Below are 57,671 nucleotides of genomic sequence, written 5' to 3'. Positions count from 1 at the left end.
GCGATGATTTTGCACTGCTTGCTCGAAACAGACCCAGTATATCTGACATAAGATGTTTTGAACCCAAGCGGGTGGCGAATTCAAGGCCAAATCGACCGTTGTCATGGCAAATTTATCCATGCGAGTTATACAGCGGCAGAGATTATAGGCTTTACACACAGATAGTGTCGCGCGAGAAGATGCTGCCTCCATTTGGCGCTTGGCCGATCCGATTTTATCAGATTGGCGTCTAAAGCTTTTTATTTGAAGCATAATCTTATCGATCTTTGTTTCACTCTGGTCGGATTATGCTCTAAGTGGAGTCATATATGCAGATTATAGCGATGAGGGATTTCCGTGAAGCATCCGGTATTTGATTTTCTGGCCCAGCGCAGCTCTACGCCTATTTCCGCCATTTCAGAACCGGCACCGCAGGGGGCCGAACTGGACGAATTGCTGAAAGTGGCGGCGCGTGTACCAGATCATGGACGCCTCACTCCGTGGCGCTTCATTCTTTATCGCGGTGATGTTCGTCACAAGGTTGGTGAGTATCTCGCCAAGCGGGCCGAGGAGCGGGAAGGGTCTTTGAACGATAGCCGTAAAGATCAGGAGAAGGCGCGTTTTGCACGTGCTCCATTGGTCATTGGCATTGTTTCGTCACCGGTTGGCCACGAACGCATTCCGGAATGGGAGCAGTTTCTGTCGGCGGGTGCAGTAGCTATGAACCTTTGTATTGCAGCGAACGCGCTCGGTTACGCGACCAACTGGATCACCAACTGGTATTCAGACGATGCGCCAGCGCGTGCGTTCCTTGGTCTGGCGCCTGAAGAGCGTGTTGCTGGTTTCGTACATATCGGGACAGCAGAAAACAAAATGCCCGAGCGTCCGCGCGCCGAAATGGACAAGATCGTTTCCGATTATAACGGGCCGTGGCCGTCATGAGTTATCGCTTTATAAATCAGTTATAACTAACGGAAAATACGATGTTTTATGAACCGTCTACTGGTCATAATTTGCCTCACAATCCATTCAAAGCGATTGTCGCACCTCGTCCGATTGGCTGGATTGGGGCTCGGTCAAAAAATGGTGCGGTGAACCTCGCTCCATATTCATTCTTCAACGCAATATGCGACACGCCACCGATGGTAATGTTTTCATCAAGCGGCTTCAAAGACAGCGTTTCGTTTATTGAAGAGACGGGCGAATTTACGGCCAGTCTGGTCAGTGATCACCTGAAAGAGAAGATGAATGCGTCATCGATTAACGCTCCGCGCGGCACCAGCGAATTTGAGTATGCTGGCCTGACAGTTGCGCACAGTAAGCTCATCGCTGCGCCATACGTGAAGGAAGCCTATGCTGCGCTGGAATGTGTGGCGGTGGAGATCCGGCGCTTACAGGACAAAGAGGGCAGGCCGACCGACAATTATATGGTCATCGGCGAGGTCGTCGGCGTTCATATAGACGAAAGCGTTCTGACAGATGGGCTGTTTGACATAAGAAAAGCCAAGCCGGTGACCCGACTTGGCTATATGGATTATGCGACCACCGAGGACGTTTATCAGATGTTCCGACCAAAGTGGGAAGACAAAGTTTGAATTTTGGGGCTGGTTACAGCCCCTTTTTCTTCGCCTCGACCCAGATTGCTTCCATTTCATCAAGCCGTGCTGCCTCAAGGCTGCTGCCCGATTCCTTCAGCGACTTTTCTATGAAATCAAAGCGGCGCTTGAACTTGTCATTGGCTGCAATGAGCGCTGTTTCTGCGTCAATTTCCAGATGCCGGCCAAGGTTGACCATAGCAAAGAGCAGATCGCCATATTCTTCCGCAATATTGGCTTTGTCCTGTGCCGCCATTGCTTCTTTCAATTCGGCTGTTTCCTCCGCGATCTTGTCTAGTATGGGTGCCGCTTCCGACCAGTCGAACCCAACTTTCGCGGCCTTCTGCTGAAGCTTCAAGGCGCGCAAGAGGGCAGGGAAGGCGTGTGGTATATCGTCAAGATAACGTGTTTTATCAATAGCTTCCAAGCCAAGCTTGGCGCGACGTTCGGCACGTTCGGCCTTTTCTTCTGCCTTGATACGGTTCCACGATCCCTTGGCCATGCCAGCGCTTCTGGCTTCGGCGTCGCCAAAGACATGCGGATGGCGGCGGATCATCTTGTGCGTGATGGCTTCGACAACATCACCGAAGCCAAACTTGCCTTGTTCTTCAGCCATGCGGGAATGAAACACCACCTGAAGCAACAGATCGCCAAGCTCTTCACGGAAATCATCGGCATCGTCGCGCTCAATGGCATCTAGGACCTCATAGACTTCCTCAAGCGTATAAGGAGCGATTGACTTGGAAGTCTGTTCTACGTCCCAGGGGCAGCCCGTTTCAGGGTCGCGAAGGGCAACCATGATTTCGAGAAGACGGTCGATATTGCGGGAGGGTTCCATCTTCGCTCCAGTAAAATTGATGTCGCATTCTTGGGGCAATTTGCAAGAATCGGAAGGGTTGGGTTGCAGTCTGCTACGGTTTTTGCATAGTCAGCCAACAAACGCTCTCGGGATCGCACATTGGGGCAGTATGTTCAACAAGCAGGTATTTAAAGCATGACGATTCTTGTAACTGGTGGCGCTGGATATATCGGTTCGCATACATGCGTACAGCTGATTGAGGCCGGTCATGAAGTGGTGGTGGTCGATAATTTCGATAACAGCAATCCGGAAGCTCTCCATCGCGTGGAAAAGATCACTGGTCGCGCACCTATTCGAGAGCCGGGCGACATTCGCGATCGCACCCTGCTGGAACAGATTATCACGCGCCATAAATGCACGGCTGTCATTCATTTTGCCGGTTTGAAGGCGGTCGGTGAGTCGAGTGAAAAGCCATTGCATTATTATGATTGCAACGTGCTCGGTACGTTGCGTTTGTTACAGGCAATGGAAGCTACAGGCGTGAAGACGCTTGTTTTCAGCTCGTCTGCGACTGTTTATGGCGACCCGGAAAAATTGCCGATTACCGAAGATCAGCCGCTTTCTGCGACCAATCCATACGGACGCACGAAGCTTGTTATCGAGGATATGCTGCGCGATCTTTATAACAGCGACAATAGCTGGAAGATCGCGATCCTGCGCTATTTCAACCCGGTTGGTGCGCATGAAAGCGGTCTTATCGGTGAAGATCCCAAGGGGATTCCAAACAACCTGATGCCAATCATTGCGCAGGTGGCAACTGGTCGTCGTGAGAAACTCAACATCTGGGGCAATGATTACAACACGCCGGATGGTACAGGCGTTCGCGATTACATTCACGTTGTTGATCTCGCAGCAGGGCACCTTAAAGCGCTCAAAAAACTTGATGAACCGAAGTGCTTTTCTGTCAATCTGGGGACAGGGCAGGGTTACAGCGTTCTCGACGTGGTAAAAGCCTTCGAACACGTTTCAAATCGTGAAATCAAATATGAGCTTGCTCCACGCCGTCCGGGCGATGTGGCCGAATGCTACGCTGATCCAGCTTTTGCGCGTGATTTTCTTGGCTGGACCGCTGAGAAGGATCTTCGCGAGATGTGTAAGGACATGTGGAACTGGCAGTCGAAAAATCCAAATGGATATGAAGTGGATTGAGGGCTGAAAAGCCCTTTATCGACGACTTTTGCCGGAAAAGTGATCCAATTAGCGACTGGCTCTATCCTTTAGTATTGTGTCGATTTCTGATCGGCCTATTACAAATTAGGGATCAAACATGCTCAGAATGCTCTCCGAGAAGCCTTGGAGTTTTAGGAGAGCATTCAGGAATGCCATGCTGAAGGACTGACGAGAAATGCGTTTTCTGCCCGATAAATTCACCTGCATGTTGATTGCGACCATTCTGCTCGCGTCATTTCTTCCCGTGCAGGGCGATTTTGCTGAATGGTTCGGGATTGCAACAAAAATAGCGGTTGGGCTTCTGTTCTTCTTGCACGGTGCGCGTCTGTCACGTGAGGCAGTTGTTGCAGGTGTAACCCACTGGCGACTGCATCTGGCAGTCATCAGCGCAACATTTGTTCTGTTTCCGATTTTAGGACTGGCCGCGGGCTGGACTATTCCCGGTCTTGCGCAATCGCCGTTCTATCTCGGCATTCTTTATCTCTGCGTTTTGCCTTCCACCGTACAATCCTCAATCGCCTTCACCTCAATGGCTGGCGGCAATGTCTCTGCGGCTATCGTTTCTGCATCGGCATCGAACATCTTTGGCATGTTCCTGACACCATTGCTTGTCGGGTTGCTGTTTGCGGTTAAGGGCGGCGGCGGGATTTCTGTCGATGCTCTCGAATCCATTCTGCTGCAATTGCTTGCACCATTTGTCCTGGGGCAGATATTGCAGCCATGGATTGGCAATTTCATGCGTCGTCATAACAAATCGCTCGGGTTTGTCGATCGTGGCTCGATCTTGATGGTTGTCTATCTGGCGTTCAGTGAAGCGATTGTCGAAGGTCTGTGGCATACGGTTTCCTGGAATGATCTCGGCGTAATGATCGGCGTGAATATTCTGCTTCTGGTGATTGTCATGCTGGCGACCTGGTATGGCAGCAAGGCGCTGGGCTTCAATCACGCCGACCGCATTACCATCATGTTCTGTGGTTCCAAGAAGAGCCTTGCCAGCGGGGCGCCGATGGCCAGCGCGATCTTCGCAGGCGCGAATGTGGGCAGCGTGGTGCTGCCGCTCATGCTGTTTCACCAGATCCAGCTGATGGCTTGTGCAGTCATTGCGCGAAAGCTTGCTGACCATAAGCCTGCTTCAAGCACAGCTCCCGCAGCGGCCGAATAGAACTGGTTCTTGCTGTCATCTTCATATGAGAGTAGGAGGGCAGGCGAGTGGTTTCGCCTCGCCTTTTCGATCTATGGAAAAGACAGCCCTAACCCATATATTAGCTCTCTATAGGCCTTTTCAGTTCGCTGACGGCTCAACAAAAGGCAACGCAGATGTCCAAGCACAACGGTAAATCCAATAACACGGATTCTCTTGATCAAGAGGCGCTGGCTGAGGCTTATAATCATGCGCTTGCCCTGGAAAAAGCCGGCGATCTGGATGCCGCTGCTGAAGCCTATAAAGCAGTTCTCGAAATTGATCCCGAAGACCACGGTGGCGCCGCCGTGCGTCTGGCAAGCATGGGACGTGGCATCGTACCGCCAAAAGCACCTGATGCTTATGTTGCTACGCTTTTTGATCAGCATGCCGAGATGTTCGACACGATTCTTGTCGATCAGCTTGGTTACGATGTGCCGCTGCAATTGCGTGAAATGCTACTGGAACTCAATGAAGAGTTTCAGGCCGAGCGCATGCTGGATCTCGGTTGTGGTACGGGACTTTCTGCCGACGCGCTGGACGATATGGCCGACCACAAGACAGGCGTCGACATATCTGAAAACATGATTGAAGTGGCTTATGAAAAAGGCGATTACGACGCGCTTTTTGTTGGCGAGGCAGTCCGTTTTTTGGAGACTACTGAGGAAGACAATTGGGACCTGATCGTCGCAACTGACGTACTGCCTTATATGGGTGAGCTGGATCGCTTTTTTTCGGGCGTTGCCGAACATCTGCAGGCCGGAGGCCACTTTGGCTTTTCCAGTGAAACACAGCCCGACGAGCGCTTCGCTGGCCGCGATTTCATGGTTGGCGATTTCCAGCGTTTCGCTCATGCGCAGTCTTATGTGCGCTCGCTGCTATCAGCACACGGAATGGATTGCATACGCTGCACAGACATCACAGTTCGAAGTGAGCAAGGATCACCGGTCCCAGGGCATTTATATGTCGCTCAGCGACGCTAACATTCATCGTGAGTTCGCATACAGATTCCGATCTTATGGTTCCATAATCTATCTTATGTGATCGACGTTGATGGATGGGTGCGTTCTATTCTAAAGTGTTATTTGCAAATGATAACAATGAGTTATTCAATTCAAGGAGCCTGTAACTAAAGAAAAAATTCTGGAAATCTAGCCGAGCGAAATTTGAACCTGGATCTATGCGGAGTATAGAAGTCCTCCAAGAAAGTATTCGCATTTTGACACGAAATCGATTTATATCGCATGTGTGAAAGCGCACAAAATTCAAAGCTTTAGCTTATAGTTAGGCGTTTAATCGTTTCGAGGAGAGGAAAGGTTCAATGGGTAAAATTTCAGCGGTACTGGTCGCCATGCTCATCATTACCGGATGCACGACGACCGAAAAGGATGTCAGCATTGGAACCGTTGCCGGTGCCGCTATTGGAGGAATAGCCGGTGGTGGACGCGGAGCACTGATTGGTGCTGGTGCTGGTGCTATTGGTGGTTTGCTTGTTCGCAACTTACGCAATGGTAAATGTGAATATAGAGACCGTCGCGGCAGAATTTATACGGCGCGTTGTCGGTAAACAGACTGCAGGCAGGGCTATCTGAAAGCCCTGCCCTGTCTCTCATTTGTTGTAACTATTACAAGAGATTACGCGTTTTCATCCGTGCGACTTGAACTAGTTTTTTGTCCTACATCGATACGATTTCCATCAGGGTCTTCAAAAACGAATGCCCGCAAGCCATAGTCCTTGTCTTGCAGACCTTTTATGATCCTCATGCCATACCGTTTACAAATGGCATGCATAGCATCGACGTCTTTCACCAGCATGTGAGCAATGTTGAAATTAGCGGCTTTGTGGTTCCTTTGCAGGGAGAGGTGCAGTTCACCTTCTTCGCGTTTCAGGATCATGAAACCCACCGGATTTCCATTTTCGAAGACTTTTTTAAAGCCTAATGCGCCGCAATAAAATTGACAGGCCACATCCATGTCTTTGACAGGAATCATAGCTGCAATTCGTCCGAAACCGACACTCTGATTAGCGATATCGTCCATCGCGTAACCTCTGCTTGCGAAGATACAATCTCCAGTCAGACGGTGCTGCTGAAAGAAATGCACTTCAGTGTTTTTATGAGAAGGACGGTGCCAACGGCGTTAGATTTATCTTGAAATCATTGCGTTGTGAATAGTTTGGACCATGTTTCTGCCAAAGCATAGAAAGCATTTTTTCACTCACCTCGTTTGATCTAAATCATTCCTTCAAACTGCTTCCCAATGTAATTCCAGAATGCTGATCTAAAGCATTTCCAGCAAAAGTGCGAAGCAGTTTTGCGTAGGGTAAGCGATGAAATAAACACTTAGAGCGGTTTCAGCGGCTCCGCTTTAACTGGAACCGATCTAAGACCAAAGCATGCGTGTAATCGCAGTCAGCATGCGCTATTACCTGCATGCGCTGACTCCGGCCCCATGCTCACAATATGCGCGTACTGGAGAGCGTTGTTTCCGGCTCTAAAGCCGGTCTGCAAGGAAGGTTAGAGTACATGTTGGAAGCACGTATCAGGAACGCGTCTCTGCGGGACAAGATTATCACTGCGGAGCAAGCCGCAAGCCTGATTAAAGATGGCATGATTGTTGGCATGAGCGGATTTACACGCGCAGGCGATGCCAAGGCTGTTCCACTGGCAATGGCGGCACGTGCCGCAAGCGATCCCTTTCAGATTACGCTGATTACCGGCGCCTCCCTCGGCCACGATGTCGACAAGCTGTTGACGGAAGCACACGTGTTGGCTCGCCGGATGCCATTTCAGGTGGATCGTACATTGCGGGCCGCGATCAATCGCGGCGAAGTCATGTTTATCGATCAGCACCTGTCAGAGACGGTGGAACAGCTGCGGTCCAACCAGATTGGACCTATCGATTACGCTGTCGTCGAGGCGCTTGCGATCACCGAAAATGGCGGGATTATTCCCACAACATCCATCGGTAATTCCGCCAGTTTTGCGATTCTTGCCGAGAAAGTGATTGTTGAGGTCAATCTGAACCAGCCATTGGCGCTCGAAGGATTGCACGACGTCTATATACCGACGAAGCGCCCTTCCCGCGATCCAATTCCGGTCACAGCCTGTGACAGCCGTGTCGGCCTTCCATATATACCTATTCCGCCGGAGAAGATTGCCGGCATCGTCATCACGCAGGAAAATGATAGCGCTTCAACCGTAGAGCCTGCAGATGGTGAGACAATTGCGATTGCTTCGCACCTCATCCAGTTTCTTTTGAATGAAGTGGAGGCGGGTCGTCTCGATCTGACGCTCAATCCTTTGCAGGCCGGTATCGGCACAATCGCGAATGCGGTTCTCAATGGCTTTGCCGAAAGTCCGTTCCATAATCTGCGTATGTATAGTGAAGTGCTCCAGGACAGCACCTTTGATTTGTTTGATGCTGGTAAACTCGATTACGCGTCAGGTTCTTCTATTACATTGAGCCCTGCTTGTGGTGAACGGGTCTTCAACAACATCGATCGCTATCGCGATAAACTGATCCTGCGCCCGCAAGAGATCAGCAATCACCCCGAGGTCATCCGTCGTCTTGGCATTATCGGTATCAACACCGCTCTTGAGTTCGATATTTACGGGAATGTCAATTCGACCCATGTGGATGGTACGCACATGATGAATGGTATTGGTGGGTCTGGCGATTTTGCGCGTAACGCTTATATTTCTATCTTCGTCAGTAAGTCCGAAGCCAAAAATGGTGCGATATCGTCGATTGTTCCGATGGTGACACATGTCGATCATACCGAACACGATGTGGATATTCTCGTGACCGAACAAGGTCTGGCAGATCTTCGTGGTCTTGCACCACGTGAACGGGCAAAGCTGATTATCAACAATTGCGCTCATCCGGATTATCGCGATCAGCTTAACGATTATTTTGAGCGTGCTTGCAGCCGGGGTGGGCACACCCCTCACCTTCTGGAAGAGGTATTCAGCTGGCATAGCCGGCGTCAACAAACGGGCTCGATGTTGAAATAACGGATAATTCGAGACAGAAAACACTATAAACGGCGGCGAAAGCCGCCGTTTTGCTTTGCTACGTGTTGGAACCTTATTCTCGTTGGAACGTTAACCGGCACATCATTTTCAAACGGAAAATGGTTGAGATCATGGATTTTCGGGGCCTATAAATATCCCTCGTTTCCCATGATTTCCCGAGTTCAATTCGGTGTTGTGAAGGAACCACCACCGAATGATTATAGAAAAGCCGTTCCGGGAAGGGTCCGACAGCCTATGTCCATCCTCATCAGTCTTCTGATAACAATTCTGGTTATCTTTCTCGTTCTATATCTCATCAACATGCTGCCACTCGATGGGAAAGTGAAACAGATCGCTCAGGTGATCGTCATCATCATCGGTATTATATCGCTCCTGAAATATCTGGCAGTCTTCTAGGGTCTGTGGGGAATTCGTTTTGAAGCGTGGTATGGATGAAAATAGCCAGGTTTAGGAGCAAAGCCGAAGATGGATTGGTTCTTCATCGAGGTTTTGCGACGCGAAGCTGGGCGATTTTCACCATATCCCTTTAGGACGTGGCGGATTTTCTCTCTGAATGCGTCGAACAGCCCTTGTGGAGATACACTCCACGGCGTCCTTTTCTCCTGTTCAGAAACAAAATCCGTCTCACGCCACGCCCAAAACCTAATTCCCCACAGACCATAGGGCGGTTCCGATTAAGATTGAATCGTTGGAACCGCTCTAACTATTGTTTTTACGCATTTACCTCACGCAAAATCGCTTCGCACTTTTGGCTCAAATGCTCTGGTTGTCCGACGATATGGGTTTTTGAACATTGAGGGCCCCTCCAAAGGCGTCCTTCTGTTGTTTAAGCATTGCTACGATCCAATATTGTAAATTAGTAAAATGTTAAAAATTACAATTAGTGTTATTTCTTTTAAAGATAGTTGTCGTTCAGCTAATCTATAGGTAATATATTCGCGGCATTCTACTTTAGATTGTGTCAATAATAGCACGCATATATAAAAAATTGCATTCGTGCGGGGGCGCGTCTTTCTTCGCCAAAGCACTCCTCTTATAAGGCCCACAAAGATCAGGTCTGTTCATAGAGGGTTCAGAGACAGGCATCTAAAACATCTTTGTCGGGGTTGGGGAGTTCGGTATGAAGGCGGCTTTATGGAAGGCAACGTTGATAACGTTGTCTGTGGTCCTGTTTTCAGTTGGGATCAGCCTGACCATTGGATTCATCTCTGGCGGCATGCCCGGGATTATAGCTCTTAGTCTGAGCGTCGTAATCCCGACCATAACGGCCTTCCCTTCCCTTCTTTATATCTTTTTGCAGCATAGCAAGCTCAGCGATGCCTATGTGCAATTAGAAAAAGCCCATATCGAGTTGCAAGCTCGCTCTCGCGTCGACCACATGACCGGATTACTCAACCGTGAAGCGCTGTTCGATGCTATGAAAATCAGCCGCTCGCGTATCGAAAGCGGGACACTTCTCGTTATCGATGCCGATCATTTTAAAGCGATAAATGATACGTTCGGTCATAGTGTTGGCGACCGTGCGCTTAAGCTGATTGCCTTTGCACTTCAGAATGTTACCCGTAAAGGTGATCTTGTTGGCCGTATCGGCGGTGAGGAGTTTTGCGTTTTTCTTCCGGGCGCGACAGGCGAAACGGGTATGCGGGTTGCGCAAAGAATACGCGCGGAAGTAGAAAATACGCCATTCCATGCGACTGAATATCAGATTTATCCATTGACCATCAGTATCGGTGTGGCGTCTGCACCAAAGAACGAAACCAACTCGCAGGTGTTAAGCCGCGCTGATCGTTGCCTTTATATGGCCAAGCAGCGCGGTCGAAATTGCGTGGTGTTCGATGAGGAAAGCGGACGCATCACAAGTGCTTCCGTGGTTTCAATCACCAATGGCCGTGAAGTCGCGCGCGGATAATAGCGCTTGCTCTATTCCCAGGGCGTGACTTCTTCCTCGGACCAGCCGACCGGCACAAATCCCATCTTTTGATAAAGCTGTAGCGCGCGCGGGCTGTCGAGCGTGTTGGTATGAATGGTCACTCTTTGCGGGCTGTGCGACCAGGCAGTCGAAATGGCTTCGCTGAAGAAGAATTTTCCCAGTCCCCGCCCCTGATAATCAGGAACGAGTCCGAAATAGAGAACTTCGGCTGTTTCTGGCAAGGCTGACAAATTGAGCTCCAAAAAACCGGCCGGATTTCCCTCCGCATAAAGGACGTGAATCTCGGTAGTCTCTGCATGAATGGCCTTAGCCACTTCCGCATCGCTCTGCACGCGACGCATCATCCAGTGATGCTGGCGTCCAACCTGTTCGTAGAGATAGCGATAGAAATGCACCGGCATTTCGGTCGAGCGCATGATTGCAAGGCGCAGACCGGAAGGAACCGGAAATGACAGCGCCGGACGCGCTGTCATTTCCAGATGGGTCACTCTGGCCATCAGTTTTTCAGTCATGCTTATTCTGCTTCGCCGGTCACGACAGGTGTATCCTGCCTGCTGCCCCATTCGCTCCACGAACCATCATAAAGCCGATTGTCTTCGTGGCCAAGCGACGTCAATGCCAGTGTGATGACCGCTGCGGTCACACCGGAACCGCAGCTGGTGACGACGGGTTTATTAAGGTCTACACCGGCACTGGCGAAGATTTCGCGAAGGCTGTCGAGGCTTTTCAGTTGACCGTTTTCAGACAGCGAACCGACCGGAACGTTGCGAGCGCCCGGCATGTGACCCGAGCGCATACCTGCGCGCGGTTCTGCATCGCGGCCTGTGAAACGGCCAGCGGCACGTGCATCGGCGATCTGAGAACTGCGTCCATCCACGATTTTGCTCATTTCTGCGAAATCAACGACCTTTGCCGCATTGAATGAAGGCGTGAAAAGCGTTGCAGCGATTTTTGTAACTTCATCGGTGACGGGGAAGTTTGCTGCCTTCCAGCCATCAAAACCGCCATCGAGAACCAGAACGTTCTTCACGCCCATCACGCGGAACATCCACCAGACGCGCGGCGCAGAGAACATGCCAGGACCGTCATAGACGACGACGGTTTCATCCGCCGTGATGCCCATTGCGCCGACATGGCGTGCAAAAAGCTCCGGTGATGGCAAGGTATGCGGGAGGCCCGAACCCTTGTCTGCAATCAGATCCTGATCGAAGAAGACTGCGCCCGGAATGTGTGCTGCGTCATATTCATCGCGCCCGTTGCGACCGGCTGCGGGCAAATACCAGGATGCATCCACGATTGCGAGACCCGGTTCGCCCAGACGAGCTTTCAGAACATCGCGGGAGATAACAAATGCGCTTTTATCGGACATGATTGCTCCTGAACTTACACTAGTGGTGCATTGCCAAATCGAATGCGGAAGCGGCGGTTTTCCTTGCCCTTCTTTTCGATCTTGCCGATGTGGATTTCACCCACTTCCTGCGTCTCAGAAACGTGTGTTCCGCCACAAGGTTGCGAATCCACTGAACCATTTTCGCCGATAACCACCAAACGAAGACGGCCTGCACCCACAGGAGGGCGGACGTTCTTCGACTTCACAATATCCGGATTGGCCAGAAACTCTTCGTCGCTGATCCAGCGAAGCGTAACTGGATCATTGGCTTCCACCATTTCCATGAGTTTTTCGGTGACGGATTCCTTGGTGTAGCTCGCATCTGGAAGATCGAAATCGACGCGGCTTTCCTCTTCACCAACCGCAGCACCAGTGATTGGAAACGGGCACGCGACAGAAAGAAGATGACAGGCTGTATGCATACGCATCAGCTTGTAGCGGCGCTCCCAATTGATATGCAGAACCAGTTTCTCGCCAATCGCGGGGAGCGCCTGCCCTTCGACTGGCACATGGACGATTTCGTTTTTGCTTTCGCCGGTAACGGTTGCCGCAATTTCAATGCGCGAGCCGTCGGCACGCTCAAAAAAGCCCGTATCTCCCGGCTGACCGCCGGAAGTGGCATAAAAATTTGTCTGATCGAGAATAATGCCGCCGGTATCTGTCAGGGCCAGGACTGAACCCTCCGCGCTTTTAAGATATGCATCTTCGCGGAACAGAGCTTCAGTCTCGTATGCCATGATTATCCCTCGTATGGTATGTCGATTTCGGTTTTCATTTCTAGCCAGGCTGGCACAGGCAGATCTTTGCCGCGCAGGAAAGCCGGATTGAACAGCTTGGACTGGTAACGATTACCATAGTCGCAAAGCACGGTCACGATGGTGTGGCCCGGTCCGAGATCTTTTGCAAGGCGGATTGCACCGGCAATATTGATGCCGGAGGAACCGCCCAAGCAGAGTCCTTCCTCCTGCACCAGATCAAACAGAATATCGAGCGCGTCGGCATCGGGAACGCGATAGGAAAAGTCAGGTGTAAAGCCTTCGAGATTGGCCGTGATGCGCCCCTGCCCGATACCTTCGGTGATGGAATCACCTTCGGATTTCAGCTCGCCCGTCGTGTAGAAGGAATGAAGGGCTGCGCCATGGGGATCAGCAAGCGCGATTTTGATGTCCGCATTTTTGTCTTTGAGGCCGAAAGCAGTGCCTGCGAGCGTGCCGCCCGAACCGACAGCCGAGACGAAACCATCGACCTTGCCATTGGTATCACGCCAGATTTCCTGTGCGGTGGTTTCAATATGCGCGATGCGATTGACGACATTGTCGAACTGATTGGCCCAGATTGCGCCATTGGGTTCGGTTTTGGCGAGTTGCTCGGCCAGACGCCCGGACAGACGCACATAATTGTTCGGATTGCGATAGGGTGCTACAGGAACTTCAATCAGTTCTGCGCCAAGGAGGCGCAGCGCGTCCTTTTTTTCCTGACTTTGCGTTTCAGGGATGACGATGACAGTGCGATAACCAAGCGCCTTGGCAACAAAGGTAAGGCCGATGCCGGTGTTTCCTGCCGTGCCTTCAACGATAACGCCGCCGGGCTTCAAAAGTCCGCGCTTTTCGGCATCACGGATGATGTAAAGGGCTGCGCGGTCCTTAACCGACTGACCGGGATTGAGAAATTCGGCCTTACCGTAGATTTCGCAACCAGTGATTTCAGAAGCCTTTTTCAAGCGGATCAGTGGTGTGTTGCCGATAGCGTCGAGTGCCGAATTGAGCATGGCTTCCGTTCCTTCTGGTTGAGAGGAAACTATGTGGAAGCATGACGTTCTTCAAGCAAGTGGGGAATAATTTTCTGCATGATTTCGCAACGAAAAACTCATCATTCATCCCGATGCGAAAAAACCGCATATAAAAAGCCAACCTGATTAGATCAGATTGGCTTTTTATCATTTTTTTATCGCGCATCTTATCCAAAAACCGCTTTGCACTTTTTGGGATGCGCTATCGGGCGGCTTTTAGAAAAAGTAGTGCTGCGATTAAGCAGCGCGCTGGCCGCCGCCACCACCGCCACCTGGACGGCGCTTGCGATGGAATGGACGCTTCGGCTTCGCAGCGCCTTCCCCAGCCGCAGGCTTTGAACCCTGACCCGAACGATGTTCGCCGGACTTTGCCATCTTGTTAGCTGGACGGCGATGCTTCTGTGGTACGCTGTGGGAACGTGGCTTGTCGTCCGCATCATCGAATTTTGCGACCGGTGCTGGTGCAAGCTTAACCGGAGCTTCCTTGATCGACAGCTTCGTGCGTGTGACGCGTTCAACGGCACGCAGCTTCGTATCTTCCGTTGCTGCATCATAAAGCGTGATCGAGGCACCGCTTGCACCGTTACGTCCAGTACGACCAATGCGGTGCACATAGGTTTCCGGCTCATCCGGCAGATCGTAATTGACGACATGGCTGATGCCCGGAACGTCAATGCCGCGTGCGGCGATGTCTGTTGCAACCAGAATGCGCAATGTGCCATCGCGGAAGCCGTTCAGCGCGCGCTGACGGGCATTCTGCGACTTGTTACCGTGGATCGCAGCAGCATCAAAACCATCGCGCTCAAGATGGCGAACGACTGCATCTGCGCCATGCTTGGTGCGAGTGAAGACGATGACCGACTTCATGCCCTTGTCGCCCAGAAGACCAGAGAGCAGACGGCGCTTTTCCTTGGTTGGAACAGGATGCACGACCTGCGTGATTTCAGCAGCGGTTGTGCCCTGCGGAGCAACTTCAACACGAACTGGATCGCGCAGCAGGCTCTGTGCAAGTGCTGCGATTTCCTTTGGCATGGTTGCCGAGAAAAGCGCTGTCTGACGGTTCTTGTGTGTACCTTTGGCAATGCGCTTCACATCGTTGATGAAGCCCATGTCGAGCATGCGGTCAGCTTCATCGAGAACCAGCCAGCGGGTTTCCGACAGGTCAACGCAGTTTTCGCGCACGAGATCGGTTAGACGACCCGGTGTTGCGATGAGAACGTCCACGCCGCCCTGCATGCGCTTGATCTGGCTAAGGCGCGATACGCCGCCAAGAACGAGTGCTGTCGAGATATGAGCCTGCTTGGCAACGGTGCGGATCGTTTCTTCGATCTGCACGGCCAGTTCGCGGGTTGGTGCGAGGATCAACGCGCGTGCAGTCTTGCCTTTGCGCTTGTCACCAAGGGCGATGATTTTCTGCAGGATTGGCAAGCTGAATGCAGCGGTTTTGCCAGAGCCAGTCTGTGCGATACCCAGAATGTCGCGGCCTTCCAGCTGATGCGGAATGGCCTGTGTCTGAATGGGCTTTGGCTCGGTCATGCCAGCAGCTTCAACGCCTTTAAGGAGCACGCCGGTAACGCCAAGAGCGGCAAAGCCGCCAATGTTTTCACCAATATTTTCAGTGGTCAATTTAAACTCTTTCGGCGGCACCGCAAAGCTGTGGTCCGCTTAAAAACTTCGGACAAGCGCAACTTGCCGAACGGGAATTTCTTGGATGTACGACGGGACGCCGGAATACTCCGGTCGACTTGCGCTGCCGTGCCCGAAACCAGCCGGGTCTCCCCTGCGCTCAGACCATTCTGATTGCAAGAGGCGAGACGCAACAAGTCCGATTCCGGGAAGGCTGAAACTGTTCAGCCCATGCGCCTGAGCCGCCATATGGGGTGTTTTGCCCCAAAAAGCAAATGATTTATGTTTGAGCGGCAAATCAGATTATGAAATCAGCGAGCACCTGATTGTCTGTAATATCCTGATAAGCCCAGCCTGCTTCCGCAAACTTCTTTTCCAGAATCTTGAAATTGCCTGCATCCTTGGTTTCGATGCCGATCAATACTGAACCGAAATTGCGCGCGGATTTCTTCAGATATTCAAAGCGGGCGACGTCATCTTCGGGACCAAGCAGATCAAGGAAGGAGCGCAGTGCACCCGGACGCTGCGGGAAGCGGAAGATGAAGTATTTCTTCAGGCCTTCGTAGCGAAGAGCGCGCTCTTTCACGTCTGGCAAACGCTCAAAGTCGAAATTGCCGCCGGATACCACGATGACAATACGCTTGCCTTTGAGTTCGCTCTTCTTGAAATCCTTGAGAGCATCAATGCCGAGCGCACCAGCAGGCTCAAGGACAACGCCCTCAATATTCAACATTTCGACAATAGTCGAGCAAAGGCGGTTTTCCGGAACCGTGATGACAACGTTTTTGTCGAAGCCTTTGAGAAGTTTGAAGTTTTCTTTTCCGAGTTCAGCGACAGCTGCACCATCAACGAAATTATCGACCTGAGAAAGCTTGATCCGCTTGCCTGCTTCAAGACTGCCTTTCAGGCTGGCTGCCCCCTGTGGTTCAATAAAGCGATAGGCAGTCTTCCAGCCAAGTGCTGTAAAATATTGTGTTACGCCTGCAGATAGACCACCACCACCAACGGGCAGGAATACAAAATCCGGTTTCTTATTGTCAGGCAACTGTCGCTCGATTTCGAGCGCAACAGTCGCCTGCCCTTCGATGATGCCCTGATGGTCAAATGGTGGCACCATTACACCCTTATTGGCTTCTGCATATTCCTGCGAAGCGGCATAACAGACATCGAAAATGTCGCCGATAAGCTTGATCTCGATAAATTCTGCACCGAAAGCGCGGGTTTTGTCGATTTTCTGCTGAGGCGTCGTGACAGGCATGAAAACCACGCCTTTGCGTCCGAAATGACGACAAGCAAAGGCAAAGCCCTGTGCGTGATTGCCAGCCGAGGCGCAAACGAAGACGGCATTTTCGTCAGCGGTCTTTACGGCACGCGAAATGAAGTTGAAGGCTCCCCGTATCTTATAAGAACGAACTGGGGTCAGATCTTCGCGCTTGAGCCAAATTTCTGCGCCGTACTTTCGTGAAAGATAGTCATTGAGCTGCAAAGGTGTCTCTGGGAAGAGTGCACGCATGGCAGTTTCAGCTTGAGCTACGGCTTTAACGAAGGCGTTCATCGGTCAGCTTTCTGCATTCATAACAATATTTGCGCATGGCTACATGGCTTTGAGAGCGCAAACAAGCTTGAAACGATAAACATGAGTAAATTTGTAATGTTTTATCGGGGAGAATGGGTGGTGCGGTCGGCGGGACTTGAACCCGCAAGCCTAAAAGGCGACGGATTTTAAGTCCGTTGCGTATACCAATTTCGCCACGACCGCAGCATGGGATTTCTATGTCATGATTTGTGAAGCAAATTCAAGCTGTTTCCCACTGTTGTAACAACTGGTTTTGCTGACAGTGGAAATCGCCTGAAGGGTGATGCAGAAAATATTCAACAAATCGCCCGCAACGATTTCGAGGAATAAAAGTTATAGTGAAAACAAACAGTCACATGCGGGGTCTTCATTTTGAAAAACACAGAAAACCAGTTGCAGCATTCTTCTGCCGGGGATTAACTGTGAAGACACAGAATGGAGTCTGGGCATGACGAATACCCCGCAGCAAGCCGTCACGGCTGCAATGCTTGCAATTGGCGATGAACTTCTCTCAGGACGAACGAAAGACAAGAATATCGGACATCTGGCCGATGTGCTGACCGCTGCTGGCATCGATCTCAAAGAAGTTCGCATCGTTCCCGACGATGAAGACGCCATAGTCTCAGCGCTCAACGCTCTGCGACCGGGTTTCGATTATATTTTCACATCAGGCGGCATTGGCCCTACCCACGACGATATTACTGCAGACGCGGTGTCACGTGCTTTTGAAGTGCCTTGTATCTATGATGAGAAGGCAATGGAAATGCTTGCCGCGAATTACGCCAAGCGTGATCTGGAGTTCACGGAATCCCGCAAGCGTATGGCTCGCATGCCACAAGGCTCCGAGCATATTGATAATCCAGTATCGACTGCGCCCGGATTTCATATTGGCAATGTCTATGTCATGGCAGGCGTGCCTTCGGTATTTCAGGCGATGCTCGATAATGTTCTGCCAACATTGAAAACTGGACGGAAACTATTCTCGAAAGCTGTGCGTTGTCCGTTTGGCGAAGGCGTCATTGGTGCGCCGTTGACAGAAATTCAGAAAGAAAATCCTGAAACGATCATCGGTTCTTATCCAAAATTCGAGAATGGCCGTTTCAGCACCGAACTGGTCGTGCGCGGCAGTGATGTGGCTAAAATTGACATTGCGGTGTCTGCGATCGAAACAATGATTGCCACCTTGCAATCTCAGGGCGCGGCTTAATTTAAAATGGAGCCCTCGGAGCGGCTCTAACTATTTGTTTCTGCGCATTATATGATAAAATGGAAATATAGCTGGAAGGAGAACTAATATGTCCTACAAGACGGTGGTCGCCTATTCCCGCAGTGAAGCCGAGTTGAAGCGGGTTTTGTCTGCAGTTGAGCTTTTGATGCGCAGAATGCCTGACATTCACGTCATAGGACTTTACTCTGTTCCCTCTCCTGTTGTGTATGCCGATCCCAACGGGTTTATAGATCCGGGCATGTTTGAGCTGCACGACAAGCAGCACAAAGAAATCTCAGAGCGTCTGAAGCACCTTTTCGAAGAAGAGATGCGTCGTCAGGGCGCTAACCACGAGTTTCGCGTCACCCGCTCTGAAACGGGCACTGCTGCTGACGGTGTTTTGACTTCATGTCTTGGCGCTGAATTGCTCGTTGCCGGTCAACCGGACCCGGATGATCCGGCAACCAATGATGAAACTGCTGATACGCTGGTGTTTCACTCCAGTTGCCCCGTACTGTTGGTGCCCTATGCACCGGTTCATGCAATGGAGGCGCTGGATCGTATCGTTGTCGCATTCAATGGCAAGCGTGAGGCCGCGCGCGCAACTTTTGATGCTCTGCCTCTGATGAAACATGCAAGCCGTACGGAAATTATCTGGGTCGACCCGCCTGAACGCGAAGGCGAAGATGAAGCGCTTGCCGGAAGTGATCTTGCCGAAGCATTGTCTCGTCATGGGCTGGATGTCAGCGTAACTCCACTTCCATCGCATAATCGTTATGCACAGGATGTGGTGCGTGAGCACATCATTGCGCAGCGCGCTGACCTTTTGGTCATGGGAGCATATAGCCACTCCAGGCTTCGTGAGCTTGTTTTTGGTGGCGTGACCCGCGCGATGCTTAACGATTTGCCGATCCTGACGCTTTTCGCCCGTTAGACGCCGTGCGCTCCATTGGGCGCACAAAGGTCGCTCTAACAGCTTAAATTATGCAGTAGACCATTTTCACAAAATGCCGACCTGTTTGTCAGGTCGGCGTTTCATTTCCGGCAATTATTTAGCTCAATTTCAATAAAGGGATGGGCTGCGATCTCACGCCGCTCTTGCAAGATAGGCCTATTTGCGGTTATCAGCATTTCCCGGCGCTGAAATTGCCGGGCGGAAAGCCTTTTCGTACCTGTGCTGCATGCATTTAAAGTGTTGTGCGCGCATGAAGAAAAGCTGCAGATCCAGACAGTTCAGCGCGACTGGCAACTGCCATCGCGCATTTTTGGTTTGACAGGTCCGGAGTGAAACTCCCGGATTTTCCATGGAGCGTTTCGATGTCGTTGCCCGATAAAGCCTTTCCCGTTTCCTGGGATCAGTTCCACCGCGATGCCCGCGCGCTTGCCTGGCGTATTGCCGATATGGACCGCGAATGGCGTGCCATTGTCGCAATCACGCGTGGTGGGTTGGTCCCGGCTGCTATTGTTTGCCGTGAGCTCGGCATTCGTTTGATCGAAACGGTCTGCGTTGCGTCCTATCACGATTATACATCGCAGGGCGAAATGGAAATTCTCAAGGGAATCAGCGCTCCGCTGCTCGAAAATGGTGGCGAAGGTGTCATCGTCGTTGATGACCTGACCGACACGGGTAAAACCGCCGCTATCGTCCGCGAAATGATGCCAAAGGCACATTTTGCAACCGTTTATGCGAAGCCAAAGGGACGCCCGCTCGTAGATACCTTTGTGACGGAAGTTTCGCAGGATACCTGGATCTACTTCCCATGGGATATGGGCTTTACCTATCAGGAACCTATTGCTGGCGGTAAGCGCGGTTAGAGCGCATCCCGAAAAGTGTGAAACGGTTTTCGGACAAAGATGTGCGTTAAAATAAATATTTAGAGCGCCGATCTGATCCAATGACATCAAAACGCGCTCTAAACGAAAATAAATGAAGGTAGGTTGCGGTGGTAAAACCGCCGCAATCACACTATATTGAAAGTCTGCCGAAATAAGATGGAGGCGGACTGCACAGTACTGATTTGAAGCTGTGCGCCCGCAAATTTCAGCAAGCCCTTTAAAATAAAAGCATTTTCGACTTTTATTGTGAGGCAGTGGCGAACAAATCCATTGTCATTTTGGCGAATCAATCCATTCTGTTTGGAAAATGGTGGGACTTTCGCAGTGAAAACACAGGCTAAAAAATTTGTTGCAACGGAAAAGCGTATTCTGACGCCTTCCGGTCGTTTGCAACAAGTTGCGGCACTTGTGTACCGCTACGAAGCGCATGAATTGCAGGTTCTTGTTATCACCAGTCGTGGAACCGGCCGTTGGGTGATTCCCAAGGGATGGCCACAAGTTGGCCGCACGCTTGCGGAGACGGCTGCTCGTGAAGCTTATGAAGAAGCTGGCGTCCGTGGCGAGATATTATCTCAGCCAATCGGGAGCTTTGATTATTGCAAGAGCGACCTGCCACCAGAATGCATCAACCAGTTTACGGTTGCGGTCTACGCTCTGCACTTTATCGAGCGTGCTAAGGATTGGCCGGAACGTGATCAACGTGTTTGCGAGTGGGTTTCCCCGCGTGTAGCAGCCGAGCGGGTCGATGAAATCGATCTCAAGCGCATTCTGTTGGATTTTGACGGTTCACGTATGGCAATTGCCGCTGAATAATCTGTTTAGTGCATTTTAAAGAATATTTTTTGGGCATGCCTCAATTGAAATGATTGAGGCATGCTCAGGAATGTCGTGACATCTGCAATAAATAGATCACGATTCCACTTTTGTTCCGGGGTATCGGAGCTTTATTGGGATTTTACCCACAAAATACGCGTATCACAGTAGATTTCGGATTAATTACGGATTCGGTCGCGGTCCCGCTGTGAACGAAATTTAGACGCGAAGGCTTATCGGTTGCGACACGCTCTTCACGGCCATAATGACGTGAATCTCCCGGGATTGTTAATCCTGTTGTCGCAGAGGATGGGCCGCCAACCAATTTTTGATATTGCGAAGCTCCGCAGGCATCAGAGGTAATTACTGAGGCTGAATTGGAAGCGGGCGTGGTTGTACAGGCGGTGAGAGAGAGTGCTGTAAAAAGCACAGATGTCATTAACAAAGGTTTCAAGTTTCCCCCTGGAAAAATATAAACGAATAAGAACTCAGGCTTAGCCGGAGTTGGGGATAAATGGCACTTATCTATCCTAGTGGAATGAATTTGACGTTTTAACCCCGACCGACTGCAACGCAGTTTCAAACGTCAAATTCGAAAAATCCACTAGATTCGTAAACTTGCCAGTGGTCTTTTTGATTTCGACATTTGTCCGAGCTTGTAATCGAGGGATGCAAATGTCGAAATCAGACCACTAGCCGCAACGCTGGCTTGACCGTCAAACTGGATTAGATGGGATGAAGGTCATTGCTCTTGTTGAGCGATTTTCAAACCAACGGTGGCCTCGGGCCTATGGGGAGGATTTGTTTTCCCCTTCATATAACTGTCATTCTCCCCGTTATCCACATTTGCCCCCAGCACTTTCTCACAATATCTAGCGTTGGAAGCCATATGGTAAACCAAAGCTTGACGCTCATGTCCGAGTCGTTTTTTATGGAATGATCGTTGCGTGAGTAGCGTGGCCGGGCGTCAGGTTGTGTTGGCCTTTTCTTCAATTTAGTCGAGTCAGTAGCGGGCGGTGCGTCGAAAAGATGTTTATCGCGCGGGATTTTTTGCGTCTGAAATTCAGAGGCTTAGCTTGGCAGGAAAGATGAGTTTTGTTGGTGTTGATGTCGGATTAATACTAGATTTAGTATTTTCAATCATGATAACATACCAGATAAGGAAAAACCTTATCCGCAAACTCGCATGACTTCGAATAAGACCGGCCTTGCGGCTGGAACACCAATCATGCCTTCGTGAGCAAGGTTGGCCGAGAAATTATCGAGGAGCACGCTCCTTAACACGATTGCCCTCCCACACAGGGAGGACGTTCGAAACGAATATGCAGGACACCTGTTGTGGCTGGCACGCCAAGGCTGAATTAGGGCTGAAATTGATCAGTCTGGCTACTATATATAGAACGTTTGGATGGGACAGATGAAGATCGAACGCCGTTTTACGAAAGAAAACCAGTCGGCCTATGCGGAGATCGAATTCCGCACGGCGACCAGTGAGATCAAGAATCCCGATGGCTCGGTGGTGTTTCGCCTTGAGGACATCAATGTCCCGGCGCAGTTCAGCCAGGTTGCCGCAGACATTCTTGCGCAGAAATATTTCCGCAAAGCCGGAGTCCCTGCTCGTCTGAAAAAAATTGAAGAGAACGATGTTCCATCGTGGCTCTGGCGCTCGGTTCCGGATGAAGACGCTCTGTCCAAGCTTCCGGAAGATGAGCGTTTTGGTTCTGAAATGGATGCATGTCAGGTTTTTGATCGTCTGGCGGGCACCTGGACCTATTGGGGCTGGAAGGGCGGCTACTTCAACTCAGAAGAAGATGCGAGCGCTTTCCGCGATGAACTCGCTTATATGCTTGCAACGCAGCGTGTCGCACCAAACAGCCCACAATGGTTCAACACTGGCCTGCATTGGGCCTATGGTATTGATGGCCCGGGTCAGGGGCACTTCTATGTTGACTGGCAGACCGGCAAGCTGACGAAATCCAAGTCCGCTTACGAACATCCACAGCCACATGCCTGCTTCATTCAGTCGGTTGGTGATGATCTCGTCAATGAAGGCGGCATCATGGATCTCTGGGTTCGTGAAGCACGTCTGTTCAAATATGGTTCCGGCACCGGCTCCAACTTCTCGCATCTGCGCGGTGCTGGTGAAAAGCTTTCGGGTGGCGGCAAGTCTTCCGGCCTGATGAGCTTTCTTAAGATCGGTGACCGTGCAGCGGGTGCGATCAAGTCTGGTGGCACGACACGTCGCGCAGCCAAGATGGTGGTTGTCGATGTCGACCATCCGGATATCGAAGAATATATCGACTGGAAGGTGAAGGAAGAGCAGAAGGTTGCGGCTCTCGTCACTGGCTCCAAGATCGTCAAGCAGCATCTGACAGCGATCATGAAGGCTTGCGTTAATTGCGAAGCTGACAATGACGATTGCTTTGATGCGTCCAAGAACCCTGCCCTCAAGCGCGAAATCAAGGCTGCAAAGAAGAATCAAGTTCCGGAAAACTACGTCAAGCGTGTCATTCAGTTTGCGCGTCAGGGTTATACGGACATTGAGTTCAAGACCTATGACACCGATTGGGATTCGGAAGCCTATCTCACCGTGTCGGGTCAGAATTCGAACAATTCCGTCTCGCTCAAAGACGAATTCCTGCGCGCTGTCGAAACTGACGGTGACTGGAACCTGACTGCGCGCCGCGATGGCCGCGTGATGAAAACGCTCAAGGCGCGCGATCTTTGGGAGAAGATCGGTTACGCTGCCTGGGCATCGGCTGATCCGGGTCTGCATTTCAACACCACGATGAACGATTGGCACACCTGCCCTGCGGCTGGCCCAATCCGCGCATCCAATCCGTGCTCGGAATATATGTTCCTCGATGATACGGCTTGTAATCTGGCGTCGATCAACCTGTTGACCTACCGCAACAAGGACGGCTCGTTCGACATTAGCGCTTATGAGCATACCGCTCGTCTTTGGACCATGGTTCTCGAAATTTCTGTGATGATGGCGCAGTTCCCTTCGAAGGAAATCGCCCGTCTCTCGTATGAGTATCGTACCCTCGGCCTCGGCTACGCCAATATTGGTGGCCTGCTGATGACTTCCGGCATTCCTTACGACTCAGATGAAGGCCGTGCGATCTGTGGCGCCCTCACCGCGATCATGACCGGTGTTGCCTATGCCACTTCTGCTGAAATGGCCAAGGAGCTCGGTGCTTTCCCAAGCTATGAGCCAAATGCCGAAAGCATGCTCCGCGTCATTCGCAATCATCGCCGTGCGGCTTATGGCGAAAATGATGGTTATGAAGGCCTTGCCGTTAATCCGGTCGGTCTGATTGCTGAAGATTGCCCTGACCAGGACATGATCACCCACGCGCGCGCTGCATGGGACAAGGCACTGGAACTCGGTGAAGAGTACGGCTACCGCAATGCGCAGGCAACAGTTATCGCGCCAACCGGCACGATCGGCCTCGTCATGGATTGTGATACGACCGGTATTGAGCCTGACTTTGCTCTGGTGAAGTTCAAGAAGCTCGCTGGCGGCGGTTACTTCAAGATCATCAATCGCGCTGTGCCGGAAGCACTGCGCACGCTCGGCTATTCGGAAAGCCAGATTGCTGAAATCGAAGCTTATGCTGTCGGTCACGGCAATCTCAATCAGGCACCCGGCGTCAATCCTTCGACACTCAAAGCTAAGGGCTTTACTGACGAGAAGATTGAAGTGCTGAATGCCGCTCTGAAAAGCGCATTCGACATCAAGTTCGCTTTCAACAAGTGGACGCTTGGCGAAGATTTCTGCAAGGACGTGCTCAAGCTCACCGATGAGCAGCTCAACGATTTCTCGTTTGAATTGCTGCCAGCGATTGGTTTTGCCAAGAAGGAAATCGAAGCAGCTAACGTTCATGTTTGCGGAGCGATGACGCTTGAAGGTGCGCCTTTCCTGAAAGAAGAGCATTATGCAGTGTTTGATTGCGCCAATCCTTGCGGCAAAATCGGCAAGCGCTATCTTTCGGTCGAAAGCCATATCTGGATGATGGCAGCGGCACAGCCGTTCATTTCGGGTGCAATCTCCAAGACCATCAACATGCCGAATGAAGCGACCGTTGAAGATTGCAAGAGTGCTTACATGCTTTCATGGAAGCTGGCACTCAAGGCCAATGCGCTTTACCGCGATGGTTCCAAGCTCTCACAGCCACTGAATGCTTCACTTATCTCGGACGATGAAGACGAAGATGATGCGGTTGAAGCGCTGATCGAAGCGCCGGCAGCAGCGCGTGCTGTTCAGATCACAGAGCGCGTCGTTGAAAAAGTCATCGAAAAGATTGTTCATGAGCGTGAGAAGCTGCCGAACCGTCGTCAGGGTTACACGCAGAAGGCAGTCGTAGGTGGTCATAAGGTTTACCTTCGCACAGGTGAGTTTGGTAATGGTCGCCTCGGTGAAATCTTCATTGATATGCACAAAGAAGGTGCTGCTTTCCGTGCAATGATGAACAACTTCGCTATTGCTGTGTCGCTCGGCCTTCAATATGGCGTGCCGCTCGAAGAATATGTCGAGGCATTTACGTTCACGAAGTTCGAGCCTGCGGGCATGGTCATCGGCAATGATGCGATCAAGACGGCAACGTCGATCATCGATTATGTCTTCCGTGAACTGGCTGTGTCTTACCTTGGCCGCAACGATCTCGCTCATGTCGATACGAGCGATTTCTCGAACACGGCGCTCGGTAAGGGCATTCAGGAAGGCAAAACCAATCTCGTTTCCACCGGCTGGACACGCGGCTACAAGCCGACATTGGTGTCAAACACCCCATCCGGCACCCTGCCCGGCAATGAATCAAAGGGATCGGCTACATCGGCACCACAAGGTTCAAATGTTACGACATTGAAATCCTCCTCCCCGCGCGCGGGCACAGTTGGTCTGGTTACTGAAGGGGCGACTGCACTCAAGCGCGAGTTTGAGGAGCAGGCAACACCAGCACCTCAGCAGGAAAATCAGGCAGCAACCGAGCTGTTCTCTGACAAGGCTGCAGCTGATGCGGCATCTGCTCGTGCAGAAACGACGAATGCGGCCAAGAAGCTCGAAGCTGATCGCCGTATCAAATCGATGATGCAGGGCTACACGGGTGACAGCTGCACGGAGTGCCAGAACTTCACCATGGTTCGCAACGGCACTTGCCTCAAGTGTGATACGTGCGGCGCTACAAGTGGTTGCAGTTAATCTGCATTTCGATTGAATATAAAATTCAGGCCGGTTTTAACCGGCCTGTTTTATTTTTAAAATACATTCTAAGCTGATTTATATCTCTTATTCAGATCCTTATTGTTCATAAAAAAATATATAAAATTCGGAACTCAATTCATCTCTCTACGTTCAACTAATGCAACCGAGCGTATAAAGGAGATGGTTATGCTTAGAACAACACTTCTGACAACGACGTGTGCACTGTTTATCGGTGGATCAGCTTTCGCGCAGACGGCAACTCCGGCACCGACCGAAGCAGCGCCTGCAGCAGCAGAGCTTCCAGTCTCATCCCAGAACATGTTTGGCAGCCCGCCTTCTGAAGATGCCGATAAGGTCGGCTTTGTTGAATCGAAGGACGGACAACTCCTTGTATCAAGCTTCATCGGTCAGACCGTTTATGAGAGCGACGCCGCCGACGCTGCCTCTGTTGGTAAGCTCAACGATTTGATCACCAGCCCTGAAGGCGAAATTCAGGCAGCCGTGATTGGTGTCGGTGGCTTCCTTGGTGTCGGCGAGAAGGACGTGGCTGTGAGCCCTGATCAGTTACAGCTTGCAACACGAAGCGACGGCAAAAAGTGGTTGGTCATCAAGGCCACGAAGGAGCAGCTGACCGAGGCACCGACTTTTGATCGTTCTGCACTCTTTGCCGACGGTGTAGCCGATAAAGCCGCTACAGGTGAGACAGAGACTCCAGCGACAGACGCGCCCGCGGCTGATCCGTCTACAGCGCCAGCAACACCTGCTCCTGCGCAGTAAAACTATATCCTTGTGTACTGTATGGATAAAAGTCCTGGCCTCTGGCCGGGGCTTTTATTTGAAATGATGCGAACGGTTGATTTCAGCAGTTCATACACGTACCACTGTTGAACAATCACCAAATCATTCGAACATTTCATTTGGGAAAGTCTATTGTCGGAATTCTTTATTGCCCACCCCTGGGCGCAAACGGTTGCATCCCTTGGCGGTCTTTTTCTTGCGGCATTTGTCGCAAATTTCCTCATTAAAGCGATATTGCTCAAAGTCTTGGACAGGGTTGTTCAGAGAACGGCCTTTGGTCAGGATGAGGAACTGAAAAGAAACGGTGTTGTCGGTCATCTGGCCAACATCGTTCCGGCTTTGATTATTTCGTCCGGCATTGCTGCTGTGCCCGGGTTGCCGCAGACCGCACTGACGATCATCAGTAATGTTGCAACGGCATTCATTATTCTGACTCTGGCATTTACAGTGAGCGCTTTTCTAAGCGTTGTGGATACGCTTTATAGCCGCCGTGAAGAAGCGAAAGACCGCCCAATCAAGGGCTACATTCAGGTCAGCAAGCTCGTGATCTATATCGTGGCAATTGTACTTATAATTGCCACGCTGCTGGACCGGTCTCCAATCATCCTTCTGTCCGGTGTCGGTGCTATGGCCGCAGTACTTATTCTGGTTTTTCAGGATACGCTGCTTTCGCTCGTAGCCAGTATGCAAATCGCCTCTTCAAACATGGTGCGTGTCGGTGACTGGATTGAGATGAAAAACCTCGATGCCAATGGCGATGTGGTTGAGATCGCGCTTTATACGGTGAAGGTGCAGAATTTCGACAAGACCATTACCACCGTTCCAATCCGCAAGCTCATCACCGAACCGATGAAAAACTATCGCGGGATGCAGCAATCGGGTGGCCGACGCATCAAGCGTGCCCTGTTTATCGATCAGGCGACGATCCGTTTTCTGAGCGAAGAAGAGCTCCAAAGCCTTGCATCCATTGATCAGCTGACGGCTTATCTATCGAAGAAAGAGAAAGAAATCGCCGATTGGAATGCAAAGCTCGGCGACAAGGCAAAGAACCCGGTCAACACGCGCCGTTTTACCAATATCGGAACATTCCGAGCCTATGTTGAAACTTATCTGCGCAGTCATCCCGGCATTCATAAAGGGATGACTTTGATTGTGCGCCAGATGGACCCAACGCCGGACGGCTTACCGCTCGAGATCTACTGCTTCACGAACACAACAATCTGGGCTTCTTACGAGCAGATCCAGTCCGATATTTTCGATCATCTCTATGCAGTCATGCCGGAGTTTGGCCTTTATCCATTCCAGAATCCAAGCGGCGGAGACTTTCGCAAACTCAACCTCGTTGATCTGAAACCGGATCAGTGAAGTGCTTTGACCACTGCCGCCTGAAGCTCTGGGACTTTATATCCAGTTCGTGACGGAGTGAGACCAAGGCGGACAATTGCCAGCTGCATCGACGGAACGATGAGAATGCTCTGTCCATCATGCCCTGAAATCCAGAAGGCATCTGCCGGGATGCCTTCTGTGCCGACAAAAACCCCTGCACTTTGCAGCCATACTTGCGCTGATCCGTAACGCCCCTCTGAGGCTTTGGACGGTTGGCGCATGAAGTTTACGAATTCAGCTGGCAACAGTTGTTTGTCGCCAATCCTACCATTGTCGAGAAGAAATCGCGCGAGATAAAGCCAGTCGCGCGCATTTGCATAGAGGTAAGAAGAGCCAACAAAAATACCGCTGGCATCCGCTTCCAACGTGGCACTCGCGATGCCTAACGGCTCAAAGAGCGCCTTTTGCGCATAGACAATTGCTTCATCGCGACTGTTAAAGCTTTCCATATAGAGTTTGGATAAGATGTTTGCCGTGCCGCTCGAATAATTGAATTTGGTACCTGGTTCCGCTTCAAGCGGCAGAGAGGCGGCAAATCCAGTCATATTGTTCTCGAGGAACAGCATGCGCGTCACGTCCGTGACGTTACCATAATCTTCGTCAAATTTGAGGCCGCTTTCCATGGCCATCAGATCAGCGAGTGTAATTTTGGAACGATCATCACTACTCCATTCCGGTAGCAAGTGGTCGCGTTTCAGATCCATGCGGCCTTCTGCAATGCGCATACCGATCAATGTCGCCATAATCGATTTTGTCATGGACCAGCCAAGCAACGGCGTGCTGGCATCAAAGCCCTTGCCATAGGTTTCGGCAATAATTTCACCATTCTTGAGAACAGCGATTGCACGCATGCCCGGCCCTGCTAGCGCCGGGTTTTCTATAATGTTCTGGACTGTCGGGTTGATGCTGATGTCGGATATAAGCGCTGCAGCATCCGCTGGTATCTGCAGATCGGGACGTAAATCCTCGTCATGAATATTGGCGCAGCCCAATCCCGGACGATAAACAGCTTTGCTCGGCGCAAAGAAGCCGAAGATGTGCACGATAACGCTTTGATGCGCCTGGTTTACGGAAACGTTGAGATATTTCAGCAGCGGATGCCCCGGTGCCTGCACATCGTCGGCAAGTACGGCCTCAGCATCGCGATGCGCCAGAAAGACATTGGAGCAGACAATCTTGGCGGCATAGCCTGTGCCGACTTTAAGAAGCTCCGGAGGCTTGAAGCCCAGCCATAACACGACACCAAGAATGGCTATCAGGACAATGGAACCGGTAACTTTCAAAAAGCGTTTCATATTCCCCCCATATCGCGGATGATTGAGAAATCTAACCCTTATTTCGTAGCCAGTTATCGATGCCGTTTGCTGCCGCCAGCCCCATTGCAAAACATGCGGTCAGGAGATAACCGCCGGTTGGCGCTTCCCAGTCAACCATCTCGCCGGCCACGAACATGCCGGGCAGTTTTTTAAGCATATAGTGTTCATTGAGCTCGTTCCATTTTATGCCACCGGCCGAAGAAATTGCTTCTTCAATCGGTCGAGGACGGACAAGTGGAATTGCGAGAGATTTGATGGTTTGTGCAAGCTTGGTCGGGTCTTTTTCACGCTGAAATTCGAGAACAAGAGCAGCTTTTACGCCTGTCAGCCCTGCACCTTTTCGCAATATATTACTGATACTTAACTTCTTATCTTGTCGTGATAGGTCATGCGCCAATCGTTCGATTGTGCGTCCCGGCGCCAGATCAAGAACCAGATTGGCTTGCCCTTTTTGCTCCAGTTCATCACGCAGAGCGGCGGAGTGCGCATAGACAAGACTACCTTCGACACCACCGCGCGTAATCACAAACTCGCCTTGTGTTGTGCCTGCCTTGCTGGTGATCGTCACCGACTTGACTGGCTCGCCTGCGAAGCGTTCGGCAAAGATGTCACTCCAATTGACATCGAAACCGCAATTGGCCGGACGCATCGGTGCAATCTGGATATCTTGTTCTGCGAATATTTCGCTCCATACGCCATTGGAGCCGAGCTTGGGCCAGCTTGCTCCACCGAAGGCAAAAAGGGCTGCGTCGCACGATACAGGTTCAATTCCGTTTGACGTTTGCACCAGTGGCTTGCCAGAGCTGAAGCCGATCCATTTATGACGGGTCAGTACTTTGACGCCCTGCGCTTCCAATCGACGTACCCACGCGCGCAACAAAGGCGAAGCCTTCATCGCTTTCGGGAAAACGCGACCGGATGAACCGACAAAGGTTTCAGCTCCGAGCGCATCTGCCCAGTCGCGTAAATTCTGTGGTGTGAATTGTTGTAACGCTGGCAACAGATGATCGTTGCTCGCGCCATAGCGCTGCGCAAATTGTGTAAATTCTTCGGAATGCGTGATGTTGAGACCGGATTTGCCTGCCAGCAAAAACTTGCGCCCAACGGTTGGCATCTGTTCATAAACCGTGACGGAATGCCCAAGCGCCGACAAGCGTTCGGCGGCGAATAACCCTGCAGGTCCGCCGCCGAAAATCGAAATTATGCGCTCACGCATCGCTTTCCGAACCGATAACTTTCATCAATCCTCTTTCTCCAGCATTTCTTTAACAGCAGTCGCTAACTGTTTGAGAGAGAAAGGTTTAGGCAAGAAACCAAACTTGGCATCGGCTGGCAGATTGCGTGCAAATGCGTCTTCTGCATAACCGGATACAAAGATGAACTTGATGTCCGGATGTGTTTTGCGCAGTTCGCGGAGAAGTGTCGGGCCGTCCATTTCAGGCATAACAACATCGGAGACAACGATATCGACCTGACCGTTCAGTTCTTCGAGAACTTCAAGGGCTTCGACGCCTGACGCCGCTTCGTGCACAGTATAGCCTCGCGACTGCAGTGCGCGTACACCGCCCATACGAACCGCGTCTTCGTCCTCAACAAGCAGAACTGTTGCAGAGCCTGAGAGGTCGGTTGCTTTCTCGACCTTCTTCTCTTTGACTGCTACCGGTGCATTGTCTGCGTTCTTTTCTTCAATATGGCGCGGGAGGAAAATTTTAAAGGTTGTGCCTCTGCCGACCTCAGAGTCGCAATAGATGAAGCCGCCGGTCTGTTTAATGATGCCATAGACCATCGAAAGACCGAGACCCGTCCCCTTGCCTACTTCCTTCGTGGTGAAGAACGGTTCGAAGATTTTCTCAAGCACGTCCGCAGGAATGCCGGTGCCATTGTCTGCAACTTCAAAGACGACATAGTCGGCTTCAGGGAGGTCTCGATAGTTAAGCTTTGCCGCTTCGGACGCTTTGACATTGCGCGTGCGCAAAGTGATCTCGCCGCCCTCCGGCATGGCGTCACGGGCATTCACGGCCAGGTTGACGGCAACCTGCTCGAACTGGCCAAGATCAGCCTTAACCGGCCAGACATCGCGTCCATGCTCGATCTTAAGACCAATATCCTTGCCAACGAGGCGTGCCAGAAGCATACGCAGATCTGCCAACACATCGGTAAGGTCAAGAACTTCCGGGCGTAGCGTCTGACGGCGTGAGAATGCCAGTAGCTGTCGAACGAGAGAAGCCGCGCGATTTGCGTTCTGCTTGATGTTCATGATGTCCGGGAAGGACGGATCGGAAGCGCGATAATTGCTCAGCAGCAGATCCGACGACATGATAATCGCAGTCAACACGTTGTTGAAGTCGTGGGCAATACCACCGGCAAGCTGACCAACGGCCTGCATCTTCTGGCTTTGCGCCATCTGATTTTCGAGCGCTTTCTGCTCGGTAGTTTCCACTGCAGAAATGATGGCAGCTTCTTCGCTGGTTTCGCGCAGATCGGTGACAGCACTCAAATAGAAACGAATGTGGCGCTCTTCATTGCCCGGAAGAACAGTATCGACCGGCGAAATGCTGGCCTGCCCCGCAAATGCTGCGGCCAGTGCCTTATTGAAGGTTTCGCGGTCACGTTCATGAACGACCTTTTCAAGCTTCACACGATTATCGACCGCATCACGATCAACAACGGGTGCAAAAATGTCGAGGAAGCGCGCATTGGTGCGCAATGTATGCCCTTCGGCATCCACAGCCGCAATTGCCATCGGTGCTGAATTGAAGAAGCGCGTGAATCGCACTTCAGCAGAACGCAATGCCGCTGATGAATCATCCCCCTCGGCGCGATCCAGCACGATTGTGCGACTTGTGCCGCGTGTTCCGTCGCGTGCGGCCTGAACCCGGTGATAGAAACGAACAGCGAGGCTCTGGCCGTTGCGCTTGATCAGATCAAGGTCGATGACCGTATTGCGACTGGTGCCCGGTTCTGCCTTGACGGCCTTAATGAGCGCCATTCCGCTGCCTGCAACGATATCGTTGAGCGTAAGCGAACCCGGTGTGAATTGGGTGAGATCGACGCCAAGCCATTCCGCGAGCGTTGCGTTTAAATAGATGATGCGCCCGGCCGGATCAGCAGAGAAAAAACCGGCTGGTGCATGATCGAGATGGTTGATCGCTTCCTGAAGTTCCTGAAAGAAGCGCTCCTGTTCGGCACGCTCATCGGAAATGTCGGCAATCTGCCAGGCGACCAGTTGCCCCTTGAAGTCCTGTCCGCCATCGACTGGACGCGCTTTGATGCGATACCAGACTGGTGCGGCAGAGCCATGACTATCACGTGAAAGACCACCGGAAATGCGCACTTCTTCCTGCCCTGAGAGGCCATCGCGGACAGCATTTGTCAGGCGATAGATCGCATCCGAGGCGGCGGGTTCATTCGTGAGGATATTGTCGAGCGAGCGCACGCCGTCGGCAGTGGCGACTCCGGTCATCCCGGCATAGGAATTATTGGCGTAAACGATCTGGCCGCGGGAATCCGAAATTACGGTTCCTTCGGGCAGCGTATCCATGAAGGTATGAGCCAGATCCTGCCCGCCATGACGCTGGCTGAACTGGATCAGACCTGTGGCAGCGCCAAATAGATAGAACACGCCAATCATAGACAATATGCCCATCAGGACGATAGCAAAACCGTCACCGAGCTTGTCGCGAAACAGGAAATAGACAAGGGCTGCGACTGTCAGCACAATGCCGATAATCAGGAGCCTTAGAGCTGAGCTTGAGCCACGCTTCGGCATGACGAGCGGTTTCGGATAATTATCGTCCGTCTGTCGCGACATCAGGCCCACTGCCCTTTCATGCTGTTTGGCTGAACTGCATGGACGACAAATCGTCCGTTCGCTGTTACTTCCAGCTCAAGCGCTATCTTATTCATCAAGCAAAACCAATCACGTTCCCTGCATCGTTTTCCAGCTTCATGTCTTGTGCCAGATTTTGACGCATATTGCAGGGTATATACGATTCGCAGAATGCGTTAATTGCCCGACAGCACAAGCTTGCCGACCTCAAAACAGCATCTACTAAGGTGTTTTGCACTGTTTTGGCTGGGGATCATATGTTTCTAGCAAATTGATGGAACATTCCCAAGCAGGGTAAATTGAACTAGTGTTCTATAGACATGAGTTGTCACGTTGATTTGAAGCGCGGGGAATTTGTGGTTTCCGTCAACCGGACATTATTCGTTTTAGTATGAGAGGGTTACCCGCATGAAGGAATGGCTCAGCGGTCTTGTTGGAGAAAGCGCGGCAAATATTGTCGGCTTCATCCTTATTTTTGCGATCATTTTAGGCGGAATTTTCGTTGTTCTGAGTATTATTCGTCGCTTCAGCGGTGGAACTTTTGCCACGAACGGTCGAACAGGACGTCAGCCAAGACTTTCGGTTATGGATGCAGCAGCGGTGGATAGCCGCCGCAAGCTGGTTCTGATCCGCCGTGATGATGTTGAACATCTGCTGCTTATCGGTGGTCCTACTGACGTGGTCGTCGAACAGAATATCGTCATGGAATCGCGGGCCAATTCTCGTGCGCAAAGCGTGCGTATCGAAGCGGAACATATCGAACGTTTTCGTCAGCATGAGGCAAGCATCACGTCCGAGGTGACAGAGCGACCGGCTCTCACCCAGCAAGCGATGGAAAAAGGCGAAGCCATTCAACTAAATTCCCCGATCGAAACGCCGGTGCAGCGCAAATCCGAACCAGTTCGGGAAACACCAGCTCAGCAGGTGAATCCTGAAACGCCACAGTTTCGCGCTCCTCCACGCCCGCCCGTCACGCCAGTCGCTCCTCAGGCATCCAAAACTGTTGAGGCACCCGTCGTTCAGGCGCGTCCACAGCCGCCACGCCCAGCGCCCAACTATCCGCCACAACCACGCACGGTACTGCCAGCTGAGCGTCCGGCGGAACAGCCACCGTCACCACGCTTGCATCCTGCCTACCCTCTCAGCCAGGTTTCGCGTGGGGTTCTCAGCTCAACGTCCGGCCTGGGTGCCAGTGCCGCTGCAGCTGCTGCGGCAACTGTTGCAGCCTCTGATCTTGGTGGTGTTACGCCAGAGCGTGAAGTGACGGCGAGTGCAAAGGCAACAGCTCCTGAAATCGGTGACATTTTACAAAGCCCGGCGGTGACGACCTCATCAGCACCAGATTTCACGCCGCCTGCCCTCAAGACAGAGCAAGTTTCTGCTCCTTCAAATCCGGAGCCGGAAGCCCCGGAAGCGGTTGATGATGATCTTGGCGATCTTGGCGGCGCTTTTCACGATGCCATCATGGCTGATCTTGAAACAGAAAGCCCTACTGGTTCTGCCGACAATGAACCTGAAATGCTGGAAGTGGATATTTTCGAAGAAGAGCTTCTGGGGTCGCTCGATATCTCTCCGAATGGTGGCAAGCCGGATGACAGCATCGAGGATGAAATGGAAAAACTTCTCGGTGAACTTACCAAGAATGAGACCCGCAACTTTTAAGTAATCCTCATTGCTTGAAAGTGATGAGCTTGAAAGCAATGGCTAAAATCAAGGGTATCAGTCGAACAGGCTGATACCCTTACTTTTTGACTGATTAGAGCACAAAGAAAAAAGGCTGCGTAAGACGCAGCCTTTAAAGAATTTTCTACTCAACCTGATGAAGATCAATCGTCGCGATAGACCTTTTCGCGGCGCTCATGGCGCTCTTGTGCTTCAATAGAAAGCGTTGCGATTGGTCGTGCATCAAGTCGTTTCAAACTGATTGGATCGCCGGTTTCTTCACAGAAACCATAGGTCCCTTCGTCAATACGGCTTAAAGCTGCATCGATTTTGGAAATCAGTTTGCGCTGCCTGTCACGAGCGCGAAGTTCAATTGCCCGGTCCGTTTCGGAGGATGCCCTATCCGCCAGGTCCGGGTGATTTGCATTTTCCTGCTGCAGCGCTTCGAGAGTTTCGCGCGCTTCGCGCAGAATATCATTCCTCCATGCAACAAGTTTTGCACGAAAGTAAGACTTCTGCCGTTCATTCATGAACGGCTCGTCTTCAGTGGGCCTATAGTCAAGGTCGATCAATTCACTCATTCTGAATCACCCCACATCTAGGAGACGCGAGCGGTTATATAAGTCCATAGCAACAAGGACACAACATCAAACACACACGTCTCACTACTTTTTAATTCATCAAAATTGTGTGATTTTGATGAAAAAATATGCATTTTAATTTTAAAATGTAATTTATTCGATTTTGTTTTTATAAAAGACTTCAAACTATTAGATAGTCACCTGCTTAAGAAACATAATTACAAATGAAGAACAATCGATCCTTCAGATTATGCCCAATTATGTAGCAAAACTATCTGTGAATATTCACACGTCATACCAGAAAGTTGCCCGAAACTGCATGTAGACGGAGCAATCTTGCAGAAAATGTGGCATGAATTGAGCTGCAAGCGCGTCAAAATGCACTCTGGAGCCCTCAATGAGTCGTCTTTTTCTCCTCCGCCATGCCAAAGCAATATGGGCAAAGCCTGCAATGAAAGACTTTGACAGGCCGCTGGACGAAGAAGGTATCTCCTCATTAAACCTGTTGGCTGAAGCTATGAAGACGTCGAAGCTTTTTCCAGACAAGGTTTTGCTTTCTGCTTCATGCCGCACGCGCGAAACTGCGTCCGGTTTGATTGAACGGCTCGGAATAGATGCAAAAATGATCATCGATGAGACGATCTATAGTGGCGGTGCCGGCGAATATATGCAGGCGATAAAGAAAAATGCAGATTCAGACCAACTGATGCTGGTCGGGCACAACCCAAGTATGGAAGACCTTGCATTGGCTCTTTGCGGCGATGGTGAACCCTCAAGCCTTTCAAGGCTCGAAGCTGGCTTCCCGACGGCAGCACTCGCTACAATCAACTTTGATGGGCCGCTATCGGAGATTGCTCGTGGGCAAGGTTTCCTGGATAGTTTTCCTCTGCCTAATTAAGGACTTATCGATTGAATCCAACGCTTCCTTGTTGATACGCCTCACGAGTTCCTATGTATGGCTGTGACAAGATGTAATTCTCACGAGGGAACAATTGGCAAAACTGACCAGTTTCGGCGATGAAGCAAGGATTGCGCTCGATACGCTGACAGATCGAGCAACGGGTTTGATGTCTCCATCGTTGAGACTTGGTGTCACTGGTCTTTCTCGCGCTGGTAAGACGGTTTTCATAACCGCACTGGTGCACAATATGGTGCATGGCGGGCGCCTGCCCCTGTTTGAAGCCTACAAGTCGGGTCGCATTTCACGTTCCATGCTCGAACCGCAGCCAGATGATGCCGTTCCGCGTTTTCAGTATGAAGAACATCTTTCGGCTTTGCTCGACGAACGTATCTGGCCGGATTCGACGCGTGCTATCTCGCAACTTCGTCTCACGATTGAATATGAGACCGCATCCGCGTGGGGTCGCTGGCTTTCGCCGGGGCGACTGTCGGTCGATATTGTCGATTATCCCGGTGAGTGGTTGCTCGACCTCCCCCTGCTCGGAAAGACCTATAGCGAGTTCAGTGCGGATTCCTTTGCTCTGGCCAATGAGCCAACGCATATTGATCTTGCACAGATGTGGCTGCACGACGCGCAAACCGTTTCGCCGTCCGACAATGCAGACGAATTGACTGCTCAACGACTGGCCAGAAGCTTCACGGCTTATCTGCGTGCTGGCAAAGCAGACGAACGTGCTCTGTCAACACTGCCGCCGGGGCGTTTTCTGATGCCAGGTGATCTTGAAGGTTCACCCGCGCTTACTTTTGCTCCCTTACCCGGACTGAAGCCGGAAGACTTCAAAACCGGTAGTCTGGCTGCGATGATGGAGCGTCGTTATGAATCCTACAAAACGCATGTGATAAAACCGTTCTTCCGTGAACACATCGCCCGGCTTGATCGCCAGATTATCCTGATTGATGCCATGCAAGCCATGAATGCAGGTGGTGCTGTGGTGGCCGATCTTGAACGCGCATTGACCGATATTCTTTCCTGCTTTCGTCCCGGGCGGGCCAATCTGTTGACTGGTCTTATCCAGCGTCGCATTGGCCGTATTCTGGTTGCAGCCACCAAAGCTGATCATCTTCACCACGAGAGCCATGACAGGTTGCAGGCGATTGTTCGCCGTCTTGTTGAACGCGCAATAGAACGCGCTGATTTTTCAGGTGCTGATATTGACGTGCTGGCTATGGCGGCTGTTCGAGCCACGCGTGAAGCAACTGTGAAAGAAGGCAAGGACACACTGCCAGTCATCATCGGAACACCGCTTAAAGGCGAACGAATTGATGCAGAAGTGTTCGATGGCGAAACAGAAACTGCTATATTTCCCGGTGATTTACCAAATAATCCTAATGTAATATTTGAACCTTCACTTTCGAGCCACGAACCAGCCATTCGCTTCGTGCGTTTCAGACCTCCACGTCTGGAGAAAACAGCCGAAGGTTTAACGCTTTCATTGCCCCATATCAGGCTTGATCGTGCACTCCAGTTTCTAATCGGGGATCGTCTGGCATGAGTGAGCAGCCTCCACGCAAACCCGCAGCCTTTACCGTTAAGAAGCCAACAGAAACAGTTTCGGCATCTGAGGCGACGCAAGAAGCACCGCGCCGTCCGCGTGCTGTCACAGACCTGGATAAGGTCGTTCCAGAAATCGATGTCTTTGCCTTGAGCGATGAAGAAGCCGCTGAACTGGAAGTTTTGGACCCGTCATTTGAAGCGCCGCCCCGGCGGCGCTGGTCTTTGAGCAAGGTCTTGTTGGGTGCTCTGGGCATATTGGTTTCATTTGCTATTGGTATTTGGACCGAAGACCTCATTCGGGCGCTTTTCACGCGTGCTGACTGGCTTGGCTGGACGGCGCTTGGCGTGGCCTTGATTGCGCTTGCTTCATTCGTTGCAATTATCGTGCGAGAATTATTGGCTTTACGGCGGCTGGCATCGGTGCAGCACTTGCGCAAAGATGCCGCCGATGCGGCGGAGCGTGATGATATGGCAGCGGCACGCAAGGCTGTTGACGCGCTTCGCACAATAGCGGCAGGCCTGCCTGAAACCGCACGTGGACGACAAATGCTCGACGGGCTGACTGATGATATTATCGATGGCCGTAATCTGATCCGCCTTGCTGAGACTGAAATATTGCGCCCGCTTGATCGTGAAGCGCGTGCATTAATCCTGAATGCATCAAAGCGTGTCTCCATCGTAACTGCGATCAGCCCGCGCGCGCTTGTTGATATCGGCTATGTGATTTTTGAATCCGCCCGCCTGATCCGGCGGCTGTCACAGCTTTACGGTGGACGTCCGGGTACATTGGGTTTTCTCAAACTTGCACGTCGGGTCGTGGCGCATCTCGCCGTGACTGGAACTATTGCCATGGGCGACAGTGTCATTCAGCAGCTCATCGGCCATGGACTGGCATCGCGCCTTTCTGCAAAACTCGGTGAGGGTGTCGTCAATGGATTGATGACGGCTCGCATCGGTATCGCAGCTATGGATGTTGTGCGGCCCTTTCCGTTCAATTCTGAAAAACGACCCGGTGTTGGTGACTTTATCGGCGATATCGCGCGCATAAGCAGCGAGAAAGGCACGAAACCGACATCTCACAGCTAGAGTGCATCCCGAAAAGTGTGAAACGGTTTTCGGACAAAGATGCGCGTTAAAATAAATATTTAGAGCGCCGATCTGATCCAATCAGATCGAAACGCGCTCTAAAGTGCATTCATATTCCGGTAATAACGTTGACTTTAATGGCTATGACAACGAAGCATTAACCATTCGCAACGAATATGAGATAGACGTATCGGGTGCTCGAATCTGTGATCCTTGCGCCAAAGAAAAGCACTGACGCCCGATGGTTGGGCATTCGGTTGCGAAGTCTTTACAGATAAATTATTGGAATGGTGCCTTAGGGTCGAGATTCCGGGACAGAGCTGAATATGAAAAACTACATCGCTGCATGCCTCACGCTACTGCCCGCATCGCTTTTTGCTGCGCCAGCTCTGGCCGCAGATAAGGATGAACAGTTTTTCCAGACAATCGAGGGCCAATGGTCCGGTCCGGGTGAAATTGTCGCCGGGAAATATAAAGGCACCAAGTTTGTTTGCTCGCTGGCAGGCACAACGCCCAACGACGCAGTCGGCATGACACTGGATGGCTCTTGCCGGGTCGGTGTTTTCTCTCAGCCAATGAAGGCAACTGTCACGCGCGTTGGTTCCAGCTATTCCGGCAAGTTCAATGACGGCGCTGAGGGCAAGGGGCTGAATGTAACGTCAGGTTCGGTGACTGGAAACAAAGTGGTTCTTGGCCTGAACCGCAAGGAACTCAATGGCGCGATGCTTGCGCGCGTTGCCGATAAGAACACCATGAATGTCACGGTGTCTGTCCGCGTTGACAAGGAACTCGTGCCCGTTATCGGAATGAGCCTGAAGCGCATCGACAACATGGCGGTGGGTAGCATCGCCAAAAATTAAACGCTGAAAGTCAGCGCGTTTATTCAAGCCACCAGCTCGCATCAGTGCGGGCTTTTTCTATTTCAGAGCTGATGCACGCCATTTCCCACTCAGAAACGCTTTTGCCTGCAATCTTAAGTGTCGGAGCAATGTCATTGAGTGGGACGAGCACGAATGTGCGTTCCTGAATGCGTGGATGTGGAAGCTCAAGCGCCGGTTCATTCATGACGATCGCCTCGCCTGACTTTTCCATCGCAAGAATATCGATGTCGATAATGCGTGGTCCCCAACGCTCTAACCGCACCCGTTTAAGCGAACGTTCCACGTCGAGACACGTCTCAATAAGCTTAAGTGGTGCAAGTGCTGTTTCGATTTCCGCACAGGCATTGTGAAACCAGGCCTGATCCGTTTTACCCCAGGGCGGTGTGCGATAGACATTTGAAACAGCGACGATCTTTGTGTCGCCACGTGCATCAAGCAGCTTTAACGCTTTGGCCATGGATGCGACGGGATCGTCGATATTACCGCCGAGCCCCAGCCATGCACGATAGATAGCAGTGTTGCTCATCAGCGCGGATAAACCACTGTTACTTCGACATGATCCAGAACGCCCGGAACTGGCGCATTTGGCTTACGAATGGTGATTTCAGCGCGTTTGATCTGCGGGAAGCGAGCAACCAGTGCTTTACCGACATCAAGTGCAAGTGTCTCGATGAGATAACGCTGACGGCCGGTGATGATGTCCTGAATGACAGTAAAAGCGATTCCGTAATGAACTGTGCCTTCAATGTCGTCATTGTCCAGCGAGTCGCCGGGATCGACGTCCAGTATCGCATCGACATAGAAACGCTGACCGAGTTTGTGTTCCTCGTCAAAGACGCCGTGGTGCGCGAAGAATGCGCAATTCATGATACGGATTGTGTACACGGCCATGGTTCCTATTTTGAATTTGCTTTGCTTTGCAGGATAGCATCGGCAACTGCAAGTGCGTCCCTATTAAAAGCGACATTGTGAACACGGAAGATGTCGGCTCCCGCCAAACGCATTGCAACTGATGTTGCAGCAGTTCCCACATCGCGCTTCAAAGGATCCACCAGTTCAGTAATCGCACCGATGAAGCGCTTGCGCGAGGTTCCGACGAGTAAAGGATAACCGAACCGCTGCAATTCCTCCATGTGCGCCATCAGCGCAAGGTCTTCGTCCTTGTCTTTGCCAAAACCAAAACCCGGATCAAGAACGATGCGGGAGGTTTCAATACCTGCCCTGCCCGCGATCTCCAGCGATACATCCAGAAATGCAAATTGATCGGCAATTACGTCAGGATCGGTGCGTCTATCGCGGCTGGTGTGCATGATGACCAGTCCTGCGCCTGTATCTTTTGCAACTTGCGCGATCTCAGGTTCCCGTTGCAACCCCCATACGTCGTTGACGATATGCGCGCCTGCTTCCACCGCAAGCCGCGCAGTTGAGGCGCGATAGGTATCGATTGAAACGATGCAGCCTAAACGCTGTGTAATAGCGTGTATAACTGGCACAACGCGTGCTGCTTCAGTTTCAGCATCAACGGCAGCACTGCCTGGGCGTGTGGACTCTCCCCCAACATCGATAATTGTTGCCCCATCCGCGAGCATTGTTTCGGCAACGTCGAGGGCTTTATCGAGATCGTTGTGGCGGCCGCCATCGGAAAAGGAATCCGGTGTGACGTTAAGAATGCCCATAATGACAGATTTTGCACCCAATTGGAGGTTACGACCGTGGGCAAGTTGCCATTGTTTCATCATTGACGAATATTCCAATTGTCTTTTTTCGAACCGAATGCAGCCAAACAGGCACTATGTCGTTTTATGAAGGTCGTTATAGTTCTCTTGACGATTGCATGCCATGTTGCTCATCAATGAATTTACGAGTTTCTTTCTGGTTTTATGAAGAGGTGCCGGAACATGTCTTTGAAAAAACGGGTTCTGGCTCTGGGGTTGGCGCTTGCTATTGTTGCGCCGCATGCTGAAGCCGCATCCATTTTCCGGACGTTCAGCTATTATAATGTCAACGGAAAGACCGCTGAAGATCTCGACAAGGCATTGTCGCGCAGCGGTCCTTTTCTCAAGAAAACCGGTCAGCATCATCCGGGTGCAGCTGAAATTCGCTTCGACGCTAAGGTCCGTTATGGCCGCGCTGCCGGTGATCGCGCCTGCAAAGTTCAGGACGTTTATGTGAATGTCCATGCAAAGGTCATGTTGCCACGCTGGAAGCAACGCCGCAAAGCCTCTCCTGAGCTCGCGCTGATCTGGGATACTTTGTATCAGGATATTCGACGCCACGAAGAAAGCCATATTGTGATTGCCCGCAGCCATGCCAGCGAAATGGAGCGAGAGATACGCTCCTTGCGGAGCCGTACCGATTGCGTGACCCTGCGCACTGACATTGATAAAGTGACGGAACGCCTGATGGCTACGCATGATAAGGCGCAGGAACGGTTCGACCGGGTCGAGACGATCAATTTTGAACGCCGCTTTGAACGCCTGCTGACTTATAAACTCGAAAAAATGGTTCAGTAGAATCTGAATCTTATCTGGCTTGCTGTAGTTCGCGCCTGATGGCCTGGGTCATCAGGGCAACCTCGTGGAAACCGGAAACTATGAGTTTCAGCTTTCCCGGATAATGGCAAACGTCACCAATAGCGTATATTTTCGGCTGCGATGTGCGAAACGTCTCGGAGCTAACTACGATTGCGTTTCCGAACCGCTCAACAGCAGCCATAGCGCCAGTCGTTGCCAATGGATCGGGACGCACGATTTGACCAGCAGAGGTCAAAGCACCAAGCCCTGAAGCAATCACCAGAGCTTTGGCATTGAAGGTGACGGCAGCGGCAGTTGTAAGCTGGACGCCCTGCTCATCAACGGTGATACCTGAGATCAGCTGATTAAATTCAAAGTCGGGACGATAAGGCTCAATCTGCTTAAGCAGACGATCGACCAGTTCGTCACTCATAATCTCCGGAAAAGCCGGAATATCGAAGATGGGTTTGTCAGCATAAAGTGCTGTGCACTGTCCGCCTGCCCGGTCCATCGAGTCAAACAACCGGCATTTGAAACCGAACAGTCCGAGCTGGAAGACAGAGAAAAGGGCGACAGGCCCGGCACCAATGATTGCGATGTCAGAATGACGTTCGGCTACCATCGACGCTCCTTATATGTCGCCACTCTGCTTTGAAATATTAGTTCTGACGTTCCGGAACCTGGACCACGAGGCCGTCAATCTCATCCGTCACGCGGATCTGGCACGAAAGGCGCGAGTTGGGCTGCGGTTCGTAAGCGAAATCCAGCATGTCCTCTTCCATCGCATCTGGACCGCCGACGATCTCAGTCCAGTCTTCATCGACATAGACATGGCAGGTCGCGCAGGCGCACGCGCCGCCGCATTCAGCATCAATGCCAGGAATGCCGTTGCGGATTGCAGCTTCCATTACGCTCGATCCGTTGTCAGCTTCAACTTCGGTGCGCGAAGCGCCATCAGCGGATACGAATACAATTTTTGTCATTTTAAGTTCCTGCACACGCCTTCCCGGCGCGATTGATATATCGCAGAGGCAAATACGGCCTTATGCGTGGAGTTTCAACCACCGGAGCATATTCGGCAGATAACTGCGCCAATATGCCATTGCTTCAAAGCCGTTTTGAGCCGTAAATATAAGAATTTGCTGATGTACCCTTGTGGTGCAGGCGCAATAAGCATTATTGTGATGGTGAAACAGCGAGTTTGAACGCAGTGCAGATTTCTGGCCTTATGAATCAAACCATCGGTAGAATAATAATAACAGCTCTCCTTTAACGCGTATTTTTGTTAACGATTTAGCGGAGATGAGTTAAGGTGTTCTATCGCATCGGTTTGATTTCCACAGAATGATCGTTAATGTCAAAACGCCAGAAATCCGGCATTTTTTGCAAGTCCCCTCATTTTTGTTAACCTTGTATTTAAAGTTTTAGACATCAGGCGCGGGTGCCTATTTCCTTAACAAGCCCGAGCCGATACGATGAAAAATGGCGGAATAAGTTTTGTAACGGCTCTATAATGATCCGGCCGTCGCAGTAATGAGTACGAGGTAGGCAAGACTATGGCTTCTAAATCCAAGGCGCAAAAGCTCGACCACGAGGTCGAACAGGCACTTGAACAGGCACTCGATATCGATTTCGGCGACGATTTCGACATTGATATGGACCTGAGTGCGATTGGCGAAGAATTTTCAGTCGATGACCTGGAAGAGCAGATTTCGCGTGCGGCCGAAGAGTTGGTTGCAGAGCAGAACACGAAAGTGGTCGATGCTGCGAAAGTCTCTCCCGTAGACATTACGACGGAAGGAACGGCAAAGGCCGAAACGATTGCTACCGTTTCCGTCATTGCAAGCCCAGCTGCGCCGCCTGTGCCTCCAGTCGTCAATGCTGTGTTCCCATCCGCCTCGCCTGAAGCTGCTAATGTTGCGCCGAAGCCCGCCAACAAAGCCAAGCCCGCAGTTCAGGAAGCTGCACCAAAGCCTGCAAACTCATCTCCAGCACAATCGTCAGTATCGGCGCCAGTATCGGCGGTTGTTGCTGCCACGTCTGCTGCCGCCCTCACGCCTGCCAATGATGATTCTCGCAATGGCAGAGCCGTTGCTGCTGCGCCTCGCCGTGTAACCGAACGTTCTTCCAAGCTTTATTGGACAACGACAGCTATGAGCGTGCTCTGGGCTGCCGGTGGCGTTGCTATTAGCAAAGCAATCAGCCCTGATGTCTTTTCGAACCTTCAGGCGACCAAAGATTTCTTTACGTCCCCCGCCGGTATTGGCGTAATCGCTGGTACAGTATTGCCGGTGGTCATGTTCTGGGGCTTTGCACATCTCGTCCGCCGTGCGCAGGAAATGCATGTCGCAGCGCGCAGCATGTCGGAAGCTGCTCTCAAGCTCTTGCAGCCTGAAGCTGCCGCCGGTGATCGTGTATCCACACTGAGCCAGGCTGTTCGTCGCGAAGTTGCTGCGATGAACGAAGGCATTGAGCGTACACTCGCACGCGCCGTTGAACTTGAGACGCTTGTTCAGTCTGAGGTCAATCAGCTTGAACGCGCTTATAGCGACAACGAAGTCCGTATCCGTTCGCTCGTCAGCGATCTTGGCAATGAGCGCGAAGCCGTGGTCAGCCATGCTGAGCGCGTCCGCTCCTCAATTACCGGCGCTCATGAGCAGCTGAAAGAAGAATTGTCGAGCGCTGCCAATATCATACGCGACAATGTTGTCTCTGCATCTGAACAGCTTAGCTCGCTTCTTGGTGATTCTGGTGAACGCCTCATCGGCAGCATCAATGAAAGCGGTGGCGCAATTGCTGAGGCGATTGAAAAGCGTACAGGCGATATTGCAACACGCATCACCACTTCTGGTGAAGCATTTGCAAATGAACTCGACACCCGCATTGCTACGCTCGATCAGCAGTCACGTGACATCTCGGAACGCGTGAGCTCTGCGCTTGATGAACGCACCGCTGGCATTGCCACCTTGCTGGGCGGAGCCACTCAGTCAATGGTCAGCGAATTCGATGCGCGTCTGACGCAGCTTGACACAACGCTCAACGAACGTGGTCGTTCGCTCCTCACCGAGTTCGAAACACGCGCCCATGCACTCGACAGCAGCACAGAAAAGCTCAATGCGGCTCTCGAAACCCGTTCGCGCCAGATCAATGAAAATCTCATTGCTCGCACCCGTGAGATTGCAGAAACCTTCTCCGGTGGCCGTACTGCATTCAGCACCATGATCGATGAAACGAAGACGAAGATCAGCGATGATCTGACTTCGATCAGCGAAACCGTGGGTGGCATTCTCAACGAGAAGGCGTCGTCCTTCGCGGGTAAGCTTGCTGAAAGCCGCGATATCCTGGCATCGTCACTTGAAGGTGAAACCGAGCGCGTTTCTGCGGTCATTCGCGGTCATGCCGATACACTTGCTGCACGCACGAGCGATATCGAGAGCGCCATCAACAACAGCGCTTCGGCTCTTAATTCAGCTGCAGAGCAGCATGCAGCCATTCTTGCCGACAGAACCAGTGTTCTGCAGGAAGAAATGGCTAACAACGCCTCGCGCCTTGATGCCACCTTTGCCGATCATGCCCGCTCGCTGGACGAACGCGCTGCAGCCTTGCACAGCGTCATTGCCGGAAATCAGACGATTCTTGCTCAGCTGATGGATGAACGTACGACTGCACTGCGCGATAATTTCAATGAAAATCGTGAAGTTCTGGCACGTACCTTCGATGAACGTGTGAGCTCGTTGACAGCGCTTATCGCTGACAATCAGCAGGAACTGGCACGCGTCTTCGATGAACGTTCACAGGCGATCAGCGAAACGATTGGCGCAAGCCGCAATGCATTCGAAGCGACATTCACGGATCACGTTCAGCGTGTAGAGGAACGCACAAGCGGCCTCCGTTCAGTTCTGAACGATCATAACAGCGCCCTTGCCCACATTCTTGATGGACATGAGCAGACCATTGAAGGTCGTACAGCTGCGATCCGTGAGACGCTGACTGACAGCACCGCTTCGCTTAGCCAGACCCTTCAGGATCACGGCGATATTCTTTCGCAGCGTACTGCAAACCTGCACAATGCGATTGAAAACAGCAGCGATGTCATTACCCGCGCATTCGAAGGCCAGACTGGCATTATCGAAGAACGCACACAAACCATGGAAAAGGCGCTCACCATCGGCGTCGACAACGTTCGCCGCGCGCTTGAACAGAGTGCAGGTGTCGTTGCTGGCTCGTTGCGTGAGAAAATCACAGAAGCTGCAAGCGTTCTGTCCGCAGAAGCTGCCAAGGCTGGTGAATCGCTCGACGGTTTCGGCCAGAGCTTCAGTGCTGATCTCACCACCAACCTCGCTGCTACTGAAGAACGCCTCGGTGAACGCGCAAATGCAATCGCATCGCGTCTTGCACAGATCGAAAGCAGCATTGCAGACACTGCAAGCAAGACAAGCGAAACACTCGCCGGTCAGAGCGAAGCATTTGCAGCAAGCGTTGCTGACAACCTGGCTGGCACAGAGGCCCGCCTGAATGAGCGTGCAAGCGCAATTGCTGGTGGACTTGAAGCCATTGAAAGCCGCCTCACCGGCGAACTGTCGGCAATCGAAGCCCGTATCGCTGATACTGCGACGAAAACCAGCGAGACGCTGGCTGGTCATAGCGAAGCATTCTCTGCCAGCGTTGTTGATAATCTCGCTGGTACTGAAGCGCGTCTTGCAGAACGTGCGAGCGCGATTGCTGGTGGTCTTGAAGTTATCGAAAACCGCCTCACCGGTGAACTGTCGGCAATCGAAGCCCGTATCGCTGATACTGCGACGAAAACCAGCGAGACGCTGGCTGGTCACAGTGAAGCCTTCTCGTCGAGCGTTACAGAGAACCTGTCCGGCACGGAAGCCCGTCTTGCTGAACGTGCAGATGCCATCGCAACGCGCCTTGGTGACATTGGTTCACGCATCACGATGGAACTTGGTTCCGTTGAAGCACGCATCGCTCAGGTGACAGACACGACTGCTGTTACGCTTGAAGAGCGTACGCGTGAACTCAATGCAGTTCTCGCGGCCCGCTCACAGGAAATCACGCAGATTCTCAATGATACTGCCGAACCTCTCGTGCAGCGTCTGGCGGATAGCGGTCGCGGACTTGCAGAACAGCTGGAAGAAGCAACCCACGCAGCCACTGATCGCCTGCGCGCTGAAAATGCAGCGCTCGTCAACGCACTGGCCAACCGTACGGCAGAAACCATTGCAGCGGTTCAGCAGGCAAAGACCGGCCTTTCGGAAAATGTCAGCGAATTGATCGATCGCCTCGCCGCTTCAAACGGCGAACTTGGCAAGCTGATCGATGCTGCTGCGCGCAATCTGACGAATATCGATGGTCGTCTTGTCGAAACAACAAGCAGCTTCGTCGAAAATGCCAACCGTGCAGCGCAGATGTTCCAGGCTTCGACTGGCCTGATCGACACCAATATCGGTACGCTGCGCGCATTGTCCGACGGCACGCTGTCGCAGATCGCAGATATTGCCGAGCGCTTTGAAGAGCACGGCAAAGTTCTCTCGACCGCTTCGGACATGATCAGCTCGGCACAGAATGGCCTCGCAGGCACTCTTGAAGATCGTCATCTGGCGCTCGACAAGCTGGCTTCCGGTCTGGTTGAAAAGTCTGAAGGCATCGAAAAACTGATGCAGTCGTTTGAAACCGTGGTTGCTTCGGCATTCCAGCGCGCTGAAGGCCAGACACGTTCTTCGGCAGAGAAGATGCGTGAGAGCGTTGCCGAGATCGTTGAGCAGGCATCGCAGAGGTTCTCCGCCGCGACTGACGATATTCGTCGCACTGCAACGGAAATCCGTAGCGAGCTCGACACCACACGTGGCGAACTCAAGCGCGGCGTTCTTGATATGCCAGCTGAAGCCAAGGAAACGACGAGCGCAATGCGCAAGGCTGTTGGCGAACAGATCAACGCTCTCAAGGAGCTTGCTGAAATCGTTAACAAGTCGGGTCGTCTGGTCGATGTCGGTGAAAGCCGCGCAGATCGTCCGGTTTCGCGCCCGGTCCAGACTCAGCGTGCAGCACCAGTAGTTGCTCCTGCTCCGGTTCAGGCACCTGTGGCAGCACCGCATCCACAGCAGGCCGAAGTTGCCGTTCGTGCTCGTCCGGCAGAAGCTCCGAAGGCTGTGCAGCCTGCTCAGTCAGCTGAAAAGCCACGTGGATGGGTTTCCGATCTTCTGGCTCGCGCATCACGCGAAGATGAAGTTGCTGCACCTTCGCAGGCACAGCCTACCCAGGCTCCACGTTCGCCAAGCCATGTGGTTGAATCGCTCAACTCGCTCTCGGTCGATATCGCTCGCGCAATCGACCATGAAGCATCGGTTGAACTTTGGGATCGCTATCGCCGCGGTGAACGCAATGTCTTCACACGCCGCCTCTACACGCTGAAGGGTCAGCAGACCTTTGACGACATCAAGCGTAAGTACCAGACTGATGGTGAATTCCGCCGTGCGGTAGACCGTTACATGGATGACTTCCAGCGTCTGCTTGAAGATGTCGCCCGCAATGATCGCGACAACATGGTGACCCAGACTTACCTGACATCGGACACCGGCAAGGTTTACACCATGCTTGCTCACGCAAGTGGACGCCTGCGTTAAGCGTAGTCAGATGAACGAACAAACAAGAACGCGGCTTTCGGGCCGCGTTTTTTATTGTCGCTGCTTTAAGCAGTGCATTATTTTGATGAGATCTATGTTGGTTATCCAGTTGCAAGCCAAATGGCATTGCGTTTGTCCTGGACCGTCGAATCGAGCTCTGTCTAATTGGATTAGATCGGTGCTCTAAACCCTTTTATTTGAACCATAATCTTACCGACCCTCATTTCACTCCGGCCGGATTACGCTCTAAGATCGGAGTAATAACCGCGTGGCGGGAGCGCGGCGCTGATACGTGATAAAAAAAAGCAGTCCGGTTCATCCCGAACTGCCTTCAATGATCTGAAATTTCGACACTTACAGCGAAGATATAGTCCAGCTGACAATGTCGCTTGCAGTGCGTTCGAATGCAGCATCGAGAGCTTTTACGTAACCGCTATTGGTCGTGCCTGAAACGGGAACTGTTGAACGGAAGATGCGTGTTGCGCGTACCTCGCCGTTCTTGTCGTTCATAAGCCTGACGGCTATTTCGATGACGGCTGCCCTCTGTGCGCCATAGGTTTGGATACTGAACACCCGAAGATCAGTCAGTATCTGGTAATTGATAGCGAGGCCATCGCCAGGTCGCCCTACACCGCCAAAGACGCCGGTGTTTTCAAAAGCCTGCACGAGACGCGACTGAACGAGGTTCGGCAGTCTGTCGCCCCATTGCGCGCCCTTGAGATACTCAATCGCACCGGGTGCCGTGTTGACGACAATGTTCTCGCTATCCAGCGCTTTCAACGCGCTTGGTGCAGGAACCAGAATCTGAAGGTTCTTGCGGCTCGCGGATGCAGATTTCGACAATTGCGGCGCTGACAGGCTGAAGGTATCGAGCGGCGTTGTCGTTCCGCATCCTGCCAACAAGGTTGCAAGCAGAAGGGGCGCAGTAACATTCCGGATCAAATTGCGAGGGGATTTTGTCACGACAGAACCTGTAATGGACATTAATGACGCGTCCTTCCGTTATACTGCGGAACACTACCGGGGCCACCAAACAGCAAACGCTGAGGGTTGCGTTCGAGGTCAGTCACAGCCTGTTCTACACGCTGCACAGCGCGGCGGCTATCACCAATCAGTGCCTGAACATCGCTCAGGCCCTGTCCCGAAAAACGCTCAAGGTTGCTGGCGATTGGTGTGATACGCTTATCCAGATTGCTCGACAGCTGGCGAATGGATTCAAGTGTCGCCTTGGCCTGTGCTACCACACCGTCTTTATCATCGCTGGAGAGCAGCTGGTCTGCTTTTGCAATAACGCTTTCAACACGTGAGGAGGCAGCATTGAGGCGCGCCATCATTTGTTGTGCATCAGAAACAATCTTGTTGATGTTTGCGGCGTTCGAACCAAGTTCGTCAATCACGTCAGCATTTTTGGCAAGTGCATCTGTGAAGGTCTTGGTGTTGTTGATCGTATCAGTCAAAGGACCACGTGCGTCCTTGGCAAAGCCTTCCAGCTCACCAAGCACGGAGTTTGCCCGGGCAAAGATATCCTGTGCCGTTGCCAGCAGGTTGTTCACGGCAGAAGGGTCAGCATCTATTCGGGCGACCGTATCTTCTTTCGCTGCTTCGGTAAGAAGATTGGGCTCGTCAAGGCGACCACCTTTCAGCTCAACATAGGCCTGACCTGTCAAACCCTGAAAGCCCAGCGTAGCCTCGGTTGAGCGCGTAATCGGGGTGGTTGCGTTTACGCGCGTTTTAACGATCACCATTCCTGGATTGGTTTCGTCGAGATGCAGATAGCGGACATCGCCGACCTTGATACCATTAAACAAGACCTGACTACCAATACCCAGACCTGTAACTGATCCAGGTATGCGCACGTCGAGCTCAACTGAATCCCGCGCTTCACCGAAACGAGCTATCCAGTACACGAAACCGAAAGCCAGCAGGCTGACGATTAGCGTGAAAACTCCTACCAGTACGTAATTGGCCTTCGTTTCCATATCTTATCCAGTCTGCAAGCGGCTGCCGGGCCGCCGTCTGCTCGGCGCTGATGTGTCAATCTGACGTGCGCGCTTTCCTCGAAAATAGGATTTTACCCATGGATCGTCTACAGTCAGCATGTCTTCAATGGAACCACTAACCAAAACTTTTTTGTTCCCCAGAACAGCGATGCGATCACAAATCGCAAAGAGACTGTCGAGGTCGTGCGTCACCATGTAAACAGTGAGCCCCATCGTATCGCGGAGATTGGCAATCAGTTCATCGAAGTCCGCAGCACCGATTGGATCAAGACCCGATGTCGGCTCATCGAGAAAAACAATATCTGGATCGAGTGCCAGCGCACGCGCCAATGCGGCACGCTTGATCATACCGCCTGAAAGCTCAGACGGGAATTTTTCGGCCGTATCCGGCTTTAATCCGACCAGATCAATTTTCAGACGCGCCAGTTCGTCCATGAGCTTTGGCGACAGGTCGAGATATTCGCGCATTGGAACCTGAATATTCTCAAGCACATTGAGGGCAGAAAACAGCGCACCATGCTGAAACAGCACGCCCATGCGCATATCGATTGCCATCTTCTCGATTTCAGTCAGCTTATCGATATTACGCCCTAATATCTCGATCTCGCCCGACTGCTTTTTATTCAGCCCCAGGATGGTCCGCATCAGCACAGACTTACCTGCGCCTGACGGGCCGATGAAGCCAAGAACTTCACCCTTGTAGATATCGAGCGACAGATTATCGAGCACAGGAGCACGCCCGCCGAAACCAACGGTAACATCCCGCACCGAAATGATCGGCACAGGCGCATCGCTGTTCTCTGCGTCCTGCAATTCCTGCTGAATATCGATGTTATTCTCCATATGTATTCTTTAACCGAGCTTGCGATTCGACTGAACCGCTCGGGACCGCGCTAATTCGGATTTGTTCGCGACTGTGTCCGAAAGACCCCATAAAACTTTGGATCCAAGGGGTTAGAAGTCAATGGCTGCATAGAACATGGCAAACATGCCGTCGACGACGATCACAACGAAGATCGCCTTCACCACCGAAGCAGTCACTCGGCGGCCAAGTGATTCTGCACTACCACCGACTTTCATGCCTTCAACCGAAGCAAGAATGCCGATGATCATTGCCATGAAAGGCGCTTTGATGAGGCCAGCAAAATAGGTGTTGAGCGCCACAGCGTCATGCAGACGGCTGATGAAAGCCTCTGGCGAAATATTCGAATAAAACCAAGCGACGGCTGCAGCGCCAATCAAAGCGGACAAGTCTGCGATGATGGTCAGAAGCGGTAGAATCACGACCAGGGCGACAAGCCGCGGAAAAACAAGAACGCCAACCGGATTAAGCCCGATAACGGTAAGCGCATCAGTTTCCTCGCGCATTTTCATCGAGCCAATTTCAGCCGTGATCGCACTGCCCGATCGACCCGCAATCATAATGGCTGTCAAAAGAACACCGAGTTCGCGCAGAACCAGAATGCCGACTAGATCTACGACAAAAATTTCAGCCCCGAAGTAGCGAAGCTGGAACGCGCCTTGCTGCGCAATAATGGCACCTACAATCGTTGACATGAGGATGATGATCGGGATTGCGCCCACACCCATCCGGTCCATCTGCTTGACGATTGCTGGAATTGGGATCCCGGTTCCGCGCCCCGCTTTCAACTGAGCGCCGCGAATAGTAGCGCCCAGAATGTGCATCGCCATCAGGAAGTCTTCGTAGATCGAGGTCACGCCCCGCCCGATAGCATCCAGCATGGATATGATAAAAAATGGCTTCTTTGTCTGCGGTACATCCAAAGTGCGCACGACAGAATTGCCAACCTCTTCCATAAGAGGAAGCCAGGCCGGTTTAACGCCTTCAAGACGAACATCTATCTCTTGAGACAACAGCTTTTGGCGCAGCCGTTCAATCAGCCATGCACCGGCAGTATCAAGTCCTGCCACGTCCGTCGCATCGATGATGACGGCTTGCGAACCACCGACCTTTTCAAGCTCACGCATCTTCTTATCGACAATGCTGACGCTTTGCGAAATCCAACGTCCACTCAAGCTGATGAGACGTGCGCCATCATGCTCGGCCAAATCAATCTTTGGCGCGACATTGGCGGCAGCACTTGCTTTGTCGGCAGCGTCGGTCAACATGGCCTAACCTCTTATACGAGTCGTTACACGACCGAAATACTGCGTCCTAAAAGGCATAGCCATGCACAATAGCTTGAAAATCATTCATGAACGCTATCCCATCGCTGGGAAATTCACAATCTCTCGTGGTTCCAAGACAGAAGCCGTGGTGGTTGTTTGCGAGATTGGCCGGGACGGCCGGTTGGGGCGTGGTGAATGTGTTCCTTATGCCCGTTACGGCGAATCGATAGAAAGCGTGAGTGAACAGGTTGAATCCGTTCGCAACGCTATTGAAAACGGTGCCACACGTCAGGATATCCAGACAATCATGCCAGCAGGTGCCGCACGCAACGCCGTGGATTGTGCGCTATGGGATCTGGAAGCAAAGCTGTCCGGCAAAAGCGTTGCTGATATGCTAGGGACGCCCACGCGAGCAGTTGAGACAGCAATTACGGTGTCGCTCGGCACGCCTGAGGAAATGGCGGTTTCCACAGCAAAAGTCGCACATTACCCGCTGATCAAGGTAAAGATGGGTGGTGAAAACGATATCGAGCGTATCCATGCCGTTGCGAATGCCGCCCCGAACAGCCGTATTATCATCGATGCAAACGAAGGCTGGACGGATGATAACATCGAAGAAAACATGGCAGCGGCGGCCAAAGCTGGCGTGGTTCTGATCGAGCAGCCCCTGCCCGCTGGAAAAGACGACATTCTAAGCCGCATCACCCGTCCGGTGATTATCTGTGCTGATGAGAGCGTACACACATCGGAGGGTCTCGAAGACCTCGCAAAGCGCTACGATGCCGTGAATATCAAGCTGGATAAGGCTGGAGGGCTGACTGAAGGACTGGTCATGCGAGAGAAAGCGATTTCGCTTGGCTTGCAGGTCATGGTCGGTTGCATGGTTGGCACATCGCTGGGGATGGCGCCTGCCGTGTTACTCGCACAAAAAGCCAATGTGGTTGACCTTGATGGTCCACTGCTTCTGGCACAGGATCGCGTCCCCGGCCTTCATTATGATGGTGCTTTGGTTTATCCGCCTGAAGCGACCGTCTGGGGCTGATTGTCTGCCCTGTTTATTGACTGTGCGACACTCTTTGTTGACGAGAGTACGTTTTCGAGAATGTCTGCACAGGCTTTCCACGTAAAAGGTTTAAGCACTTCGGCGGGGTCAAAGCTTGGCATCTCGAGTGCTTTCAGACATGCCTGGTGCAGATCATCAGAAAGAATGCCAGCCCCGGTGGCACCTATAACGTCGGCAGAACCTGGTACGGGAAATGCCGCAACCGGCAGGCCGGATGAAATGGCCTCGAGCAGAACCAGACCAAATGTATCCGTTCTGCTTGGAAATACGAAAACATCTGCCGACGCATAGACGCGCGCCAGATCTTTTCCCTCCTTCTTGCCGACAAACACAGTCTTCGGAAAACGAGATTTAAGGTCATCCAAAGCTGGACCGTCCCCGACGATCAGCTTCGTTCCGGGCAGCTCAAGTTCCAGAAACGCTGGCAGGTTCTTTTCGGTTGCCACACGGCCCACACATATAAAGACTGGCTGAGGCAATTCTCTCGCCACATCATCACGCGGATGAAACAGTGTGCGGTCAACGCCTCTCGTCCAGAGTTCCAGCCCGGTAAAGCCGCGACCCTGCAAATCGTCCAAAATCGATTGGGTCGGGACCAGTGTGTGCGACGCTGCATTATGGAAACGACGCAGAAACGCATAGGTCCACTTTGGCGGAATGGGAAAACGATCCTGAAGATATTCAGGAAACCGGGTATGGAAGCTTGTCGTAAAGCTCCACCCCATCTTGATGCAGGCACGTCGCGCCATAAAGCCGAGCGGGCCTTCTGTTGCGATGTGCACATAATCAGGGTTTAACCGCGCCAGCTTTCGCCGAAAGGCGGACGGTGCTGTCAACGCCAGACGAATTTCCGGATAGGTTGGGCATGGAACCGAACGGTAATCCTGTGGCGAGATGACAATAACCTCATAACCGCGTTCGGTCATCAGTTCACAGCATTTCGCCAGCGTTCTTACAACGCCATTCACTTGGGGATGCCAGGCGTCGGTGACGATGACCAGTTTCTTCATCGGCTTCCGTTCACTGCTTTGCGTGCTGCTCGCGGAAGTCTGATTATTCTGCCACTGGAATTGCCTTCCTGCACGACAGGAAGCGATGGCCGCTGACTAAGGCGCTCTGTCCACTCCAGCAACTCCATACGACCATCGAAATGCTCAACAACTGCTGTGCAGCTTTCGACCCAATCGCCCGTATTGATATATTCAACACCATTCATCTTCTCGATGGTTGCGTGATGAATATGACCGCAGATCACACCATCAACACCGATGCGCTGTGCTTCTTCCGAAACAACGTCTTCGAAATTGCCAATGAAATTGACTGCTTTTTTAACGCGAAACTTGGCCCAGGCCGAGAATGACCAATATCGCAATCCGAACATGGCACGGACACGGCTCATCACTGTGTTGATCCAGATTGCCGTATCGTAAGCCCAATCACCGAGATAAGCGATGAAGCGTGCATTGCGCACCACCACGTCAAACTGATCACCGTGGATAACAAGAAACTTACGACCGTCTGCAGTTTCATGGATGGCGCGGTTCATGACTTCAATGCCACCAAAATGCGTGCCTTGAAAGTTTCGCAGGAACTCGTCGTGATTGCCGGCAATATAGATGATAGTTGCGCCTTTGCGGCTTTTGCGCAGAAGCTTCTGAACGACGTCGTTGTGTTCTTGCGGCCAATGCCAGTTGCGTCGCAGACGCCAGCCATCAACGATGTCGCCAACCAGATAAATAGTCTCAGCCTCATGGCAGCGCAGAAAATCCAGCAAAAGTTCGGCTTGAGCTGCTTTAGAGCCGAGGTGCACATCCGAGATAAACAAAGTGCGGAATTGCTTTGGCTCGATCTGTTCTTCGCTCATTTGGTTGTCCTTCTGTTGGCAACCTTGGGAAAACCCGGATTTGAGCGCAGAAAACCCGATTCATGTCACAAACATATGACGACGAAAAAAGAGGCGCGAAACCGGAGGTTCCGCGCCTTTTGGGAAGGTAGAAAGAAACTACGAGCCATCCATATCAATCAGTGACGTTAGCTATTTCTCACCTTTATTTTAACTTACCAGTTCCAGTTTTGGACCGATGTAATTCGACTTCGGTCGAATGAGTTTATTTTCCTTTATCTGCTCACGACAATGCGCGGCCCAGCCCATTGCCCGTCCCATAGCAAATACGCAGGTAAAAGCCCCTCGCGGGAAATCCAGCTGTTCGAGAAGAAGGGCCGTGTAGAATTCGACATTGGTTGCAAGTGAACGATCTGGCTTATGGCTTGCCAATGCAGAAATTGCTGCGGCCTCAACAGCTTCGGCCAACATCAACCGGCTTTCGTCCTTACGCTTATTCTCCAGAACGCGCAAAAGAGCGGCTTTAATAGCGTCGGCACGCGGATCACTGACCTGATAAACGCGATGGCCAAACCCCATCAGCCGTTCGCCTCTGGCTATCGCATCTTCCAGCCATTGCTTAGCGTTTTCCACATTGCCAATAGCGTCCAGCATGTCGAGGACAGGAGCAGGAGCGCCGCCATGCAGTGGCCCTTTCAATGCGCCAATGGCGGCCAGAATTGAAGATGTCATTCCGGCTTGGGTCGACGCTACGACGCGTGCAGCAAAGGTGGACGCATTCAAGCCATGGTCCGAAACTGAGACGAGATAACTATCCAAAGCTTGAACATCGTATTCTTCAGGCATCCGAACATTCGCCATACGCAGAATATCAACGCTATGCGGAAGCGATGGATCAGGCGAAACCATCTGCCTGCCGCGCTTTGCACGCATGATAGCTGGCGTAAAAACCGCAGGCGCAGCCACCATATATAAAGCCGCCGTGAGATCATCACCATCCGGGATTCTCGCTATAAGCGCCCGAACCGCTTCTATTGGCTGTAAATCCAGAAGCTCATCATCAATTGCGTCCGTATGATGAAAGATTTGAACGCGTGCTTCGCCCAATGCACGCTGAAGCTCAGCCCCCTTGGGAAAATCATCAAAAAAGCCATCCCACAATAATTCGATACAATCCTCAACACGAGTGTGAGGAACAAGACTATCGAGAGACCGTCCACGAATTATAAGTTTTCCCAAAAGACCATCAACATCTGACAAAATAGTGTCAGCTGCGACCACATCTTCAAGACCGGCGCTCATGGCA

General features: G+C 51.9%; 48 protein-coding genes and 1 tRNA gene. 24 read left to right on the top strand and 25 right to left on the bottom strand.

Annotation, left to right across the window (positions count from 1 at the left end; translation table 11 throughout):
* The first annotated feature begins 336 nt into the window (after window positions 1-336).
* Both ACSME1_RS01085 and ACSME1_RS01080 read left to right on the top strand, forming a co-directional pair.
* Entirely contained in the window at window positions 337-921 is a 585-nt protein-coding gene (locus ACSME1_RS01085) for a nitroreductase family protein (RefSeq protein ID WP_435654931.1), read from the top strand.
* Between the two features lie 41 nt (window positions 922-962).
* The gene (locus tag ACSME1_RS01080; RefSeq protein ID WP_105705926.1) at window positions 963-1,574 is read left to right on the top strand and encodes a flavin reductase family protein; all 612 of its coding nucleotides are present in this window, start codon (window positions 963-965) and stop codon (window positions 1,572-1,574) included.
* Window positions 1,575-1,587: 13 nt separating this feature from the next.
* Here ACSME1_RS01080 and mazG read toward each other — a convergent pair whose 3' ends face one another.
* Entirely contained in the window at window positions 1,588-2,412 is an 825-nt protein-coding gene (gene mazG, locus ACSME1_RS01075; RefSeq protein WP_024897173.1) for a nucleoside triphosphate pyrophosphohydrolase, read from the bottom strand.
* Between the two features lie 156 nt (window positions 2,413-2,568).
* On the opposite strand from mazG, the gene galE reads away from it, so the two are divergent.
* The 4 genes from galE (at window position 2,569) to ACSME1_RS01055 (ending at window position 6,350) form a co-directional block, all read left to right on the top strand.
* Window positions 2,569-3,582, top strand: a complete 1,014-nt coding sequence (gene galE, locus ACSME1_RS01070; protein ID WP_105705927.1) for a UDP-glucose 4-epimerase GalE — start codon at window positions 2,569-2,571, stop codon at window positions 3,580-3,582.
* A gap of 196 nt (window positions 3,583-3,778) precedes the next feature.
* A complete protein-coding gene (locus tag ACSME1_RS01065) occupies window positions 3,779-4,765 on the top strand; it encodes a bile acid:sodium symporter family protein (protein ID WP_024897175.1) in 987 nt (328 codons plus the stop codon).
* A gap of 155 nt (window positions 4,766-4,920) precedes the next feature.
* Entirely contained in the window at window positions 4,921-5,766 is an 846-nt protein-coding gene (locus tag ACSME1_RS01060) for a class I SAM-dependent DNA methyltransferase (RefSeq protein WP_024897176.1), read from the top strand.
* 338 nt (window positions 5,767-6,104) lie between these two features.
* Window positions 6,105-6,350 (top strand): YMGG-like glycine zipper-containing protein, encoded by a 246-nt coding sequence (locus ACSME1_RS01055; protein ID WP_024898884.1) that lies wholly within the window; start codon window positions 6,105-6,107, stop codon window positions 6,348-6,350.
* 68 nt (window positions 6,351-6,418) lie between these two features.
* On the opposite strand, the gene ACSME1_RS01050 is transcribed toward ACSME1_RS01055, so the two are convergent.
* Window positions 6,419-6,823: a glyoxalase superfamily protein gene (locus tag ACSME1_RS01050; protein WP_024898885.1), complete on the bottom strand. Its 405-nt coding sequence runs from the start codon at window positions 6,821-6,823 to the stop codon at window positions 6,419-6,421.
* Window positions 6,824-7,308: 485 nt separating this feature from the next.
* On the opposite strand from ACSME1_RS01050, the gene ACSME1_RS01045 reads away from it, so the two are divergent.
* The 3 genes from ACSME1_RS01045 to ACSME1_RS01035 all read left to right on the top strand — a co-directional run bounded on the left by ACSME1_RS01045 (window position 7,309) and on the right by ACSME1_RS01035 (window position 10,729).
* Window positions 7,309-8,799: an acetyl-CoA hydrolase/transferase family protein gene (locus ACSME1_RS01045; RefSeq protein ID WP_100558971.1), complete on the top strand. Its 1,491-nt coding sequence runs from the start codon at window positions 7,309-7,311 to the stop codon at window positions 8,797-8,799.
* A 255-nt stretch (window positions 8,800-9,054) separates the two neighbouring features.
* Window positions 9,055-9,216: a Thivi_2564 family membrane protein gene (locus tag ACSME1_RS01040; protein WP_094539610.1), complete on the top strand. Its 162-nt coding sequence runs from the start codon at window positions 9,055-9,057 to the stop codon at window positions 9,214-9,216.
* A 724-nt stretch (window positions 9,217-9,940) separates the two neighbouring features.
* Complete coding sequence (locus ACSME1_RS01035) at window positions 9,941-10,729, top strand: GGDEF domain-containing protein (protein ID WP_024898887.1); 789 nt, start codon at window positions 9,941-9,943, stop codon at window positions 10,727-10,729.
* 11 nt (window positions 10,730-10,740) lie between these two features.
* Here ACSME1_RS01035 and ACSME1_RS01030 read toward each other — a convergent pair whose 3' ends face one another.
* The 7 genes from ACSME1_RS01030 to ACSME1_RS01000 form a co-directional block, all read right to left on the bottom strand.
* Window positions 10,741-11,262 (bottom strand): GNAT family N-acetyltransferase, encoded by a 522-nt coding sequence (locus ACSME1_RS01030; RefSeq protein WP_024898888.1) that lies wholly within the window; start codon window positions 11,260-11,262, stop codon window positions 10,741-10,743.
* A gap of 2 nt (window positions 11,263-11,264) precedes the next feature.
* Window positions 11,265-12,119 carry a 3-mercaptopyruvate sulfurtransferase gene (sseA, locus tag ACSME1_RS01025; protein WP_024898889.1) on the bottom strand — a complete coding sequence of 285 codons (855 nt, stop codon included), beginning with the start codon at window positions 12,117-12,119 and terminating at the stop codon, window positions 11,265-11,267.
* A 14-nt stretch (window positions 12,120-12,133) separates the two neighbouring features.
* Complete coding sequence (locus ACSME1_RS01020; protein ID WP_024898890.1) at window positions 12,134-12,877, bottom strand: alanyl-tRNA editing protein; 744 nt, start codon at window positions 12,875-12,877, stop codon at window positions 12,134-12,136.
* A 2-nt stretch (window positions 12,878-12,879) separates the two neighbouring features.
* Entirely contained in the window at window positions 12,880-13,908 is a 1,029-nt protein-coding gene (locus tag ACSME1_RS01015; protein WP_105705929.1) for a cysteine synthase A, read from the bottom strand.
* Window positions 13,909-14,166: 258 nt separating this feature from the next.
* Window positions 14,167-15,576, bottom strand: a complete 1,410-nt coding sequence (locus tag ACSME1_RS01010) for a DEAD/DEAH box helicase (RefSeq protein ID WP_024898892.1) — start codon at window positions 15,574-15,576, stop codon at window positions 14,167-14,169.
* Between the two features lie 277 nt (window positions 15,577-15,853).
* Window positions 15,854-17,110, bottom strand: a complete 1,257-nt coding sequence (ilvA, locus tag ACSME1_RS01005; protein ID WP_024898893.1) for a threonine ammonia-lyase IlvA — start codon at window positions 17,108-17,110, stop codon at window positions 15,854-15,856.
* A 118-nt stretch (window positions 17,111-17,228) separates the two neighbouring features.
* A tRNA-Leu gene (locus ACSME1_RS01000) sits at window positions 17,229-17,314 on the bottom strand.
* Between the two features lie 265 nt (window positions 17,315-17,579).
* On the opposite strand from ACSME1_RS01000, the gene ACSME1_RS00995 reads away from it, so the two are divergent.
* The 7 genes from ACSME1_RS00995 (at window position 17,580) to ACSME1_RS00965 (ending at window position 28,356) form a co-directional block, all read left to right on the top strand.
* Entirely contained in the window at window positions 17,580-18,338 is a 759-nt protein-coding gene (locus ACSME1_RS00995) for a competence/damage-inducible protein A (RefSeq protein ID WP_024898894.1), read from the top strand.
* An 88-nt stretch (window positions 18,339-18,426) separates the two neighbouring features.
* A complete protein-coding gene (locus ACSME1_RS00990) occupies window positions 18,427-19,272 on the top strand; it encodes a universal stress protein (RefSeq protein WP_100558980.1) in 846 nt (281 codons plus the stop codon).
* A 383-nt stretch (window positions 19,273-19,655) separates the two neighbouring features.
* Complete coding sequence (gene gpt / locus ACSME1_RS00985) at window positions 19,656-20,153, top strand: xanthine phosphoribosyltransferase (protein WP_007875001.1); 498 nt, start codon at window positions 19,656-19,658, stop codon at window positions 20,151-20,153.
* Window positions 20,154-20,498: 345 nt separating this feature from the next.
* Window positions 20,499-20,987 (top strand): NUDIX hydrolase, encoded by a 489-nt coding sequence (locus tag ACSME1_RS00980; RefSeq protein ID WP_105705931.1) that lies wholly within the window; start codon window positions 20,499-20,501, stop codon window positions 20,985-20,987.
* A 1,417-nt stretch (window positions 20,988-22,404) separates the two neighbouring features.
* Complete coding sequence (locus ACSME1_RS00975; protein ID WP_024898692.1) at window positions 22,405-26,190, top strand: vitamin B12-dependent ribonucleotide reductase; 3,786 nt, start codon at window positions 22,405-22,407, stop codon at window positions 26,188-26,190.
* A gap of 189 nt (window positions 26,191-26,379) precedes the next feature.
* The gene (locus tag ACSME1_RS00970; RefSeq protein WP_024898693.1) at window positions 26,380-26,970 is read left to right on the top strand and encodes a PRC-barrel domain-containing protein; all 591 of its coding nucleotides are present in this window, start codon (window positions 26,380-26,382) and stop codon (window positions 26,968-26,970) included.
* Between the two features lie 153 nt (window positions 26,971-27,123).
* A complete protein-coding gene (locus tag ACSME1_RS00965) occupies window positions 27,124-28,356 on the top strand; it encodes a mechanosensitive ion channel family protein (RefSeq protein WP_024898694.1) in 1,233 nt (410 codons plus the stop codon).
* Here the strand turns inward: ACSME1_RS00965 and ACSME1_RS00960 are convergent.
* From ACSME1_RS00960 to cckA, 3 genes are read right to left on the bottom strand one after another with little or no spacing between them, the layout of a single operon-like run.
* Window positions 28,350-29,672 carry a serine hydrolase domain-containing protein gene (locus ACSME1_RS00960; RefSeq protein WP_105534545.1) on the bottom strand — a complete coding sequence of 441 codons (1,323 nt, stop codon included), beginning with the start codon at window positions 29,670-29,672 and terminating at the stop codon, window positions 28,350-28,352. The genes ACSME1_RS00965 and ACSME1_RS00960 overlap by 7 nt on opposite strands.
* 31 nt (window positions 29,673-29,703) lie before the next feature.
* Window positions 29,704-30,909, bottom strand: coding sequence for a TIGR03862 family flavoprotein (locus tag ACSME1_RS00955; RefSeq protein ID WP_024898696.1), 1,206 nt, complete (start codon window positions 30,907-30,909; stop codon window positions 29,704-29,706).
* 24 nt (window positions 30,910-30,933) lie between these two features.
* Window positions 30,934-33,504 (bottom strand): cell cycle histidine kinase CckA, encoded by a 2,571-nt coding sequence (gene cckA / locus ACSME1_RS00950; RefSeq protein ID WP_105705933.1) that lies wholly within the window; start codon window positions 33,502-33,504, stop codon window positions 30,934-30,936.
* Window positions 33,505-33,930: 426 nt separating this feature from the next.
* On the opposite strand from cckA, the gene ACSME1_RS00945 reads away from it, so the two are divergent.
* Window positions 33,931-35,184: a flagellar biosynthetic protein FliO gene (locus ACSME1_RS00945; RefSeq protein ID WP_105705935.1), complete on the top strand. Its 1,254-nt coding sequence runs from the start codon at window positions 33,931-33,933 to the stop codon at window positions 35,182-35,184.
* Window positions 35,185-35,348: 164 nt separating this feature from the next.
* On the opposite strand, the gene dksA is transcribed toward ACSME1_RS00945, so the two are convergent.
* Window positions 35,349-35,765 (bottom strand): RNA polymerase-binding protein DksA, encoded by a 417-nt coding sequence (gene dksA, locus ACSME1_RS00940; protein ID WP_024898699.1) that lies wholly within the window; start codon window positions 35,763-35,765, stop codon window positions 35,349-35,351.
* A 397-nt stretch (window positions 35,766-36,162) separates the two neighbouring features.
* Between dksA and ACSME1_RS00935 the strand changes: the two genes are divergently transcribed.
* The 4 genes from ACSME1_RS00935 (at window position 36,163) to ACSME1_RS00920 (ending at window position 40,166) form a co-directional block, all read left to right on the top strand.
* Window positions 36,163-36,663 carry a SixA phosphatase family protein gene (locus ACSME1_RS00935; protein WP_105705937.1) on the top strand — a complete coding sequence of 167 codons (501 nt, stop codon included), beginning with the start codon at window positions 36,163-36,165 and terminating at the stop codon, window positions 36,661-36,663.
* Window positions 36,664-36,757: 94 nt separating this feature from the next.
* On the top strand, window positions 36,758-38,218 hold the full coding sequence (locus tag ACSME1_RS00930; RefSeq protein ID WP_024898701.1) for a YcjX family protein: 1,461 nt from the start codon (window positions 36,758-36,760) through the stop codon (window positions 38,216-38,218).
* Window positions 38,215-39,306 (top strand): YcjF family protein, encoded by a 1,092-nt coding sequence (locus ACSME1_RS00925; RefSeq protein WP_024898702.1) that lies wholly within the window; start codon window positions 38,215-38,217, stop codon window positions 39,304-39,306. The genes ACSME1_RS00930 and ACSME1_RS00925 overlap by 4 nt, the downstream gene beginning before the upstream one ends.
* 326 nt (window positions 39,307-39,632) lie before the next feature.
* On the top strand, window positions 39,633-40,166 hold the full coding sequence (locus ACSME1_RS00920; protein WP_024898703.1) for a hypothetical protein: 534 nt from the start codon (window positions 39,633-39,635) through the stop codon (window positions 40,164-40,166).
* A gap of 19 nt (window positions 40,167-40,185) precedes the next feature.
* Here ACSME1_RS00920 and folK read toward each other — a convergent pair whose 3' ends face one another.
* The 3 genes from folK to folP are packed head-to-tail and all read right to left on the bottom strand — an operon-like array spanning window position 40,186 to window position 41,926.
* Complete coding sequence (folK, locus tag ACSME1_RS00915; RefSeq protein WP_024898704.1) at window positions 40,186-40,713, bottom strand: 2-amino-4-hydroxy-6-hydroxymethyldihydropteridine diphosphokinase; 528 nt, start codon at window positions 40,711-40,713, stop codon at window positions 40,186-40,188.
* On the bottom strand, window positions 40,713-41,072 hold the full coding sequence (gene folB, locus ACSME1_RS00910) for a dihydroneopterin aldolase (protein ID WP_024898705.1): 360 nt from the start codon (window positions 41,070-41,072) through the stop codon (window positions 40,713-40,715). Before folB ends, folK begins: the two co-directional genes overlap by 1 nt.
* 11 nt (window positions 41,073-41,083) lie before the next feature.
* Window positions 41,084-41,926, bottom strand: coding sequence for a dihydropteroate synthase (gene folP, locus ACSME1_RS00905; protein WP_024898706.1), 843 nt, complete (start codon window positions 41,924-41,926; stop codon window positions 41,084-41,086).
* A gap of 159 nt (window positions 41,927-42,085) precedes the next feature.
* Here folP and ACSME1_RS00900 point away from each other — a divergent pair, with 159 nt between their 5' ends.
* Window positions 42,086-42,700, top strand: coding sequence for a DUF922 domain-containing Zn-dependent protease (locus ACSME1_RS00900; RefSeq protein WP_024898707.1), 615 nt, complete (start codon window positions 42,086-42,088; stop codon window positions 42,698-42,700).
* 10 nt (window positions 42,701-42,710) lie between these two features.
* Here the strand turns inward: ACSME1_RS00900 and ACSME1_RS00895 are convergent, their stop codons facing one another.
* Together ACSME1_RS00895 and ACSME1_RS00890 are read right to left on the bottom strand one after the other, a co-directional pair.
* A complete protein-coding gene (locus ACSME1_RS00895; protein ID WP_024898708.1) occupies window positions 42,711-43,322 on the bottom strand; it encodes an NAD(P)/FAD-dependent oxidoreductase in 612 nt (203 codons plus the stop codon).
* 37 nt (window positions 43,323-43,359) lie between these two features.
* Window positions 43,360-43,683, bottom strand: a complete 324-nt coding sequence (locus ACSME1_RS00890) for a 2Fe-2S iron-sulfur cluster-binding protein (RefSeq protein ID WP_024898709.1) — start codon at window positions 43,681-43,683, stop codon at window positions 43,360-43,362.
* A 573-nt stretch (window positions 43,684-44,256) separates the two neighbouring features.
* Here ACSME1_RS00890 and ACSME1_RS00885 point away from each other — a divergent pair.
* The gene (locus ACSME1_RS00885) at window positions 44,257-49,329 is read left to right on the top strand and encodes a kinesin (RefSeq protein ID WP_105705939.1); all 5,073 of its coding nucleotides are present in this window, start codon (window positions 44,257-44,259) and stop codon (window positions 49,327-49,329) included.
* A 354-nt stretch (window positions 49,330-49,683) separates the two neighbouring features.
* On the opposite strand, the gene ACSME1_RS00880 is transcribed toward ACSME1_RS00885, so the two are convergent.
* The 4 genes from ACSME1_RS00880 to ACSME1_RS00865 form a co-directional block, all read right to left on the bottom strand.
* Entirely contained in the window at window positions 49,684-50,313 is a 630-nt protein-coding gene (locus tag ACSME1_RS00880; protein WP_024898711.1) for an ABC-type transport auxiliary lipoprotein family protein, read from the bottom strand.
* A complete protein-coding gene (locus tag ACSME1_RS00875) occupies window positions 50,313-51,308 on the bottom strand; it encodes an MlaD family protein (protein WP_024898712.1) in 996 nt (331 codons plus the stop codon). Before ACSME1_RS00875 ends, ACSME1_RS00880 begins: the two co-directional genes overlap by 1 nt.
* A gap of 3 nt (window positions 51,309-51,311) precedes the next feature.
* Window positions 51,312-52,172: an ABC transporter ATP-binding protein gene (locus ACSME1_RS00870; protein WP_036567651.1), complete on the bottom strand. Its 861-nt coding sequence runs from the start codon at window positions 52,170-52,172 to the stop codon at window positions 51,312-51,314.
* 111 nt (window positions 52,173-52,283) lie between these two features.
* Entirely contained in the window at window positions 52,284-53,459 is a 1,176-nt protein-coding gene (locus tag ACSME1_RS00865) for an ABC transporter permease (protein WP_024898714.1), read from the bottom strand.
* 61 nt (window positions 53,460-53,520) lie between these two features.
* Between ACSME1_RS00865 and dgcA the strand changes: the two genes are divergently transcribed.
* Window positions 53,521-54,501 carry an N-acetyl-D-Glu racemase DgcA gene (gene dgcA / locus ACSME1_RS00860; protein ID WP_024898715.1) on the top strand — a complete coding sequence of 327 codons (981 nt, stop codon included), beginning with the start codon at window positions 53,521-53,523 and terminating at the stop codon, window positions 54,499-54,501.
* On the opposite strand, the gene ACSME1_RS00855 is transcribed toward dgcA, so the two are convergent.
* The 3 genes from ACSME1_RS00855 to ACSME1_RS00845 form a co-directional block, all read right to left on the bottom strand.
* A complete protein-coding gene (locus ACSME1_RS00855) occupies window positions 54,471-55,532 on the bottom strand; it encodes a glycosyltransferase family 4 protein (RefSeq protein ID WP_024898716.1) in 1,062 nt (353 codons plus the stop codon). The two genes, dgcA and ACSME1_RS00855, sit on opposite strands and share 31 nt — an antisense overlap.
* Window positions 55,529-56,386 carry a UDP-2,3-diacylglucosamine diphosphatase gene (locus tag ACSME1_RS00850; protein WP_105705941.1) on the bottom strand — a complete coding sequence of 286 codons (858 nt, stop codon included), beginning with the start codon at window positions 56,384-56,386 and terminating at the stop codon, window positions 55,529-55,531. The genes ACSME1_RS00855 and ACSME1_RS00850 overlap by 4 nt, the downstream gene beginning before the upstream one ends.
* A 189-nt stretch (window positions 56,387-56,575) precedes the next feature.
* A complete protein-coding gene (locus ACSME1_RS00845) occupies window positions 56,576-57,667 on the bottom strand; it encodes a citrate synthase/methylcitrate synthase (RefSeq protein WP_105705943.1) in 1,092 nt (363 codons plus the stop codon).
* Window positions 57,668-57,671 lie beyond the last annotated feature (4 nt).

It is taken from the genome of Brucella pituitosa (assembly GCF_965577835.1).
Lineage (GTDB): Bacteria > Pseudomonadota > Alphaproteobacteria > Rhizobiales > Rhizobiaceae > Brucella > Brucella pituitosa.
Note: the sequence above shows the minus strand (reverse complement) of the source record. Positions and strands in the feature narration are given on the sequence as shown.

Bases quoted from the DNA above. Each gene is read 5' to 3' on its own strand.
- ACSME1_RS00955 (WP_024898696.1), bottom strand. From the start codon at position 30,909: ATGCGTGAGCGCATAATTTCGATTTTCGGCGGCGGACCTGCAGGGTTA.
- ACSME1_RS00975 (WP_024898692.1), top strand. From the start codon at position 22,405: ATGAAGATCGAACGCCGTTTTACGAAAGAAAACCAGTCGGCCTATGCG.
- ACSME1_RS00995 (WP_024898894.1), top strand. From the start codon at position 17,580: ATGACGAATACCCCGCAGCAAGCCGTCACGGCTGCAATGCTTGCAATT.
- ACSME1_RS00865 (WP_024898714.1), bottom strand. From the start codon at position 53,459: ATGTTGACCGACGCTGCCGACAAAGCAAGTGCTGCCGCCAATGTCGCG.
- ilvA (WP_024898893.1), bottom strand. From the start codon at position 17,110: ATGAACGCCTTCGTTAAAGCCGTAGCTCAAGCTGAAACTGCCATGCGT.
- ACSME1_RS01080 (WP_105705926.1), top strand. From the start codon at position 963: ATGTTTTATGAACCGTCTACTGGTCATAATTTGCCTCACAATCCATTC.
- gpt (WP_007875001.1), top strand. From the start codon at position 19,656: ATGTCGTTGCCCGATAAAGCCTTTCCCGTTTCCTGGGATCAGTTCCAC.
- ACSME1_RS01015 (WP_105705929.1), bottom strand. From the start codon at position 13,908: ATGCTCAATTCGGCACTCGACGCTATCGGCAACACACCACTGATCCGC.
- ACSME1_RS00855 (WP_024898716.1), bottom strand. From the start codon at position 55,532: ATGAAGAAACTGGTCATCGTCACCGACGCCTGGCATCCCCAAGTGAAT.
- ACSME1_RS00870 (WP_036567651.1), bottom strand. From the start codon at position 52,172: ATGGAGAATAACATCGATATTCAGCAGGAATTGCAGGACGCAGAGAAC.
- ACSME1_RS00895 (WP_024898708.1), bottom strand. From the start codon at position 43,322: ATGGTAGCCGAACGTCATTCTGACATCGCAATCATTGGTGCCGGGCCT.
- ACSME1_RS00885 (WP_105705939.1), top strand. From the start codon at position 44,257: ATGGCTTCTAAATCCAAGGCGCAAAAGCTCGACCACGAGGTCGAACAG.
- ACSME1_RS00845 (WP_105705943.1), bottom strand. From the start codon at position 57,667: ATGAGCGCCGGTCTTGAAGATGTGGTCGCAGCTGACACTATTTTGTCA.
- ACSME1_RS00990 (WP_100558980.1), top strand. From the start codon at position 18,427: ATGTCCTACAAGACGGTGGTCGCCTATTCCCGCAGTGAAGCCGAGTTG.
- dgcA (WP_024898715.1), top strand. From the start codon at position 53,521: ATGCACAATAGCTTGAAAATCATTCATGAACGCTATCCCATCGCTGGG.
- ACSME1_RS00960 (WP_105534545.1), bottom strand. From the start codon at position 29,672: ATGAAACGCTTTTTGAAAGTTACCGGTTCCATTGTCCTGATAGCCATT.
- galE (WP_105705927.1), top strand. From the start codon at position 2,569: ATGACGATTCTTGTAACTGGTGGCGCTGGATATATCGGTTCGCATACA.
- ACSME1_RS01065 (WP_024897175.1), top strand. From the start codon at position 3,779: ATGCGTTTTCTGCCCGATAAATTCACCTGCATGTTGATTGCGACCATT.
- ACSME1_RS01040 (WP_094539610.1), top strand. From the start codon at position 9,055: ATGTCCATCCTCATCAGTCTTCTGATAACAATTCTGGTTATCTTTCTC.
- ACSME1_RS00925 (WP_024898702.1), top strand. From the start codon at position 38,215: ATGAGTGAGCAGCCTCCACGCAAACCCGCAGCCTTTACCGTTAAGAAG.
- ACSME1_RS01035 (WP_024898887.1), top strand. From the start codon at position 9,941: ATGAAGGCGGCTTTATGGAAGGCAACGTTGATAACGTTGTCTGTGGTC.
- ACSME1_RS01020 (WP_024898890.1), bottom strand. From the start codon at position 12,877: ATGGCATACGAGACTGAAGCTCTGTTCCGCGAAGATGCATATCTTAAA.
- ACSME1_RS01030 (WP_024898888.1), bottom strand. From the start codon at position 11,262: ATGACTGAAAAACTGATGGCCAGAGTGACCCATCTGGAAATGACAGCG.
- folP (WP_024898706.1), bottom strand. From the start codon at position 41,926: ATGATGAAACAATGGCAACTTGCCCACGGTCGTAACCTCCAATTGGGT.
- ACSME1_RS00920 (WP_024898703.1), top strand. From the start codon at position 39,633: ATGAAAAACTACATCGCTGCATGCCTCACGCTACTGCCCGCATCGCTT.
- ACSME1_RS01050 (WP_024898885.1), bottom strand. From the start codon at position 6,823: ATGGACGATATCGCTAATCAGAGTGTCGGTTTCGGACGAATTGCAGCT.
- ACSME1_RS00900 (WP_024898707.1), top strand. From the start codon at position 42,086: ATGTCTTTGAAAAAACGGGTTCTGGCTCTGGGGTTGGCGCTTGCTATT.
- sseA (WP_024898889.1), bottom strand. From the start codon at position 12,119: ATGTCCGATAAAAGCGCATTTGTTATCTCCCGCGATGTTCTGAAAGCT.
- ACSME1_RS00880 (WP_024898711.1), bottom strand. From the start codon at position 50,313: ATGTCCATTACAGGTTCTGTCGTGACAAAATCCCCTCGCAATTTGATC.
- cckA (WP_105705933.1), bottom strand. From the start codon at position 33,504: ATGTCGCGACAGACGGACGATAATTATCCGAAACCGCTCGTCATGCCG.
- ACSME1_RS01055 (WP_024898884.1), top strand. From the start codon at position 6,105: ATGGGTAAAATTTCAGCGGTACTGGTCGCCATGCTCATCATTACCGGA.
- mazG (WP_024897173.1), bottom strand. From the start codon at position 2,412: ATGGAACCCTCCCGCAATATCGACCGTCTTCTCGAAATCATGGTTGCC.
- ACSME1_RS00970 (WP_024898693.1), top strand. From the start codon at position 26,380: ATGCTTAGAACAACACTTCTGACAACGACGTGTGCACTGTTTATCGGT.
- ACSME1_RS00945 (WP_105705935.1), top strand. From the start codon at position 33,931: ATGAAGGAATGGCTCAGCGGTCTTGTTGGAGAAAGCGCGGCAAATATT.
- ACSME1_RS01045 (WP_100558971.1), top strand. From the start codon at position 7,309: ATGTTGGAAGCACGTATCAGGAACGCGTCTCTGCGGGACAAGATTATC.
- folK (WP_024898704.1), bottom strand. From the start codon at position 40,713: ATGAGCAACACTGCTATCTATCGTGCATGGCTGGGGCTCGGCGGTAAT.
- ACSME1_RS00935 (WP_105705937.1), top strand. From the start codon at position 36,163: ATGAGTCGTCTTTTTCTCCTCCGCCATGCCAAAGCAATATGGGCAAAG.
- ACSME1_RS00890 (WP_024898709.1), bottom strand. From the start codon at position 43,683: ATGACAAAAATTGTATTCGTATCCGCTGATGGCGCTTCGCGCACCGAA.
- dksA (WP_024898699.1), bottom strand. From the start codon at position 35,765: ATGAGTGAATTGATCGACCTTGACTATAGGCCCACTGAAGACGAGCCG.
- ACSME1_RS01060 (WP_024897176.1), top strand. From the start codon at position 4,921: ATGTCCAAGCACAACGGTAAATCCAATAACACGGATTCTCTTGATCAA.
- ACSME1_RS00850 (WP_105705941.1), bottom strand. From the start codon at position 56,386: ATGAGCGAAGAACAGATCGAGCCAAAGCAATTCCGCACTTTGTTTATC.
- ACSME1_RS00875 (WP_024898712.1), bottom strand. From the start codon at position 51,308: ATGGAAACGAAGGCCAATTACGTACTGGTAGGAGTTTTCACGCTAATC.